The organism is Halorubrum sp. SP3 (assembly GCF_005435195.1).
Lineage (GTDB): Archaea > Halobacteriota > Halobacteria > Halobacteriales > Haloferacaceae > Halorubrum > Halorubrum sodomense.
On sequence record NZ_SGTU01000003.1, the window covers coordinates 1 to 54,119 of the forward strand.

Here is a 54,119-nt window from a genome sequence, read left to right on the forward strand (position 1 = left end):
CCCGCTCCCCGACCGCGGCCGTCAGGGGGTCTTCGCTCATCGTCGGCGGTACGGTTCGCGGGGCTTTAGGCGCACCGGAAGGGGATCGGCGGCGTCGACTCTCGACCCGCCGGCCGCGGCCTCAGTCGATCCGCAGCTCGCGCTTCTCCTCGACCGCCTCGGCCTCCGCGAAGTCGCCGCCGCCGAGCAGCCCCCGGGCCGCCTTCTTCCCCCACTCGACGGCCGGCTGCGTGAACGTCGACACGCTCGCGAGCTCGCCGTACAGCACGCAGGCCGCCTCCGTCCCGAACAGCAGCTCCCCCAGCGCGCGCTCGTCGACGCGGTCGATCTCGACGCGCACGTTGGGGACGCCGGCCGCCGCGAGGCTCGCCTCCGTCGCCTCGAACTCGGCGTCGAGCAGCCCGCCGAGCGACGAGCCGCCGAGGTACGCGAGCCCGTCGAGGTCGGTCTCGGGAATCGGCACGTCGGCGCGCTCCGTGGGTCGCACGAGCGTCACCAGCTTGTCCGGCGGCCCGGCGCGGTACAACTGGAGCTGGGAGTGCTGGTCGGTCGCGCCGAGCGCGCGGGCGGGGGTCTGCCCGAGTCCGTCCTTCCCGAGGCTCTCGGCCCAGAGCTGGGCGAACCACTCCGCGAACGTCTCCAGCGACTCCGCGTACGGCATCACGGCGTTGGTGAGCGCGCCCCGCTCCGCGAGCGCGTACGTCGCCGCGCCGTAGGCGTACGCGGGCGACTCGTACAGCGAGCCGGCCAGCGCGTCCATCCCGTCGCGGCCGCCCGCGAGGACGGCCTCGATGTCGTGACCCTGGAGCGCGGCGACCGCGAGTCCGACGGTCGACAGCGCCGAGAAGCGTCCGGGAACCCCGTCGGGAACCGGTAGCGAGGGGAGGTCGTGACGGTCGGACAGTTCGCGGAGGTTCCCCGACTCGCCCGTAGTGACGAGGGTCCGCTCGGTCCAGTCGACGCCCGCGTCGGCCATCGCCTCGCGGACGACGAGGAAGTTCGCGAGCGTCTCCGCGGTCGTCCCCGACTTCGAGACCACGTTGACGACGGTGTCGTCGAGCGGGAGGGACGCGAGCAGGGACCGGGTGTCGTCCGGGTCGACGTTGTCGAGGAAGTACGCGTCGACGTCGCTGTCGAGGGCCGTCGCGAGCGTCGCCGCGCCGAGGGCGCTCCCGCCGATACCGACCGTCAGCACCGCCTCGGGGCGGTCGAACCCGTCGACCGCGGCGCGGATCTCGCTCGGGTCCGCGGTCTCGGGGAGGTTCAGGGCGGCGTACCCGAACTTGTCGTCGGCCATCCCGGCCGCGATCCGCTCGTGCGCGGCCGCGACGCGGTCGTCGAGTCTGTCCAGCGTTTCCGTCGTGAGCCCGGGGGTCGTCTCCAGGGCGTTGCCGAGGTCCACGCGCATACGTGTCTCACCGCGCGAGAGCGACTTAAAAACCGCCGACCGGGCTGAGCGCCGCCCCCGCAGCGAGGACGCGGCGACCGGAACGTTAGTCGGCCGCCGCGACCGGTTCCTCGCCGTCGTCGAGCGCCGGGCGACCGATCAGCCGGTCGACGGAGAGCGGGCCGGCGCCGAGCGCGAAGACGGCCGACGCGAGGCCGAACAGCGCCACGTGAGCGAGGACCGGGTCGTCCGGGAGCCCGAACAGCGTCGTCGTGAACAGGACGAACGAGAGCGCGGCCGCGCCCCGGGTGAAGAAGCCCGCGATCAGCGCGAGGCCCACGGCGACCTCGGTAACGCCGGCGCCGACGACCCACAGCCCCGGGTCGACGGGGACGACCGACGTGAGGTCGTACTTCTCGACGACCTGTAGCGCGCTCGCCGGATCGGCGAGCTTCTGGATCAGGCCGAGGTAGACGAACGAGACGCCCATGCCGACCCGGAGCACAGTGGGGACGTACCGCCTGAGCGGGGCGGTCGCCTCGTCGAGGAACGACTTCAGGTGGTGGACCGGGTCGATCCGGCCGTAGTACGACCCCGGCGTGCTGGCGACCTCGAGCAGCATGTCGTCGGCGCTCGGCCGACCGCCACCGAGGACGAGCAGCGCGAGGAGCACCGGGACGTACTCCACGGCGAGAACGACGAGCGGGTCGACGGCGACGAGCACCCACGCGTACGTCAGCAGGCCGGCCGCGGCGGTGATCCGCGTCGCGAGCCCGAAGAGGGTGAAGAAGCCGAGCCCGATGAAGAGGACGCGGAGCAGCGGGCTGGTCGCCGGTTCGAACGAGAGCGTCGGTGCGAACAGGTACCCTTGGAAGCCGGCGCCGACGAGGGGGAGCCCGACGGCGAGCCGCAGCATCCACGGGACGAGGTCGCCGTAGCTGGCGAGCTTCTCGCGGAGGACGACGACGTCGACGACGGTCGGGCGCACCCAGAGGTACGCGCCGATTCCGGCGGTCGCGAGGAGCCCGGAGCCCGCGAATAGTGCCGCGTTGAACGGGTCCGACAGCACTTCCGCGATGAACGCCATCGCGTCGAGCGGGTCGCCCGAGTCCTCGGTGACGTAGTCGACGTGGGCCGCGGCCGGCCGAGCGACGAGCGTCGCGAACAGGGCGAACGCTGCGACGGCAACCGATCGGAGACGAACGGACATACCCCGCGTACGAGCCGAACGCACCTAACGGTATTTCTTCACGAACGTTCGAATCCGACCCTGTAGGTCGTTTCTGCGCCGCTTCGAGCCGCTCGATAGCCGCGTCAGGGGGCCGCCGCCTACGGCGCTCGCGCGACGAGCGCGAACGTCTCGGTCCGCGTCTCCGCACGCTCTACGTCGAACCCGGCCTCGGCGAGCGCGTCGCGCGCGTCGCTCACGGGGTAGCGCTCGTCGACCGGGGGCCCGTGGTCGCCGCCGCCGTCGGCCGACCAGTCGAACACGACGAGCCGTCCGTCCGAGCGGATGACGCGGGCGACCTCGTCGATCGCTTCCGGGCTCGCGAACTCGTGGTACGTCATCGTCGAGAACGCGCCGTCGATCTCGCCGTCCGCGAACGGGAGGTCTGCGACGTCGCTCGCGACGAGGTCGACGTTGTCTGGAGCGCCCTTCTCGCGGTAGTACTCGTGCATCTCGGACTGGACATCGACGCCGTAGACCGTCTCGGCGTGCTCGGCGACGTCGTCGGTGTAAAAACCGGTGCCGCTACCGAGGTCGGCGACGACCTCGACGCCGCCCTCGATCAGCGGACCGACCAGCTCCTCCGCGGACACCCAGCGGTAGCGGTCGGGTCGATCTAGCCGCTCCGCCCGGTCGGCGTCGAACGTGTGAAATCCCATGCGCGGTCTTGTACGGCGAGTGCTTTAACGTGTCCGGTCGCCCGGTGTCCGAGCACGGGTCCGCGCGGCGGCGTCTCCGATCGCGGCTCACCACTCCGCGTCGAGCGCGTCGATCAGCCGGTCGATCTCGGCCTCCGTCGAGACCGCGTGAACCGACGCTCTGACCCCGTCGGGGTGCGGCAGCGACCGGACGACGATGTCGTCGTCGGCCAGTCGCTCGACGGTCGCCTCCGGATCGTCGACGTCGATCGTGACGAGTCCCGACTCGTAGGACCGCGGGCTGAGGAGTCGGTCGTCGGGAACGCCGGCTTTGAGGCGATCGGTGAGCGACTCGATCCGCGACTCGATCGCGTCCAGGCCGACCGCGTCGATCGCGTCGAGCGCCTCGGCGAGGCCGACGTGCGCCGCGGCGGTGGTCGTCCCGACCTCGAGGCGTCCCGCCGCCGGCTTGAACTCGATCGCCTCGCCGGTCGGGTCCTCGACGCTCCGGTAGCCGACCGCGCGCGGCGCGAGGTCGGCCGCGGCGTCGCGGTCGACGTAGAGGAAGCCGGCGCCCCACGGGCCGAGCGTCCACTTGTGGCCGGCTGCGGCGACCGCGTCGGCGCCCCACTCGTGTACGTCCATCGGGACCTGACCGGGCGACTGGACCGCGTCGACGAGGGTGAACGCGCCCGCGTCGTTCGCGACCTCGACGAGGTCGGCGACCGGAAGGCGAGTGCCGTGGGTCCACGTGATCGCGCTGAAGCAGACGAGGCGGGCGTCCGCGACGGCCTCGGCGTACTCCTCGCGGTCGACGCGGCCGTCCTCGGTCTCCAGGACGCGCACCTCTATCCCCTCGCGTTCGAGCCGCTGCCACGGGAGGACCCCGGCCGGGTGTTCGAGGTCGGTTCGGACGACGACGTCGCCCGGTTCCCAGTCGATAGCGCCCGCCACGCGGGTGATCCCGTCGGTGGTGCTCTCCGTAAGCGCGACTTCCTCCGGGGCGGCGCCGACGAACGCCGCGATCCGCTCGCGCACCCGCTCGTACGTCTCGAACGCGTGTTCGTACGGGTCGGTCGCCGCGGAGCCGTACTCGTGCTCCTCGATGAACGAGGCGGCCGCCTCGACGACGTACTCCGGGCTCGGTCCGTGCGCGCCGAAGTTGAAGTACGCCGCGTCGCCGAGGGCCGGGACGTCCGCGCGGAGCTCTCTCGGGGTCATACCGTCGTCGTCGAGTTGGATCGTTCTCATGGTGTCGGTTTCGGCCACTCGGGCCGCGACTGGCCAATCGGTGACCGCGTTCGGGTGATTCCGTGTGCGATGCCCGAAGGTACGCTCAGGCGGTGTGCTCGCCGATCGCGTCGGCAAGCGCCCGCTCGCTCTGCGCCCCGACCATGCGCTCTGCGAGCTCGCCGTCCGAGAACACGAGCAGGGTCGGGATGCCCTGAACGCCGTACTCGCCGGCCAGCGCCTGGTGGACGTCGACGTCGACCTTCAACACCGTCGCGTCGGTGTCTTCCGCGACCGCCTCGACGGCGGGCTCCATCATCTGACACGGGCCGCACCAGTCGGCGTAGAAGTCGACGAGGACGACGCCGTCGGCGACGTGTTCGTCGAACGCGTCGGCGTCGGTCAGCTGGATCGGCTCTCCGGGTGCGGCTTCTGTCGAACTCATACCTACGCCTACGCGCCGCGTGGTGATAATGGTTTTGGATAGTATTCACAATACTATGGCAAGAAAAGCGCGTACCGGCCGTCCGGCAGCGTCGCGATACGAGCCGGTGCGGTGGCTATCCGCGTTCGAAAATCCCGTCGGATCGAGCGAGCGAACCCCGGACCTGACGGTGTCGGAGCGGAGAGAGATCGCAAGGAGACAGTCGGCGGCGACCCGGTGCGGCGCGGTACTTCGACTACTGGATGTGGCCTTCGCGGCGGAGCTGGTCGGCGTCCTCGTCCTCGTACCGCCACTCGACGTTCGCCTTCTCGTCCTGCCAGTCCCACGGCTCGGCGAGGACCACGTCGCCCTCGCTGATCCACGTTCGGTACTTCATGCGGCCGGGGATCCGGCCGAGCCGCTCCTCGCCGTCGGCGCAGCGCAGCTGAACGTGGTTGCCGCCGAGGTGTTCCGTCACCACGGCGAACACTTCGTCGTCGTTGGGCATTCGGAGGTTCTTCCGCCCGGATTCTTCGCTCATACCTTCCGTTGTACGCTCGCCCGTATAAGTGATTGGAGATGGGTGTGTGCGCCCGCCACGCGACTCGTTCGCACGACTGCGACGGTTATGCGTCGACCCGTGGCCGCCTCACTCCGCGTCGGTGAGCGCCGCCGATCGGCCGTCGGAATCGACCGTCGCGTCCTCGGCCGACACGTCCGTTCCGAACGCGGCGTCGACCTGCGCGAACGCCTCCGCCTGCGTGCCGGAGTTGTCGACGACGACGTGGTCGGCCGCCACCTCGTCGAACAGTTCCTTGAAGCGGAGGTGGATCTCGAAGTCGGCGTCGCTGATCCCGTCGCGGCGCTCGATCCGGCGCTCGACGACCTCCTCGTCGCAGGCGACCTCGACGAGGTCGAACGCGACCCCGGCCTCGGCCGCCGTCTCGCGGGCCTGCGTCCGGAACCGTGCGTCCGCGAACGTCGCGTCGAGGACGACGGCGCCGCCGGCCTCCACGTCCTCGCGGGCGCGAGAGAGGAGCTCGGCGTAGACGGCCTCGGTCTCCGCGTCGGTGTACTCGGGGTCGGGAAACAGTTCCTTGCGAATCACGTCGGTCCGCCGGATCCGACCGTCGACGTGGGCCGCGACTCGCTCGGCGACCGTCGTCTTGCCGACGCCCGGAAGCCCGCAGACGACGATCAGCCGTCCAGTCGACGCCCCGTCGTCGGCCGCGTCGGCGGGCGAGGCGGACGGCGTTGGAGAGCGGGAATCCGCCGTTTCACCGTTCGAAGCCGGCGATTCGGTCCGATCCGGCGCTCGACCGCCTCGGTCACTCATCTACGCATAGCCTCCGGGGTGAAGTAAAAGAAAGTTCGCATCTGAAGGTCGCCGTGGGCGACCCTCACGCTTCACCCCCAGCTTGCCACGCGCGGCGCGCTCCGAGCGCGCGACGCGCGGTCTCGGTGAGTCGGTACTCGTTGGTGCGCCTGTCGCGTGCCCGCTTGGCGACGAGGTCGCGCTCGACCAGCCTGTCGAGGTTCTGGTAGAGGCGGCTGTGGTTGATCGCCTCGCCGTAGTAGTCGGCGAGGTCCGCCTTCAGGGCCGTCCCCTTGCGGGCGTTCTCGTGGGAGAGCGCCCAGAGCAGGTCGCGCCGGAACGCGGTGAGGTCGGCGAGCGCATTGCGGTCAGGCGCGCACTCCGCGCTCATGCGTCGTCCTCCGCGCAGTCGTGGTAGACGGGCACGCCGCGTGCGGCGTCGTAGCCGTCAGCCGGCGCTGGACAGCGTGCGCAGTCGGTGGGTTCGCTCGATTCTCCGGTCGTCACGCAGGGCTTAAGCCCCGCAGTTGCCATCGTTGGCATGGTTCTGTGTCACGGCACAGAACCCGACCCGGCCGGGTGCTCCAACACCGCGGCCGGGATTCCTACATTTTGTCACTCGCCGAGGGCTCGTCACTTGGGTTCTGTGGCTACATATGAATTCTCTCGTTACTTGAATGTACGGAAAGTGATTGAAAACACTATACGGTCTTATATTAAATATGGGTGCGCCAGTGTATTATATGAGATATGCGGGAGAGTGGATGTCTGCTGCTGACGATCGGATTTTGGAGTATCTCTCTGAACACGAATCTGGTTCTCCAACGAAAATGAAGAGGGAGGGACCGATTCGATATTCACGTGTTCAGGTCCACCGACGATGTAAGAAGCTAGCTGAAGAGGGTCTCGTCAAAGATCTCGGAAACGGTGTCTACATGATCACTGACGACGGTGAGGCGTATCTCGACGGCCGACTCGACACCGAGAATTGGACCTACATTGATGACGACAATGATGCCGTCGAGGCACAGAACCCGACGGACAGTGAGGCCTCGAACGGGGACGCCACCCGAATGTGAGTTATAGATCTATACAAGGGTCAGCGTTTATTTTCGAGGAACTCCCACTCTAGCGTATTAGTATCAACTCGAAGTACACCGACGTTCGTTGTTTCATCAATCGCTCTAACATCGATCTGATCCCGGACGTGCGACTCCACGGAGAGCTCTTCGAGCCGCCACTCCTGCGAATCCAACGCCGGCGGAATATCGTCTCCAGACACGACATTCACCGATCGAAGTGTCCCGTACCGTTCCGGTGTGACATCCACTTCGATCGGGAGCTCAACGAGGTCACCGCTCATACGTCGACTTCAGCGCCCCACGATATGAAATTTGCTCAGGAAGATCCGGCTCCGTGACGAGCGTCACCCGGACGAGCCGTCTCCCTAACGATTTTCCCAGTACCAACGATTAAATACAGTTGAGCGGCACTTTCCGATAGATGAGTCAGCAGGACCTGACCTACGTCGATCTGTTCGCGGGAGCGGGCGGACTCTCCGTCGGCCTCGAACGCGCCGGCTTCGAGCTCGTCCACGCGGTCGAGGTCGACGACGACGCCCGCGCCTCGTTCGCGAACAATCGCGAGGGTCTGGAACCGACGGAGCTGACACAGGACATCCGCGGGGTTGACAACCAGGATGTCACCGAGGTCGTCGGCCGCGACACCGTCGACCTCGTCGCCGGTGGCCCGCCCTGTCAGGGATTCTCCGAGGTGGTCAGTCCCGACGGGAGCGACGACCGAAACCACCTCTTCGTGAACTTCATCTCGTGGGTGAACGAGCTCGACCCGAAGGCGGCACTGTTCGAGAACGTCCGTGGGATGCAAAACACCGCCGACGGGAAGTTTCTCGACGCCGTCGAGGAGTCGTTCGGCGAGATGGGCTACGATGTCAGCTACCGCGTCGTAAAGGCGTCCGACTTCGGCGTCCCGCAGCAGCGTCACCGCCTGCTGGTGCTCGCGACGAAGCGCTCGACGACCGAGTTCCCCTTCGACGGCTTCGAGTTAGACCCGATCGAGACCCCCGGCGTGATCGCCGGAATCGGCGACCTCCCCGAAGTCGGTCCCGGCGAGGAGAAGACCGAGTACGACGTCGAGCCGACGACGGTCATTCAGGATGACCTCCGCGGCGACAACACCGATCTCACCCACCACCAAGCCGCGAACCACACCGAGGACATGGTGGAGATGATTTCGCACATCTCTGACGGTGGAAACCGAACCGAGATCCCGGACGAGCTCCAGCCGTCCTCGGGCTACCACAACTCCTACTCTCGACTCGACTCGCGGGAGCCGGCCGTCGCGATCACCTCGAACATGTCGAAGCCCTCTAGCGCCCGGTGTATCCATCCGTTCCAGCATCGCGGGCTCACGCCGCGCGAGGGGGCGCGCTTACAGACGTTCCCCGACTGGTACCGCTTCGATGGCGGCCTCGTCTCGGTCCGGAAACAGATCGGGAACGCGGTGCCGCCGTACCTCGCGGAGTCCGTCGGCTACTACCTCAAGCAGAGCGTCTACAGCCAGACGCTGACCGACGAGGAGCGAGAGCGCATCTACAAGCTCCGCTGTGGTGGGATGGACCTCGCCGAGTTCGAGGAGGAGAAGTCGGATATCGGCGGCCACGCGCAGCAGGTCACGCTTGACTTCGCTGACTAATAGGAGTCGAATAGTTTTCTGGCAGATTCCAAAAACAACCTCGGAAGCGCCATCGGAATCAGTCCCAGTAGGGAACGTCTAGCGTGAATTTTCCTCTACTTAGTTTCTCGTTTTCCAATGCCAACTTTTCTAAGCGTGTCTGTTGACCGGACAGTATACGCAGATGAGTAGATGGAGCGACGATCGTGCCGACCACGACGATGAAGCGATAGAGATGTTTTTACAGAGCCATTTCCCGGCCACCTATTTCGGGAATCAATCGGATCTGTCGGCATCCGACGGCTTTGGCGATGGGATCTCAGACGCTGAGCGCAATGTGATTGATGCGCTCGTTTCTGAGGCGGGGACGCAGTTCGCATCTTCGAAAGGGACGCTAGGGCTCGCGATCGACTTTGTTGTCCTCGCCGAAGAACTGGCAAAGTACGACGACTGGCTGGCCGGTTTTAACCCTGACATCACTGTCGACGACATCCTCGACCGCTACGAGAGCACGGCGAAGTCGTCGCTGACACTGAAACGCGGTGACACTCGGGAAGGGATCCGAGCGTTCCACAACGAGCTGATCGAACTGTTCCGGGAGGACCTGAACCGAACCAATTTCCCGAGCTCACCGGGCCACCACACCGGCGAGTGGGAGCGGTACGACGACATGCTCGAACTCGCGTTCCGGCTCTCTCGCGACGGTCGCTTCGTCGCCGCACAGGAACTCTTCGACCTCGGTCTAGAGCGGTTGGAATCGAGCGAGTACGAACGGCATGACCCGCCGCTCGAAGAGCCCTTCCTGAAGGTACTCCGAGACTACACACGCAAGGCCCCAAATGAACAGGGCGGATCGGCGTACCAGGCACTCTGTTACGGGTACGTCAAAGCGGAGTGGCCGCACTTGTCTCTCCGCGTGAGTAAGGTCCGAACCGGCTCCTCGCGTCAACAGCGGTACGGCGACATTGACGGGTACCACGGTCCCGACCTCATGATCTCGGTCGAGGTCAAGGACCGCGTTATCGATGAATCGAACGTCAGTGCCGAACTCGGCACGATGATGAAGGTCGCACAGAACACGACCGCCATCGCCATCGCGATCTGTACAGAGGTGAGTCCGGAAGCCCGCGAAACGCTCGAAGAAGCAGATGTCCGGGTTCTGGATGACGAGGACATCAGCCGACAGCTTCGATTCTGGGACTACCACAAGCAGAACCGGGCGCTTCACGGGATGGTTCACTTCTTCGCCAACATCGAGGAGAATCCCGACGGCGTTCAGCGACTCTTACGGTTCGTTGCGAGCATCGACCCGGACAACCGCGTCCTCGACCATCTCGCTGACTCGGACGTACAGATGGGGCTCGACGAAACATGAAGCGGCCAGAGGTCCGAGAGCGCTTCGTCAACCGCGACGCGGAACTCCCCTATGGACTCGAAGTCTCGCAGGTCGTAAGCGCGATCGAGAGCTTCTACGAGTACTGGCACGAGGTGAATGAGTGGCACCTCGAACAAGGGTACGGACGGTTCCACGAGCAGTTCCGAGCGAACAACGCGATTGGTGGCTTCGTCAGTCACCGACTAACCACTCGTTTTGCGGAAGAGTCTCCGGACTTCGTCCTCAACCGTCTCGACGACGGATACCCGGACTTGCTCTACGATGGGACCGATCACGAATGGCCGGACAATTACGCAGTCAAGGATTCCGACAACGGTCCGGGCTTGGAAGTCAAAGCGTCGAAGGGGAACACGTTCTACGCACACCACAATGTCGAGGGGTGGCTCCTCGGAATCCACTATCGGATAAACGCGCGGAGCAAGTCCACCACGGACGACGCCCCCGCCCCGAACAAGACGCCGCCTATCGATGTCACACAGGTCCTGTGCGCGAGCATGGACCACGAGGACTGGGAGTACCGCGACGCCGAGGGCTCGAACCGGACGAACACCAGCGAGCTAAAGGCGAAAGTCGGGCTTCACGAGATGCGGAAGAACCCGATCATCGAGATGGAGTCTGCGATTACCGGAGTGGGAGATCTCCTTCGAGAGTACAAACAGGCCCACGCTGAGTTCGACCCAGACTACTCGGTATAACCGAGTGGAAAAGCTCAGAGCGCAGCAGTACGCGCTGTTAAAAGACGGATATCCTGCGGGCGATGCTACCAAAATTGCGAGGAATCAAAAGTGGGTTGGGGCAGATTTGAACCTCAGTCACTCCGCTCGCTAGCGCTCGCTCCGTTCTCTGCTTCAAATCCGCGGCACCATTTTGTCGACACGGACCGCTCGCTGTCGCTCGCGGTTGCGGTGTCGATAAAAATGGGTTGGGGCGGATTTGAACCGCCGGCCTCCTCCATGTCAAGGAGGTGTCATAACCGGACTAGACTACCAACCCGCAGGGGCTTACTGACGCGTCTCGTCGTACCCGGGGGACGTAATTGAACCTTTCGTTTCGGGGATCCGGACGGGGTGAGTCACTACCCGCCGATCGGGCGACGGCGGGCCCCCGAAGCCGACGGCGCGCGAGGCTTTCGACCGTTTTTACCCGCTCGCCGATAGTCCGTTCGTATGGTCGAAACTGCCGCCCGCACCGACAGGCTCGACGCGTACCTCGACGAGCGCGGGCTCGAGGCGGTCTGGTTCGCTCGCCCCAACGGCTTCGCGTGGCTCACCGGCGGCGACAACGTCGTCGACGCCGACGCGCCGACCGGCGTCGCGGCCGCCGGCTACGACGGCGACCTCCGCGTCATCACCGACAACATCGAGGCGGACCGGCTCGCCGCGGAGGAGCTCCCGGACGCGTTCGCGGTCGAGTCGGTCCCGTGGTACGCCGACTCGCTCGCCGAGGCGGTCGCCGAGCGCTCGCCCGCCCCCGCGGCCGCGGACTTCGACGTGCCCGGCTTCGAGGCCGTCGACGGCAGCCGCCTCCGACAGCCGCTCACCGACGACGACGTCGAGCGCTACCGCGAGCTGGGCCGCGAGGTCGCGGCCGCCGTCGAGACCGTCTGTCGGAACCTCGAACCCGAGGACCCCGAGTACGAGGTCGCGGCCGGCATCGACATCTCGCTCGCCTCCCGCGACGTGGACACGCCGGTCGTGCTCGTCGGCGGCGCGGACCGGGCGCAGGCGTTCCGTCACTACACGCCGACTGACGCCGCTCTCGGCGACTACGCGCTCGTGTCGGTCACCGCCGAGCGCGCGGGGCTGTACGCCTCGATGACGCGCACCGTCGCGTTCGACGCCCCCGACTGGTTCGAGGAGCGCCACCGCGCCGCGGCGCGCGTCGAGGCGACCGCGGTCCGCGCCACCGAGGCCGCCGCGGCCGGAGCGCTCTCGCGGGACGGCGGTACCGAGGACGCCGCCCCCGACACCGCCGGCGACGTCTTCGAGGCCATCCAAGCGGCGTACGACGCGGTCGGCTTCGCGGACGAGTGGGAGAACCACCACCAGGGCGGCGCCGCCGGATTCGCCGGCCGGGAGTGGTTCGCGACCCCGGACGGCGACGAGGCGGTCCGGCGGCCGATGGGCTACGCGTGGAATCCGACGGTTCAGGGCACGAAAAGCGAAGACACCCACCTCGTCACGTCCGATCTGACCGAACGGCTCACGAAGACCGGTCGGTGGCCGACTCACGAGGTCGAACCGGTTGACGTCGCGGGGATCGAGGCCGAGCCCGTCGAGCTGGCGGCGCCGGTAATCCGGTAACGGGACGGACTCGGCGGAGGACCCGCCGCCGCCGCCCGAACGCCGCACCGCGCCGCGCGAACGCGGCGTCAGTAGACGTACTCGCTCTCGTCGATGCCGACGTAGTCCTTCTTCACCCGGCGCTTGTTCCACTTGTAGCCGAGCATGAGCTTCAGCGACTCCCAGCCGGAGCGGTACGGCTGCGAGAGGAGGCTGTCACCGGTCTCGGCGGCGAGCATCGCGTCGGCCGCGCCGATGACCCGGTTCCAGTCGTCCGGCTCGTACTCCGCGACCATGTCGGCCATCGTCACGTTGCGGACGGTCTCGTCGCCGATCGCCTCCTTCCAGCGGCGGTTGTACGCGGCGAGGTCGCCCTCGGCGGCGAGTTCGCCCGCGATCGCGCCGGTGCGGACCGCGACGTGGTCGCCGCCCTCGTGGAACGCCGAGGTCGTCCCCATCGCGCCGCCCGCGACCGCGATGCCGGCCTCGACCGGCGAGTCGATCGGTCGCGTCGACGAGATCGGGTAGGTCTCCGTCCCGTTCCGCTTCCCGGCGTCGTCGACGACGGGGAACTCCTCTTCGATGTCGTACTCGTCGCCGTACTGCCACTCTAAGAGCCGGCGGACGTACTCGCCGCCCCGCGGAATCGACTCGTCGTCGGCGTCGAGCAGCGCGTACGCGTCGCGGTCGAACTCCTCGATGTCGAGTCCGATCGGCATCGTCAGCCCGACCCGACAGACGCGGTCCGCGTTCGGGAATATCCACGGGTAGGCGGTCTCGCCCGGCATCACGCCCCACCAGAAGACGAGGGCGTCGTTCACCTCCTCGAACACCGCCTCGGGGACGCGCCGGTACTCCTGGTACGCGATGTGGTTCGCGGTGCGGGAAGCGAGCCGGTCGGAGGCGGCCGCGTCCGCGGGCAGGTACTCGTCGAGGACCCGGTTGGTCACGGTTCGCTGCGGCCCGTCGGCGAGCACGACGAAGTCTGCGCCCACGGTCCCGCCGTCCGCGAGTTCGAGCGTGTGGCGCGGCTCCTCGTCACCGGATCCGACCGAGAGGTCGGTGTCGACGCCGCGGACGGAGGTCCCGGCACGGTACTCGGCGCCGGCCTCCTCGGCGCGGTCGCGGAGCCAGTCGTCGAAGCGTGCGCGGTGGAAGGTGTACCCGAACTTGTCGTACGAGGAGTCGATCCCGGTCGAGGTGAGCGTCGCGGACTCGTCGGGGCCGCGGAACTCGGCGCGGTTCAGCTCGCGCTGGACGACCCCGTCGCCGAACTCGTCGGGGTGGATCCCCATGATGTCGACCCAGTAATCCAAGATTCCGGCCGCGTCGGTCGAGTCGGGACCGAGCCCCTCGCGGTCGGCTCGGGGGACTCCCTTCTCGAGGACCAGGGCGTCCGCTCCGCCGGTCGCGGCGGCGTGCGCCGCGGACGACCCGGTCGGCCCGCCGCCCACGATCGCGACGTCTACGCGTTCCATACCCCGAGAGGTTCCCGTCCGGCTATTAAATTCACGGTCCGTTGCGGCACGACGTCGCTTTCGCGGTGTCGGTTTCGTTCGAATCTCCGCGTTCAGGTCGGCCGCCGATCGGTCGGAACCGGTGGGTGTCCGATCCCTTCGGAGCGGCGCCGTCTCAGACGTGCTCCTCGTGCGGTTGGACCACGACGAAGCCGCCGGCGCCGTCGAAGCGCATCTGGTAGCGCTCGCCCGACTCCTGGCCCACCATGTCGGAGAGGCTCCGGTTGACCTCCACGTCCGGGGAGGTGCCGCTCCACGCGACGGTCGCGCTCGGATCGGTCGCCACCGGCGGTTCCAAGACGATCGGGTCGCCGTGGGTGGTGAGCGCGGCGTACCCCGGCCCTTCGAGGTAGACGTTGCTGAAGCCGCCCGCGAACGCTCCGGCGAGGCTGTCGATGGTGCTGATCTCGTAGGTGAGCGACTCCTCGAACGCGAGCACGTCCTCGCCGTTGACCGTGATCGACTCGTCGGCGCCGAGTTCGACCACCTGTACCTTCTTGCCGTTGTCCGCGAAGTAGACGTGACCGTCGCCCTCGACGGCCATGATCGGCGTCCCTTCGCCGGTCGCGGACTGCTTGAGGAATCCGGTGATACCCCCTTCCGCGGAGGCCTTCCCGGTGAACGAGACGTCGCCCGTGTACGCGACCATCGAGCCCGCCTTCGCCATGACGGTGCCGGCGACCTCGACGTCGAGGGTGTAGCTGTTCTCGCGCTGGAACGGTTCCGCGCTGTCGGTCGGTGCGTTCTCCGCGGTGAACTGATCGAGATTCATGGTGCGGGGACCGAACCGTTCGGTTCGGCTACAAGAGGGTTCCGCGCTATGGCTTAAGAATGTACGGGCTGCGTGCGAACGTTTGGCAGGGATCGGACGGTGCCGCGGTCGGTCAGTACACGACCAGCGAGAGGTACAGCTGTCCGATTCCCGCGGCGATCATCACGGCGCCCGCGATCCGTTTCAGCAGGCCGGCGTGCGCCATCACCCGATTGGCGTTGCTGATGAGACCGACGCCGGTCGCGACGGTCGTCGCGGCCATCAGGACCGCGACGGTGCCCGCGTAGACGGCGACGACGAGAACAGCCGCCTCCGACGGGAGGGCGATCGCGCGGGCGACGACGCCCAGGAACACCGGCGCCACGCAACCGGCCCCGGCCAGCGCGTACCCCGCCCCGAAGACGCCGAAGCCGAACACGCCGGTGCGTCGCTGCGGCAGCGGTACGGACACCGACGGCGCGCGCCCGGCGACCACGAGCAGTCCGAAGGCGATCAACAGCCCGCCGACGAACGTCTCGAAGACGGTGATGTTCGACAGCGTCGAGTAACCGATCCGGACGGTGGCGCCGGCGAGCAGCGCGAACGTCGCCAGCACGCCGACCGCGGCCGCGACGCCGCGAACTCCGGCGCCGAGGACGGACGCGGAGTCGGCGTCGACGGAGTTCACGTAAAAACCGACGTACCCCGGCAGGAGGGGGTACGCGCACGGGGAGAAGAACGTCGCCACGCCCGCGGTCACGGCGAACGGGACGTTCGTCGCGAGCGAGACGTCCGTCATCGGCGGGCCCGTCCGTTCATCGATCGGCCCGCCTCGTCATCGGTCGATCGCTCGTCGGATTCCCTCGACGAACTCCTCGGCCGTGTGGGTCCCGGAGGTCGCCCAGCGGACGCGTCCCGAGGCGTCGATGGCGCGCGCGCTGGGGTACTTACCGACGTTGAGCCGCGCCGCGAGCGCGGCGGTCACGTCGGCGGCGACGAGCCAGTCGCCGCCGTGTTTCGTCCACCAGTCGACTATCGTCTCCTCGCTGACCGCGCCGCCGACGGGCTCCGTCGTCACCGAAACGAACAGCACCTCGTCGCCGATCCGATCGTGGGCCGCCGCCAGGGCCGGCATCTGCTCGGCACAGGGCGGACACCACGTCCCGAAGAAGTCGACGAACGTGGGCCGGTCGGGCGCCGGGATCGTCACCTCGCCGTCGCGGCTCCCGGGCGCGTCGACCGTGTCGAGCGTCACCGGTTCGATCGGCTCGGGCGCTTCCTCGCCGCCGAGCGCGTTCGGTACCCCGCCGGTCGCGACGGCGCCCGCGCCGCCGAGGACCCCGACGCTCGCGAGCCCGGCCAGCAGGTGCCGTCGCCTCACGCCGTCACCACCCGTCGGAAGTCGCCGACGATCCGTTCGACGTCGGTGGCCGGGCCGCGCGGGTACGCCCGTTCGACGATTCCCCGCTTGTTGACGAGGAGGATGAGCCCGTAGTGCGGGAACGTGTACTCCAGATTCTCGTATTGGTCGTTCTCGTCCGGGTACTTCTCGATCTTCAGCCCGAAGTTCTCCATCATCAGCTCCTTTCCCGCCTCGTAGCTCTCCGGCCGAAGGAAGTGCCAGTTCCCGGCGTCGAGGTCGACCCCGCGCCGGGCGGCGTACTCGCGGAGGACCTCGGCGGTGTCGCGCTCGGGGTCGAAGGTGAGCGGGAGGAACGCGGCCTCGTCGCCGAACCCCTGCTCGGCCGCGACCTCTTGGGCGCGCCGGAGCCGGAGGATGAGCGCCGGGCAGACGCCGTCGGGACAGCTCGTGTAAAAGGAGGTCCACAGGAACGCGCGCTCGCCCTCGAACTGCGCCGTGGATATCTCCTCTCCCGAAATCGGGTCGGGAACGCTGAACTCGGGCATCTCGTCGCCGTGGATCGGGTGGACCGGATCGCCGCGGGTCTGCTCCGGGGGCCTCAGGACCGTCCCGTCGTCGCCGAGGAGGCCAGTGTCTCCGATAACGCCGGCACAGCCGGCGGTAGCGGTCGCGCCGGCGGCGGCGCCGGTCGCGGCGAGCGAGCGGAGGAAGTGGCGGCGGTCCATGTTGTCGTCGAAACTACGTGGTCGCTCGTAAATGAACCCCGCGCCTGGTGGCGCGCAGTGAACACGACCGGGAGAGTTCGAACATCGACCGTAGCGGCCAGAGACGAGGCGGTATTCGGGGTTTCTCGGATAGACGAACGTCCGGAACCTCCGTGGTACCGTGACCCTCGCAAGGGTTATCCCCGAACGGGCTGTACGTATATTCGCAATGGCAAACGGTAAGGTTGATTTCTTCAACGACACTGGCGGCTACGGTTTCATCTCGACTGACGACGGCGACCTCGACGACGACGAAGACGTGTTCTTCCACATGGAAGACGTCGGCGGCCCGGACCTCGAGGAGGGTCAGGAAGTGGAATTCGACATCGAATCGTCCCCCAAGGGACCGCGCGCGACGAACCTCGTCCGCAACTAACCCCCACGTAGCGGACGACGCGTCCGCACGCACTACCGGATTTCGGCCGTCGCTCGACGCGATCGACGCCTATCTCCGCTTCTTTCACACTTATCTCGCCTCGACGAGCGACGGCCCCATCCGACGAGCGGCGATTCTCCCCCGACGAGCGACGCGATCGACCCTTTAAATACGAACGCGAGCGAAGCTCTCGCTAGTGAGCGATCCGATCCCGACCGGCTGTCGCCCGGTCGACGAGCTGTTGGGCGGCGGCTTCGAGCGCGGCGTCGTCACGCAGGTGTACGGCCCGCCGGCCGCGGGGAAGACGAACCTCGCGCTCGCCGCGGCGGTCGAGGTCGCGGCCGGCGGCGACCGCGTCCTCTACATCGACACCGAGGGGCTCTCGATCGACCGGTTCGAGCAGATCGCCGAAGGGAAGGTCGGTCGGAACGACGACGGTGAGACGGTCGAGGAGATCGCCTCGCGGCTGGTGATATCGGAGGCGTACGACTTCGACGACCAGCGCGAGGCGGTCCGCGACGCGGAGGAACTGGCCGAGGAAGTCGAACTGATCGTGTTGGACTCCGCGACGGGCTTCTACCGACTGGAGCGCGCCGGCGACACTGAGGGCGGCGAGTCGCTCCGCAAGGTCGCCAAACAGGTGACTCACCTCCTCTCTCTGGCCCGCCGTCACGACCTCGCCGTCGTGATCACGAACCAGGTGTTCACCGACCCCGACGGCGACCGCGACCGCGCGCTCGGTGGCAACACGCTGAACCACTGGACCGGCGCGATCGTCCGCGTCGACCGGTTCCGCGGCGGGAACCGTCGGGCGACTCTGGAAAAACACCGCTCGAAGCCCGGGGGCGACACCGCGACCTTCCGCATCGTCGCCGACGGACTCGCGGAGGGGACCGACGCCTGAGCGTCGCGGGGGACGTGTCGAAGCGGAGGGCGGAGAAGCGGAGACCGGAGAAGCGGAGACCGGGACCGAAACGCTCGCAGCGAGCGACCGCGGCCCGGCGACGGCCCGGCGACGCGGGCCGCCGCCAGGCCGAGCGTCTATCGGCTCACAGCTGGCCGAGCTTCCGGAGGAGCTGACCGCGGTACTCCTCGTCGGCGTTGACGCCCTTGATCTCTAAGACGTTCCGCTCCAGCTTGTCGAGCGCGACGTGGAAGGCGTGTTCGGCGCCGTACCCCTCGCCGGAGCCGCCGACCTGCCCCTCGTTGGTGCGGAGGCGGATCTGACACTGGATCAGGGGCGTACCGCGGAGCTTCTCCTTGTGGGCGTGGAGCCGGACGTGCGCGTGGATGACGTGCATGTCCGCGTACTTGTCCGCGACCTGCTCGATGGACTGGACGATGTGCTCGCGAGAGGTCGTGTCCAGCAGGTCGACGTTCGTGATCTGGACGTCCATCGAGTCCTCTTCGGTGAAGGTAAGCGCGCGCAACACGTCGGTCTTCGTCACGATTCCGGCGACGGTGTCGGCGTCCCCGGGCGTGACGACCAGCCCGGAGACCTCGTTGTCGAACATCCGCTGAACGACGGTCTGAGCGGTCTCGTCGTCGGTCGCGGTGACGACCGGGCTCGACATGATGTCGTAGACGGGGATGTCGAGCATCCGGTCGATGTCGCCCGCGCGGTCGCCGCTGCCCTGGCGCTCCTGGTCGCGGACGACGAACTCCACGATGTCGTTGGTGGTGACGACGCCGACGAGGTCGCCGTCGTCGTCGAGCACGGGGAGCCGAGAGACGCCGTTCTCGCGGAGGCGGTTGATCGCTCGGCCGACGCTCTCCGTCTCGCCGATGCCGATCACGTCCTCGGTCGCGATCTGTTCGACGGTGATCGCGTCCAGGCTGTCGAGGACCGCCTCGAGGATCTGATCGACCGTGACGATGCCGTATAGCTTCTCGCCCTCGTAGACGGGCGCGATCTTCACGTCGCCCTCGACGAGGAGCCGCGCGGTCTCGCGCACGTCCTCGTGGCGGTCGACCGAGGGCGCGGGCTTCATCACCGCCGACACCTTCGTGTCGTCCTCCATGCGCGAGCGCATGAGCTGTTTCTCACCGACGACGCCCGCGTACTCGCCGTCCTCGACGACGACGATCCCCTTGGGATTCTCTCGCTCGAAGATAGAACGGACCTTCGCGAGCCGCTCATCGACGTCGACCTCGACGTATTCCGGTACCGCGATATCAGAGATGTTCATGGTCCGATTTACGCGTTCGACGGGCCGGGTATTGAAAGTGCGGGAGTCGTCGCGCGCGCCGACAGCCGCCGTCCGACGAGCGGAATCCGCCTGAAGGTATTTCCGCGCGGCGACCGAAGTTCAGGCGCGAAGCCATCGACCGCGCTGATCGCCGTCGGCGTCGCGCTGATCGTGACTCCCCTCCCGGGTCCGACCCCGTTTATCGGCCCGCTCGCCGGTGCGCTCTCGCTGTTCGCCGGGCTCTTCCTCCGGCTGTTCGGCGTCTGAGAGCCGTCGGCTCGGCGCGTGAGGCGACGCCCCGCGGCCCGTGGGGCGCGGCCGTCCCGGCGTGTGAAACCTTTTTGCCCGTTACCGCCCCACGGAAAGGCGTGTACGACGCCGTCGTCCTCGACAATGACGGGGTGTTGATCGGGCGGACGCCGTTCGACACGCTCCGCGAGGCCGCCTGGGACGCGTTCGTGAGCCTCGGCGTCGAGGACCCGGACCTGGCCCACGTGGACGACGTCGCGATCGGCGTCGACCCCGCGACCTTGACCGACATCTGCGAGCGCTACGGGGTGGACCCGACGGAGTTCTGGCGGGTCAGGGACGAGACCGCCGCCGCGGCACAGATCGACGCCGCCCGGAAGGGGCGGAAGACGCCGTACGACGACGTCGACGCGCTGCGCGCGCTGGACGCCCCGCTCGGCGTCGTCTCCTCGAACCAGCAGGCGACCGTCGACGCCCTGCTGGACCACTTCGGGCTGGCGGGCCGCTTCGAGGTGGCGTACGGCCGCGAGCCCTCGGTCGCCAGCCTCTCGCGGAAGAAGCCCTCGCCGTACTACATCGAGCGCGCCCTCGAAGACCTCGGCGCCGAGACGGCGCTGTTCGTCGGCGACAACGAGTCGGACGTGCGCGCGGCCGACAACGCCGGCATCGACTCCGCGTTCGTCCGCCGGCCCCATCGCCGGTCGACGGATCTCACCTGTCAGCCGACCTATGAGATCGACGACCTCCACGACCTCGTGAGCCTCTGCGGGCGGGCCCCCGAGGCGGACGACTCGGCCTGAGGGCGCCCGCCGCCGCGGCCGACCGCGTCGACCGAAATTCTGAACTGCGGTCCCGCCGAGTCGGCGGCCATGCCCGAGCCCTCCGCTCCCGTCGAGTCGCGTCGCCGCGTCGACCGAGACGCGCTCGACGCCGCGGTCACGGGGTACCGACGCACCGAACGGGTCGCGAGCTGGACGCTCGCGCTGCTCGCCGCGGGCGCATTCCTCGCTGCGGTCGCCGCGTTCTCGCTCTGGCACGGCGCGGCGGTCGCCCTCGTCCTCGCCGTCGCGCTGCGCGCGCCGGTCCTGCGTCGGGGCGGGACGACGAGGCTCCGGACCGACGGGCCCCCGGAGGAGGTGACCGAGGCGTTCGCGTCGGCGACGCCGCCGGTCCTCGCCCTCCAGTGGGGGGTCGCCGACGAGGTCCGCCCGGCGTCCGACGGCGCGGGCGGCGTCTACGAACACGAGTGGCTCCTCGGGCTCCGGAGCCACTCGCTGACGGTCGACACGGAGGCGGAGCCGTCGGACGGCGCGAGCGCGGCCGACGGCGACCCGGCGGCGCGCGTCCTGATAGAGGGGACGCTCGACGGCCGGCCGTGGGGCGCGTACGCGGCCGCGGTCCGAGAGGCCGCCGACGGGACGGCGGGCCGGACGGTCGTCGACGTCGAACTGCGCCCCCGGCGGCGGTTCGGCCTCCGCAGCCTGCCGCAGACGCTGGTCGCCGAGCGGTACTACGCCGACGCGCTCGCCGCGCAGGGGTACGAGACCGTCTCCCGCGACGTCTCGTTCGCGGTCTCGTCGACCGCGCCCCGCTCGTAGCCGCTCGCCCGGCGCGGGAAGTCGGGCGCTTTTTGCCCCGGTCGGTCCACGCCGGACCATGGACCTTCCGCCCGTCGGTCTCGGCACGATGGGGATCGACGACCCCGACGCGGTCGCGACCGCGCTCGCCGCCGGCTACCGCCACCTCGACACCGCTCGGATCTACGAGAACGAGGCGGTCGTCGGCGAGGGGCTCGCCGCGGGGCTGGACCGGGCCGCCGGCGCCGCGGACCGCGACCTCGACCGCGAGGACGTGACCGTCGCGACGAAGCTGTGGATCGACGACCTCGCGGCCGACACGGTCGCGCCCGCCGCCCGCGAGAGCGCGGACCGCCTCGGGGTCGACGCGCTCGACCTGCTGTACGTCCACCGCCCGCGCGGCGACTACGACCCCGAGGCGACGCTGCCCGCCCTCGATCGACTGGTCGACGAGGGGTCCGTTCGGAACCTCGGCGTCTCGAACTTCGAGATCGCGGACCTGGACCGCGCGATCGAGGTCATCGGCCGGCCGCCCGCGGCCCACCAGACCGAACTCCACCCGCTGTTCTTCCGGCCGGACCTGCTCGATCACGCCCGCGAACACGGCTATCCGGTCGTCGCCTACTCGCCGCTCGCCGGCGGGCGGGTGCGGGAGGTGGAGCCGGTCGTCGAGGCCGCCGAGGCGCACGGGACGGCGCCCGAGGCGGTCGCGATCGCGTGGGCCGCCGCCAAGGAGCCGGTGGTGACGATCCCGAAGGCGTCGACCGAGGACCACCTCCGGGCGAACCTCGCGGCGGCCGACCTCGAACTGACCGACGCGGAGGTCGCCGCGATCGACGCCGTCGATCGCGAGGAGGAGCTGTTCCCCGCGTAGTTGATCCGTATTTTTGGATCGATTTAGGTCTGTTCGAGGTTCGATAACCACGATCCCGTATGATTTTTATTCCGCCGCCGTCGACGTCCTCCCGTGACAGAGATCATCGACGGGGAGGCCGTCGCGGCTGACGTGCGCGACGCGGTCGCCGACGAGGTCGCGCGGCTCTCCGACGCCGGCGTCGAACCGGGGCTGGCCACGGTGCTGATGAGCGACGACCCCGCCAGCGAGACGTACGTCTCGATGAAACAGCGCGACTGCGAGGAGGTCGGCATCGAGAGCTTCCACGTCGAGATCGATGCCGACGCGCCCGCGAGCGAACTGTACGAGACCATCGACGACCTCAACGGCCGCGACGACGTCCACGGGGTTCTGGTCCAGCTCCCGCTCCCGGACCACGTGGACAAGCGGACCGTCCTCCGGCGGGTCGACCCCGAGAAGGACGTGGACGGCTTCCACCCGGAGAACGTCGGTCGGCTCGTCGCGGGCGACGCCCGGTTCAAGCCGTGTACCCCCCACGGCGTCCAGAAGCTGCTCGACGCCTACGACGTGGCGACGGAGGGCGCGGACGCGGTCGTCGTCGGACGCTCCGACATCGTCGGGAAGCCGATGGCGAACCTGCTGATCCAGAAGGCCCCGACCGGGAACGCGACCACGACGGTCTGTCACTCCCGGACGGAGGACCTGGAGGCGAAGCTGGCCGGCGCGGACCTCGTCGTCGCCGCCGCCGGCATCCCGGAGTTCGTCGACGGCTCGATGCTCAAGGAGGGCGCGACCGTGATCGACGTGGGGATCAATCGCGTCGACGCGGACACGGAGAAGGGGTACGAGCTCGTGGGCGACGTGGACTACGAGTCGGCGAGCGAAGTGGCGGGGGCGATCACGCCCGTCCCCGGCGGGGTGGGGCCGATGACGCGCGCGATGCTCCTGTATAACACGGTGAAGGCGGCCGGGATCCAGCACGGCGTCGACGTGCGTCTGGAGTAGCGCGGCGTCGACCGCCGCCGTCCCCTACCCCTCGGGACGCCAGCGGCCGCCGATGTCGTCGCGGGGGTAGTCCTGGTACGTGCCGTCGAGGAACGTGGTGACGCGGCCGTCCTCCTCGCTGAGCGTGATCGCCCAGAGGACGTCGTCGCGCAGCGACGTCTCCAGCGCGCTCATGTGTTTCGTGCCCATCCAATCGGGGAACTCCAGGGCGGCGACGCCCGGCACCTCCTCCTCGAAGGGGCTCCGAACGCGGACCATCTGTCGCTGGATGGTGCCGTCGCCGGTCACGACGACGGCCCCGTCCCGACTGAACGCCACGTCGCGGGCGACCTTCGTGAACACGTCGGGCGACTCGGTAACGACCTGACACCGGTCGACCGGCCACCGGTTGTCGCCCAGCGGGTCGGTGTACTCGTCGAAGTTGACCTCCGCCACGATCAGCACGTAGAGACTGGGACCGCTCACGTACTGCTCGTCCCACTGGTCGAAGCCGAGGCTGAGCGCCTCGGCGGTGTACCTGATCTGGTCCATCAGGTCCTGGCTCGTCGCGTACTTCTTCAGGACTCGGTCGAGCGACTCCATACCGTGTGTGACACAACGGCACGGATACTGTTAAAACTCCGTCACGACGCGGCAGACGGCGGACGAGCCGCCCGCGACGGGAGCGCGGTCCGCTCCGCCGGCTTCAGTCGTCGTCGGCCGCGGCGGCGCGGTTCCGGATCTCGATCCGGCCCTCGATCTCGGGGTCGATTCCGTGTTCACGGGCGTAGTCGGCCAACACCTCGTACTGGATGCCGGCCTCGTCGATCCGGTGGCGCTGTGCGAGCGTCGGGTACTCGTGTTCGGAGTGGAGCAGGTACTCCGAGACGGCGACCGTGTAGCGCGCGTCCGGGTCGATGGGTTCGCCGCCGACGGTGGCTTCGAGGATTAGTTCGGCCTCGTCGTCCCAGACGACCCGGGCGTTCGAGACGTGACCGTGCCACCAGTCCTCCTCGCCGAAGTCCACGTCGGGGGCGGCCATCTCGCGGAACACGTCGTGGAGCTCCGCGCCGGTGACCGACGCGAGCGCGACCGGCTCCTCGAACGGGATCAGACTGATCAGGTCGGCCTTCGTCACGTCGCCGTCCCACGGATCGCCCTGCCGGAGCCCGCCGGCGTTCGACAGGCCCACGTCGGCGTCGTGGACCCAGCGGAACGCGTCCGCGACGAAGTTGCCGACGCGGCACTCCCCGCCGTGGACCACGTCCCCGGAGCGATCGATCGGCTCCTCGACCGCGTCGACGACCTCGCCGAGGTCGGCCGCGGCCATCCGCGCCGCGAGCGCGTCCGCCAGCCCGGGAGCGGGCTCGGCCCCGTCCGGCTCGTGTAGCGTCGCGGTCGGCGGGTCGGCGTCGAGGTCGACCTCGGCCACCGTCTCCCCGTTGACGCCGGGCCGGACGAGCAGGGTGTCCGCCACGGTCTCGTTCCGACGGCTGTGGACGTGGCCGCCGAGTATCGCGTCCGCGTCGAGCTCGCGGGCGAGGTCGTCGTCGCCCGCCCCGAGGTGCGAGAGGACGACGACCCGGTCGAGTCCCCCGCCCGTCGCGCCGTCGACCGACGCGTCTTTCCCTCGCTCGGCGGCCGCAGCGCGCATCTCCGCGAGCGCGTCGCGCGCCGCGCCGACGGGGTCGTCGAAGGAGAGGTCGGCGGCCATCGGGTTCAGCGAGTCCGTCGCGGGGTCGGTGACGCCGACGAACCCGATCCGAGCGCCGTCGACCTCGCGGATCGCCCACGGAACGACGCCCTCGTCGCGGCCGAACGGATCGCCGTCCTCGTCCCGGACGTTCGCGGAGACGAACGTCGCCGGTGAGTCGGCGACGAGGTCGCGCAGCGCGTCGGGACCGTAGTCGAACTCGTGGTTGCCGAACGTGTTGAGTTCGGTGTCGGTCGCGTCGTAGAAGTCGAGGACCTGCCTGCCGGTCGCGACCAGCGAGAGGACGCCCGGCGCGGTCGTGTCGCCGGTGGCGACGACCACGGCGTCGGGGCCCGAGAGCGCTCGGATCCGGCCGGCGAGCCGGGCCGCCCGCTCGGGGGCGTCGAAAACGTTCTCGATATCGGAGTAGTGAACGAGACGGACCATCGGACGTGCGTCCGGAGGGGCGAGCGACGCTTAAAAAACGCGGAGTTCGCCCGCCTCGGTGGCCGCGGCTCGCCGGCGTCGCTTTCTCGTGTTCTCTCGGGGTTCCGACCCGTGACCCGCGCTCGCACACGCACGAGACATTGAAAGCGCTTTTATGGATGTCCTGACTACGACGGGGCACAGCCTCTGTGGGGTTGATGATGTGCCGTTCCGTTAGGGACCGACCACGGGACGGACACGCGAGCCCGCACGGAGGACAGGAGAAACATATGCCCGTTTACGTAGACTACGACACCCCAGCGGACCTCGCGGAGCGATCCCTCGAAGCGCTCGAGGTCGCCCGAGACACCGGCACAGTGAAGAAAGGAACCAACGAGACCACCAAGGCCGTCGAGCGCGGCAACGCGGACCTCGTCATCGTCGCCGAGGACGTCTCCCCCGAGGAGATCGTGATGCATCTCCCCGAGCTCGCCGAGGAGAAGGGGATCCCCGTCGTCTTCGTCGACACGCAGGACGAGGTCGGCCAGGCCGCCGGCCTCGAGGTCGGCTCGGCCGCCGCCGCCGTCGTCGATGCCGGCGACGCCGACGACGATGTTGAGGACATCGGCGAGAAGGTCGCGGAGCTCCGATAACCACCCATGAGCGCAGAAGAGGGTACCGGCGACTCGACGACCGCGGAGGTCATCGAGGTCGTCGGCAAAACCGGGATGCACGGCGAGGCCATGCAGGTCAAGTGCCGCATCCAGGAGGGATCGAACCAGGGACGGATCATCACCCGGAACGTCCTGGGTCCCGTCCGTCTGGGCGACGTGCTCCAGCTGCGGGAGACCCAGCGCGACGCCGACTCCATCGGAGGCCGATAACCAATGGTCGAGACACGCACCTGCGATTACACCGGCGAGGAGATCGAGCCCGGCACGGGCACGATGTACGTGAAGACGGACGGACAGATCCTCCACTTCGTCGACTCGAAGGCGGAGAAGAACTACTTCCTCGGCCGCGAGGCTCGCGACCTCGAGTGGACCGAGGAGGGTCGTAGAGCCGGAGGCGACGACCGGTGAGCCACCACGACGAGCGCACCTTCGTGATGGTGAAGCCCGACGGCGTCCAGCGCGGACTCATCGGCGAGATCGTCTCTCGCTTCGAGGACCGCGGGCTCAAGCTCGTCGGCGGGAAGTTCATCCGGATCGACGAGGCGCTCGCCCACGAGCACTACGGCGAACACGAGGACAAGCCGTTCTTCGACGGCCTCGTCGAGTTCATCACCTCCGGCCCCGTCTTCGCGATGGTGTGGGAGGGCGCGGACGCGACCCGACAGGTCCGCGCGATGGTCGGGGAGACCGATCCCGCCGAGTCCGCTCCGGGCACGATCCGCGGCGACTTCGGCTTAGACCTCGGCCACAACGTGATCCACGCGTCGGACCACGAGGACGAGGGCGCCAACGAGCGCGAGATCGGCCTGTTCTTCGACGAGGCGGAGCTCGTCGACTACGACCTCGACACCTCGGCGTGGGTGTACGAGGACGAGGACCACTGACGCGGTCACGCTCCGATTTTTGAACCTTTTGCGGACCGACCCGTCCCGCCGAGCCCCCGCTCCCTCGACACACCGCATTTCCGGTGAACCTCGTAGGAAAACGGTCCGCAGTCACGCGGTTTTCGAAAGAAAATCGGTTATAAATCGACGGCTCCGCTGAGACCATTGAGCGCTGATCGTTCGTCGGGGCCGCGTCGAATGCCGAGCGCAAATCGGCCGGGACACGGCCGGACGCGATCGGGTACGTCGGTAAGTACAGGTTCTGTCCCTCCGAATCTATCGCAGTGAGCGGTGTGCGAACAGAAAGCGACAAGAAAATATTTGTTCGAAGCGCGCCGAACGGCTTCCGTGGTCGACTTCCTCCTGGTCGGGACGGGGCTCGTACTCGTACTGATGGGCGGATTGGCCGTGGTGAATCACCCTCTCGTGGACGCGTTCAATCGCGTCGTGAAGTCGCGGGGAACGAAACAGACCGCGGCCGACATCGAGATGAGTGTCGTGTCGGTTACGATCGGCAGGATCGCGGGCGCGTTTATCGCGCTGTTCGGAGTCGGAGTTATTCTCGACGGGTTGTGACTCAGGACTTCGCCCGCGTGAACGCGCACCGTCTGAGCCACCCCGACCGACAGCGCGCCCGACGGCTCAGGTGTCGACCGCGATCGCGGTCCCGTCGGCCGCGACCACGATCACCTCGTCGCCGGCGTCGTCGGTGACGTCGGCGAACAGCGGGCCGCCGTACGCGACGACGTCGTCGGGACCGCCCCGTGCGACAACGCGACCCTTCCGGGTCATCGCGAGGACTTCGCCGGCGCGGTTGACCACCACCGGGGCGATTTCGCCGTCGCCGTCGACGTCACCGACGCGCGGTTCGTTGATACGGGTCCCGGCGTCGTACTGCTGTTTCCAGACGACTTCGCCGTCGAGGAGGCTGACGGCCCACACGCTTCCCGACCCCCCGACGTACACCCGTCCGGGGTCCGCGTCGCCGACGGCGATCGGGAGGTCCTGGAGGCCGACCTCGTAGCGAGTCGACCCGTCGCTCGTCTCGATGGTCTCGAGGTTCCCGTTCGACCCGCCGAGCGCCAGCACGGGACCGTTGCCGCTGTCCGCGGCGCTCCAACTCAGCGGGTTCACGCTCGGCGTCGTCGTCCAGCGCGTCTCGCCGCTCCCGTCGAGCATGTGGATCGTCGCCGGGTCACCGACGGTCGTCAACACCGCGAGTCCGCCCCGTTCACCGGCTTCGAGGTCCGGTTCGACGAGGAGCGGTCGTCGGGTAACGTCGCCCGGCACCGCGGCCTCCGCCACCGGGTCGCCCCCGCCGTCGACGACGCGAACGCTCCCGTCCGTCGCGACCGCGGCGACCTCTCGGGTCCCGTCGCCGGTGAGGTCACCGACCGCCGGTCGGAGTCCTCCCGGACCGCCGAGTTCGACCGCGAACCGCTCCGACCCGTCGCTCGCGTCGAGGACGACGAGCTCTCCCGGCGCCGTCGTGAGCGCGATCACCGGGTCGCCGCCGAGGGTCCCCGTGACGAGCCCGCTGACGCCGAGGGGACCGCCGCCGCTCTCGCCCGAGTCGCCGCCGCTCCCGCTCGCGTCGCCGCCGCCGCGCTCGGCGTCCGGTCCGGAAATCGGGGTCGTCCAGGCCGTCTCGTCGGTCCCCACGACCGTCGCGCGGACGGCGCGAGACCCGTTTTCGACCGCGGGCCGGACGATCAGGGGATCGCCGTCGACCGTCGCGACCACCGCCCCGCTGCCGTCGTCGCCGGCCGCGGGCTCGGACTCCCAGACGACCGTGGTCTCCGCGGTCGCGTCGTCGATGCCCACGAACGCGAACAGCGACACGCCGACGCCGGTCGCGCCCCCGGCCAGCAAGATAAGCGTCGCGAACAGGACGCGTCGGTCCATTTGAACCCACTTCGGGCGTCGCGGTGAAACGGTTGTCGGATGTGCCCCCCGGCCGTCGGGACCCGGAGCACGCACCGGGCGACCGAAACGCGTGTCCCGAGGCGCGCGAGGGAACCGCGTCCCGCTACAACAGCGTGGCCACGTGGTGGCCGCGCGCGTCGCCGACGAGGTCACGCAGCGCCGCGGGGTCCCGCTCCCCGTCGGCATTCACGAGGTAGGCGGCGCCGTCGCGGTCGCCGTACGCGCCGTGGAGGTCGTAGACGAACCCGTACACGGTCGCGTCGGCCGTCTCCTCGCTCTCGCGGGCGAACGCGACCTGCTCGTGGACGTTGTACTCGACGAGGCGGTCGCGGATCCGGGCGTCGTCGTCGCGGTCGGAGGCGCCGTCGCTCTGCGTATCGGAGCCGCCGCCTCCCCTTCCGGTGACGGCCGGATCGTCCAGTCCGGCCTCGACGATCGGCACCAGCGCTTCGACGTCGGCGCGGACTCCCGGTTCGGCCGGGAACTCCCCGGTGCGAGCCGCCGTGAGCGCGGCGCCGATCGCGCCGCATCCGGTGTGACCCACCACGACGAGGACCTCGGTGTGCGTGTGACGGAGGGGGTACGCCACGCTCCCGTCGAGGACCCGCTCGCCGTCGACGAGTGCGCTCACGCCGTTGCCGATGGCGCCGGACGTGAAGAGGAACCCCGGCTCGTCGACGGCGAACATCCCCTCCTGAGAGACGCGCGAGTCCGAACAGCAGACGGAGACCACCCCGGGACGCTGGCCGTCGCGGTGCCGGTCGAAGGCGCCTGACGGGAGCGCAGCGACGTGGTCGTCGTTGCGGTCGAGGAGGTCGCCGAGTATCCGCTGGTCCATACCGTCCTGATCCGTCGAAGAGGCAAAAACGCCGCGGGCACGGGAACGCTCCGATGCGGGAGCGTCGGCCGTTGCCGCCGGAACGGAGGCCGGATCAGGCGACGAGGCCGACAACCGAGACCAGGGCCCCGACGACGAACACCGCGAGGAGCGCGATCGTCGCTATCACCACCGCGGGCGCGAGCGCCTCCTCGTTCTCGTCGAGGACGAGGCCTTCCATGTTCTGCATGTCCGAGTTCTCGTCGCGGCGGGGTTTGAACGCTTCGCTCGACCGCGGGACCGTCGGGTCCTCGTCCGGTCGCCCCCGTCGACCGGGCTCTCCCGCGTGGATTCCTCGGTGAATCACCCCCCGGCGACGTGTTTTTGTGCGTCCGGCGTGGCGGATACGCCAACACGATGCCACGCGAACAGTATCAGACGAAACTGGAAGGGCTCCGCGCCGACGTCCTCTACATGAGCGAACTGGTCGCGGAGCGCCTCCGCATGGGACTCGACGCCCTCGAACAGCAGGACGAGGAGCTGGGCGAGGAAGTGATCGCCGGCGACGCCGAGATCAACGACCTGTACCTCGAACTGGAGGGCCAGTGTACCGACCTCATCGCGCTTCAACAGCCGGTCGCGGGCGACCTGCGGTTCATCGCGGCGTCGTTCAAGATCATCACCGACCTCGAACGGATCGCGGACCTCGCGACGAACCTCGGGGAGTACGCCAAGCAGGCCGACCGGGAGGTGTTCCCGGACGTCGACGCTCAGCGCATCGGAGACGACACGCTGGCGATGCTCGAGGAGGCGATGGACGCGTACGCGGAGTCGGACCCCGAGCGCTGTTACGCCGTCGCCGAGGCGGACGACGACATCGACGCCGCCTGCGAGGCCGCCAGCGAGCTCGTCGTCCGCGACCTCATCGAGCGCGACGAGCTCCGCGAGGAGGAGGACGTGGAGGCGACGATGCGGAACGTCTCGCGGCTCCTCCTCACGATCCGCGACCTCGAACGCGTCGGCGACCACGCGGTGAACATCGCCGCCCGGTCGCTGTACATGATCGAGAACGACGACGAACTGCTGTACTGAGCGGCGGTCGCTCCGGTTCGGTCCGAACGATTCACGCCGGCGACCCGTCCGGAGCGCGCCGGCAGCCCCGAACCTGTCACCGAGCGAGACGCTGTCCCCGTCTTATATCCGTCCGACCGGAGACGGTGAGGACATGGTTCTCGGAGCTATCGTCTCGTTCGTCGTCGCGCTGCTGGTCGGTGGGTTGGGCATCTACATTAGCGGCCGCCTCGTCGCGGGCGTCGACGACTACTCGCACGCGGTGGTCACGGCGCTGCTCGGCGCCGTCGCGTGGGCGATCGGGTCGCTGATCCCCGTCGTCGGATCGGTGGTCGCGCTGGTCGCGTGGGTGTGGGTGATCAAGTGGCGGTACCCCGGAAGCTGGAAGGACGCGACGATCATGGGGCTGGTCGCGTGGGCGGCCGCGCTGGTCGTCATCGTGGTGTTGGACGGCGTCCTCGGCCTCGGAATCAGCGCGTTCGGCGTCCCCGGCGTCTGAACGGGTCGCACTCCGCTCTTCTCCCTTCCGTCCGCGTTGTCAGGTGAGGATCTCGAAGCGAGCGCCGCCCTCCGTCCCCTCGGTGAGGCGCACGTCCCAGCCGTGCGCGTCGACGATCCGCTCGACGATCGCGAGTCCGAACCCGCTCCCGTCCCGGCGGGTCGTGTGTCCCTTCTCGAAGACGCGGTCTCGCTCCGCGGGCGGGACCCCGGGCCCGTCGTCTTCGACGAACACGCCCGCCTCGTCGGGGAGCACGCCGGCGGTGAGCGTGACGCCGCTCCCGCCGTGCTCGACGGCGTTGCGGACGACGTTCTCGAACGCCTGCGTGAGCCGCGCGGAGTCGCACGACAGCGGGACGCTCCCCGTGACCCGTAGGTCGCTCTCGGACGCCCGGACGTTCTCGTAGCTCTTCTCGACGATCTCCTCGTACGGAACGTCCCGCCGCTCGCCGAGCGTCCGGCCCTCCTTCGCGAGCGTCAGCACCTCCTCGATGAGGTCGTCCATCCGCGCGACCGCGTCGATCGCCGTCTCGAGGTGCTCGTCCCCGTCGCTCCCCCGCGCGAGCTGGAGGTTCCCGGCCGCGATGTTCAGCGGATTCCGGAGGTCGTGAGACACGGTGGCGGTGAACTCCTCCAGCCGGTCGACCGTCTCGGTCAGCTCCCGCTCGTACAGCTTCCGGTCGGTCACGTCCCGCGTCAGCCCGACGAGCGAGGTGACGTTCCCGGCGTCGTCGGTGATCGGCTTACACCGCGACTCGACCCAGAGCCGCACCGCATCGGACTTCTCGACCCGGTACTCGACCACCTGCGGCGTCCCCTTCGAGGCCGACTCCATCGCCAGCCGGACGCGGTCCGCGTCGTCCCCGTGGACGCGGTCGAGGAACGTCGTCGGATCGGCCCGGAGTTCCGACACCGGCTGGCCGAAGATCGCCTCGTGGCCGTCGTTGATGAACCGCAGCTCGTCCCACGTCGGCGAGAACACCCACCACACTTGGTCGGTCACGGAGGCGATCTGGCGGAGCCGCTCGTTCGTCCGGTCGCGCTCGCGCTGCGCCCGCCGGTGCTCGACGTAGGTGATTATCTTCCGGGCGAGCAGCGGCGCCTGGTTCTCGATGGCGTCCTGGATCACGTAGTCCGTGACGCCGGCCTCGATGCTCTCGCTCGCGACGGCCTCGGTCCCGGTGTTCGTGAAGAGCAGAAAGGGGAGGTCCGGGCGGTCCTCGCGGACCCGCTTCAGGAACTCGACGCCGGTCACCTCCGGCATGTGGTGATCGCAGAGCACGCAGTCGATCGGCTCCGCCGCCAGCAGCCGCTCGCCCTCGGCCGCGGAGTCCGCGGTCTCGATCCGGAGCCGGTCGCTCTCGGCGCGCAGCTGCGCGGAGACCAGCTCCCGGAGCCGGTCGTCGTCGTTGACGTACAGCAGATCGACGGGAGGGTCGCTTCTCATGCCCCCGCTACCGGAAGCGACCCGAAAGTCGTTGTCCCGCGACAATCACTTCTGATACCTCGCTGTCGCCCCCCGACCCGCCGGAACGCTGCGGTCCCGGACCCGGCACCGGACGGAACGGTGCGGTTCCGGACCCTCCCGACTCAGTCGTCGGCGACGGCGGGCGCCGTCCGCGGCTCGGCGCTCGCGTCTGTCGCCTCGGGCGCCGGCGCCCACTCCAGGTCGCCCTCGTAGTGGAACGCGCGGTGGTCCCGCGTCGGGTCGATCACCGTCAGCGAGAGCCAGTCGTTGTCCAGCAGCCCGGTCACCGTCTCGGCGTCGCGCAGGGCCTCGGTGACGCGGTCCACCGGCGCGTGGATCACCGCCGAGAGCCTGAGCGGCTGGTGGTACGGGGCGTCGGCGTCGGCCATCACCGACTGGAGCGGAAGCCCGGTCATCAGGTCGCCGCCGTTGCCCTGGTAGACGCCGACGTTGCCGACCGGGTTGTGAGTCACCTTCGACCCGCTTCCGTACGCCGCGTTGTCGACCGTCGAGAAGTAGTACTGGGCGTTGATCCACTGGGTGACGACGGTCGGCCCCGCGAGGATCGCTTCGAGCGCGTCGCCGTCCGGGTCGGTCGTCCAGTCGTACGAGTGGAGGAACGCGCGCCCGTCGAGGTCGAGCCCGCTCGTCAGCTCCCGGGGCCCGACGACGAACCCGGCGTTGCCGGCCAGTCCCCACTCGGGGCGCGCCTCGGCCCAGTCGGCGGCGCGGCGCTCCGCCTCGCGAACGGCCGGCGTCCCCTCGTCCGACCCGGTGCGCTCGGCGGCGGCGCCCTCGCGGGCGGCGTCGAGGTCCGCGCGCAGCCGGTCGAGGTCCGCGGCGTGCGAGTCCGGGACATCGCCGTCGTACAGTTCGATCTCGTCGGTCGTCGTGTTGTGTTCGGCGGCGAGGAAGACGGTGTCGTCGGGCACGTCGATCCCGCGCTCGCGCAGCCCCGCCCGCACGTCGGGGTCGTTACAGATCGCGGCGAGGGCGCGGGCGTTCGGGCCGCCGGGGTTGCCGGCGCAGGCGCCGCAGTCGAGGCTGGAGTCGTAGGGGTTGTTCGCCGTCTCCGCCGCGTGACCGGTGAAGACGACGAGCCGCGCGAACTCTTCGAACCCCATCAGCTCGAACGCGGTCGCGGCGTACTCGACCCGCTCGTCGCGGGTCAGGCCCGTCGGGAGCCCCTCGCCGGAGTCGTCGTGCTCGTGGACGCCGGGCTCGCAGAACTCGTGGTCGCCCGGCACCGCGTCGTCCGCGCCGCCGAGCAGGTCGCGGACGCGACCGGGCACGAGCGTGCGGGCCGCGAGCGCGAGCCCGTACCCGCTCCCGGCGCTCTCGACGAAACTGAACGCGGTGGCCGGGTTCGACTTCAGCGTCTCGATCACCTCGCCCGCGGCCTCGCGGAGGCCCGCCCGGCGGTCGCGACTCGCCCGCGCGTCGTCGTCGACCGGGACCTCCGAGACGCGGTGTTGCGCGTCGACGATGGGCGGACAGGCGTCGACCGAGACCTCGGAGTCGTATCCCCGGTACTCCATCGGAACGCCGAAGAAGCCGGCGTATCCGTGCGTCTCGTAGTCGCCGGTCGCCTCGACGTGGCGGCGGATGACCTCCGAGCGCGTGTCGATACAGAAGACCAACTGGGCGGCCGGCCGACCCGAGGCGTCGCCGTCGTCGAGCGCCTCGCTCTCCGCGGCGACCCGGCCGACGAGCTCACCGCGGTACGTGGCCTCCCACGCGCTCAGGAACGCCTCGGCGATTCCGTCGCTCCCCTCGGTCGGCGCCTCACACGCTCCGGTCGCCGCGTCGCCCGACTCGGTCGGCGGCGCGACGTCGACGTCGAAGGCGTCGGCCAGCGCGAGCCGCACCGCGAGGTACCCTTCCGGCGTGATCGGGTACGCGGACTGCCACGCGCCGCCGTCGTCGGCACGGCGTTTGAGCAGGCCGGTCCATCCGGGCAGCGCCGCGAACTGCGCTTCGAAGACGGAGTTCCACCGCCCCTCGGGGTGCGACTCCAGCGCGGACTCGATCGCTTCGATCGGTGAGTCCGGCAGATCGGTGACGAGGCCCCCGTCGGGAACCTCGTCGTCGTACGCGGCCACCGACCGGAAGGCGTCGTAGAACCCGTCCTCGCGGTTCGGCATCGACCACTGAGCCCGCCCCTCGTCGAGGAACACCGACAGCCACTTCGTCAGCACGCGGTCGACGCGCTCGGCGTCGGCGGGGCCCGCCTCGTCGGCGGCGTTCCGGGAGTCCGCCGCCTCCGCGGCGCTTGACGGTTCCGGCTCGGCGGCGGTCTCCGCCCGCGCCAGCAGGCTCTCCGGGTCGGCTTCGTAGCCCCGCTCGGTCAGTTCCGAGTCGAGGCGGTCGCGGTCGATCCGCCCCTCGTCGAGGGCCGCCCGGAACGTCTCCGGACTCGGATAGCCGCGGCCCCCGAGGCGGTCGGACGCCCGCTCGACGGCCTCGGGGAACGGGAGGTCCTCGAAGCCGGAGAGGGGGTTCGCGGTCACGAACGAGTGGATCGGCCACACCGATCCGACGGCGGTCGCGGCCTCGTCGACGCGGTCCTCGATAGCGCGTTCAGTGCTCATCGTACTCCTCCGTGGCGGTCAAGACGGTGTCCGGGGCGGGTTGGCCCGCGTTCAACAGCGCGACGTAGAGGCGTTCGCTCCGCTCGTACACCCCGGTCTCGATCGCGACGTACGCCGCGAGGAAGGCGACGGCGACGACCGCGTGAAGCGCGGTCAGTTCGGTCGGTGCGGAGACCACCGGGACCCCCGAGAGGACGCTCGAAACGGCCTCGTAGACGAGCGCGTAGCCCGCGATGGCCGGGAGGAAGACCAGCGGGACCGCGCCGTAGCGCGCCGTCGCCGGCAGGCCGGTGCGTCTGACCGCGCTCCGGGCCGCGTGGAGCGTCGTGAGCGCGACGAGCGACGCGAGCAGCAGTCCGCCGTCGACGCTCGTTCCCTTCCCGGTCAGGAGCGCGAACGTCGCGCCGCCGGCCAGCGCGGTCAGCAGGACGACGACCGCGCCCGCGAAGCCCGTCCCGGGGAGGTCCTCTCCGGTCGGACCGGTGTGTTCGACTTCCTCGCCCGCGCTGAGGAAGTGGTACGCCTTATAAAAGCCGTGGACGATCAGGTGCGTGATCGCGGCGCCGAAGAAGCCGAGGCCGGCCTGGAGTATCATGAACCCCATCTGTCCGACGGTCGAGCAGCCCAGTTCGGTCTTGACGTCCGGCTGGACCGTTTTGAGTAGCTTCCCGGCCAGGGCGCTCGCCGCGCCCACGACCGCGATACCGAGCATGAGCGCGGTCTCGGCGGTCACGACGGGCGCGAAGCGAGTCAGCAGGACTCCGCCCGCGTTGACGAACCCCGCGTGCATCAGCGCCGACGCCGGCGTGGGGGCGGTCATCGAGGAGAGCAGCCAGCCGTGGAACGGGACGAGCGCCGACTGGATCATCGCCGCGAGGACGAGCGCGACGCCCGCGACGAGCCACGCGGGCCCGCCGAGGCCGTCGGCGCTCGCGGCGATACCCGATATGGTCGTCTCGCCGGTCGCCCACCACAGCGCCGTCAGCGCCACGCCGAGGAGCGCGCTGCTGGCGAGGAAGTGCCGGCGGGCGACGCCCGCGGCGGCCCGGGCCTGCGGCCAGCCGTCGACGGTGCCGACGAGCCGGGCCATCAGGAGCCCCATCGCCAGCCAGAAGCACCAGAACAGCGCGAGGTGGTCGGCCGCGACGAGCGCCATCACGGCGAGCGTGAACCCGAAGACCCCGAGGAAGAACTCAGTCTCGTGGGCGCTCCCGGCCATGTAGCGGCGCGAATAGCTGTGGACGATCCCGCTGAAGAACGTCACGACGACCCACAGCAGGACGGTCAGTCCGTCGACGGCGACGGCGCCGGGGACCTCCCACGCCCCGTCGAGTCGGAGTCGGGCGACGAGCGCGACGACGCTCGCGGCGAACAGCGCCCACGCGAGCCGCGTTAGTACGACGGGAGCGGACGACGCGTTCGCCGCCTCCCGGAGCGCTCCGACCGTCGGTTTCGAGGTGCGTCCTGACATCGGTCGATCCGTTGTGCGACCGGTTCCGGAATCCGAAACGAGTTCAGATCCGATTTCGGTCGCTCTCTACACCACCTGAGAACACTCCGGGTATTAAACTTGTCTTTATTCACAAATCGTTCGTAAATTGCGAATTATAGAACATTATGTTTCTGCGGGGCCGAGGAGTGGCGGGCGACCCGCCGGCCCTCGCTCTCCTCGCAGCGGCGAGACTCGCGCGTCGTTCGCCGTCGCCACTCAGGAACTCATATCGTCCCCGAGTTCGCAGGGACGGTATGGAGACGCTCTCGGGAACCGTCCTCGCCGGCGAGTCGTTCGACCCGATTCGGGGACGCGTCGTCGTCGAGGACGGACGGATCGAGGCGGTCGAGGAGGCGGACACCGACTCGACGGACATCGTGCTGCCGGCGTTCGTCAACGCGCACACCCACCTCGGCGACTCGGTCGCGAAGGAGGCGGCCGTCGGCCTGTCGCTCGAGGAGGCGGTGGTGCCGCCGGACAGCCTGAAACACCGCCGGCTGGCGGCCGCCGACCGCGAGGAACTGGTGTCGGCGATGCGCCGGACCCTCCGGTTCATGCGGCGGACCGGCACCGTCTCCGCCCTGGACTTCCGCGAATCGGGGCGTGCCGGGGCGCGGGCGCTCCGCGAGGCGGCCGCGGAGACGGGGGTCGACCCGTTCATCTTCGGGAGCGGCGACCCGTCCGTCCTCGACGTCGCCGACGGCTACGGCGCGTCCGGCGCGAACGACGGCGACTTCGCCGCGGAGCGCGCCGCCTGCGAGGAGCGCGACCGGCCGTTCGCGATCCACGCGGGCGAACCGGACGCGACCGACATCCACCCGGCGCTCGACCTCGACCCGGACCTCCTCGTTCACATGGTCCACGCCGGGCGGGAGCACTTGGAACGGGTCGCGGACCGGTCGGTCCCGGTCGCGGTCTGTCCGCGCGCGAACGCGGTCCTCGACGTGGGGGAACCGCCGGTTCGCGAACTGCTCGACCACGCGACGGTCGCGCTCGGGACGGACAACGCCATGCTGAATCAGCCGTCGATGTTCCGGGAGATGGCGTACACGGCGAAGCGGTTCGACGTGACCGACCGGGAGGCGTTGCGGATGGCCACCGCCGCAGGGGCGGAGATCGCCGGCCTCGACTGCGGCGTCGTCGAGCCCGGTCGGCGGGCGGCGCTCGTCGTCCTCGACGGCGACTCGGACAACCTGTCCGGGTCGGACGATCCGGTCAGTGCGGTCGTCCGGCGGGCGACCGGGCTGGACGTTGAGCGGGTCGTGGCCTGACCGACGCCGACGGAGGAGGCCTCACTCCTCGTCGTGACGCTCCGCGTCGAACCTACCGAACGGGGTCGTCTCGTGGGTCCGCACGAGCACCTCGTCGGCGACGGTGACGCCCATGTCGAGGAGGGCCTGCGCCACGGGCGTGATGTCGCTGTCCGACTCGCCGACGACGGTCACGAGGAGGTTCTGCTCGCCGGTCACCAGCTCCTGGACCGACACGACGCCGTCGATGTCGAGGATGTCGGGGATGAGTTCGCCGCGCTCCGGTATCGACGCGGTGCAGTAGAGCAGCATCCGGAGCGGGTACCCCGACCGCTGGTAGTCGACGCTGGCGCTGTACCCCTTGATCACGCCGTCGGACTCGAGGCGCCGGATGCGCTTGCGGACGGTGCTGTCCGAGGTGCCGGTCCGCTCCGCGATGTCCCCGGACGACGTGTTTCGGGCGTCCGCCTGTAGCGCGTACAGGATCGCCCTGTCGACGTCGTCTATCGCGCCGTTGTCCATGCGTTCGTCGTAGGCGCGTCTCGTTTTTATACGTTGTCGAGTCACCGCTCCGATCCCGACGCCTACATACGGTCGCCGTCAGTGGGTCGAATATGGGAACGTACACCGCGGACATCGACGTGCGGTTCCGCGACATCGACGCGATGGGCCACGTCAACAACGCCGTCTACGCGACGTACATCGAACAGGCGCGGACGCGGTACTTCCGCGACGTGCTCGATGTCGACATCTCGCGGGCGTCGACCGTGCTGGCGTCGATATCGATCGACTTCCGGTCCCCCGTCGAACTCGCTGACGGCGAGGTCACGGTCACCGTCGACGTGGCGGACCTCGGGCGGTCGAGCGCGACGATGACCCACGAGGTCCGGGTCGGTGACGCGGTCGCCGCGGCGGCCGAGGCGACGCTCGTCTCGCTGGACCCCGACACCGGGAAGCCGGCGCCGATCCCCGAGGAACACCGGGCCGGGATGGAGTCGTACCACGACCTCTGAGGCGGTCGCGGGGGACCGCTCCCGGATCGACCCGCCGAGCCGATCCGGACGCACACCTTCTTGACGGCGCGGACGGATCGATCGGTATGAACGTTCGACTGTACGCCCTCGACGGGTGTCCGTGGTGCGAGAAGGCGACCGACGCCTTAGACGAGGCGGGCGTCGAGTACGAGACCGAGTGGGTGGAGGCGCTCCACTCCGAGCGGAACGAGGTCAAGCGCGTCAGCGGCCAGCGCGGCGTCCCGGTCCTCGTCGACGAGGAGCGGGGCGTGACAATGGCGGAGAGCGCGAACATCGTCGAGTACGTCGAGAGAACCCTTCAATGAGCATCTACACCGGCCGCGGCGACGAGGGCGAGACCGACCTCCGGGACATGAGCCGGGTGTCGAAGTCGAGTCACCGGATCGAGGCGTACGGCTCCGTCGACGAGGCGAACGCGCTGCTCGGCACGGTCCGCCCCACGGGCCACGACGACCTCGACGACCTGCTGGAAACGGTCCAAAATCACCTCCACGTCGTCCAGGCCGACCTCGCGAACCCCGATCCCGACCCGGACGACCCGCAGGTCGAGAGCGAACACACCGAGCGGCTGGAGGCCCACATCGACGCGTTCGACGAGGAGCTGGAGCCGCTCACATCGTTCGTCCTGCCCGGCGGCGGCGAGGCGGGGGCCGCGCTCCACCACGCGCGCGCCGTGGTGCGACGGGCGGAGCGCCGCGTCGTCGACCTCGCGCGCTCGGAACCGATTAACGAGGCCGTCGTCACCTACCTCAACCGGCTCTCGGACCTCCTCTTCACCCTCGGTCGGGTCGCCAACGCGCGCGACGGCGAGCCCGAGGAGTCGCCGTCGTACTGACGCCCGAGCGCGCGACTTTTCACCGTCCCGCGCGAGACACCGGTATGACGCTCGACAGCTACGCGGCGGCGGTCTCCGGTCTCGACCCGGCACCCGGCGAGGTCGAGACGGCGGAACTCGTCGTCACCGACGACGTGCTCGTGAAGGCGTTCGTCCTCGGTCCCGAGGCGGCGGTCGACCCGCACGAACACGCCGACGCCACGAACGTGTTTCACGTGGTAGAGGGCGAACCGACCGTGATCCGCGACGACGAGGAGTCGGCGCTCGCGGCACCCGCGGTGGTGGAGAACGAGCGGGGCGCGGTCCACGGCGCGCGCAACGACACCGACGAGCGAGCCGTGCTCACGGCCAGCCTCGCTCCGCTCCCCTGATGGACGGCGAAATCGACCCCGAGGAGCTGTCGTCGCTGCTGTCGGAGCGGGGCGACGGGTCCGTCGACGAGCCGCTTCGTATCGTCGACATCCGCGACCAGCGCGCGTTCGACCGGGGGCACCTCCCCGACAGCGAGTGTATCCCGTTCCCCGAACTGACGAGCCGGGTCGCCGAACTCGACGACGCCGACCGGATCGTCACCGTCTGCCCGCACGGCGTCGCCAGCCGGCAGGCCGCCCAGCTGATCGGCAGCTACGAGGGGACACGGGAGGCGCGCGTCGAGAGCCTCCGCGGCGGGATCGAGGCGTGGGAGCGCGAGGTCGGCGAGCTGGTGACGGCGGGAGCGGAGTCGCAGGCCGAGAATGACGGGACGGACGAGGGGCCCGAGGCGCCGTTCTAACCGCGCCGTCCGTACCCTCCGACCGCTCCGCCCGCGCTCCCTAACCGCTCCGCCCGCGCTCCCTAACCGCTCCGCTCGAACCGCCCGAACGGCCCCGCGGCCGTCGGCAGCGCGACCACGGCCGGCACGAGACCGAACCCGGGCACCCCGTCGTCGCTCGCGCCGCCGACCGGCAACGCGGTGACGAGCAGGACTGCGACGAGCGAGGCGACGACGACCGACCGAACCGAGGGGCTCGAGGCCGACCGTGTCGTGGACGCACAACGCGCGTCGCCGATATATGGCCGTTCTTCACCGTTCGCCCGAACCGTCGGAACACGGCGCGGAGTCGGACCGACGGAAGCGTCGAAAACCCGCGAAAAAGAGGGGGGAGGGGGAGCGAGTGACGTTCCCTCCGTTCGTCAGTGTGCTATCCAATTTCAAAGGTATTCAGTGCTTACCGGCGGCGAACCGACGGATATCTGTGGATCCTGGTGAGCTATCGGGTGCGTCTCCCGGTTGAGCGAGCCCGGTCGAAGGTGGCCGACGTGGTGTCAGATCGCGTGTAGCCTGCCGGTCCAGAAGTCGCGGAACGCGTCCTCGAGGGCCGCTTTCGGGTTCCCGGTGGCGTCCGACACGTCGGTGACGTCGGCGTGGTCGCGAACCCGCCCCAACACGCTGCGCTCGCCGACGACTATCGTGCGGTCGACGTTCTCGACCCCAGCGAGCGCCTCGTTCGCCCGGTCGAGGTGGTCGTCGATCTGCCCCTCGCGGCGCCGCTCGAAGCGCCCCTGCGAGAAGCCGCCCTTCGAGTGAGCCTCTTTCACGTCTGAGGTGAACCCCTCGTACGCGACCCGCTCGCCGCCCTCGTAGGTGCCGAGCGCGAACGTGTCCGCCCGGACCAGCCCGAACGCGAACCGCCCGGTCGGCCGGAACCACGCGTCGTCGAGCCGGAAGCGGTCGCTCCACGCGTCGAAGGGGTCCGGCGCGACAGCCGGCGTCAGCGCGGCGCTCACCGCCCCGGTGTCGTCGGCGAGGACGACCGCCGGCGCAGCGCGCCGGACCAGTGCCGTACGGTCACCGAACCAGTCGCTGACGGTCTCGGGCACCGAGTCAGGGCCGGGGACGAACGCGGTGAGGAGTCCCTCGGGGCCGTCGCTCTCGACCGCCCGGAACCGGTCGAGCGCGTCTGCCAGCCGCGGGCCGCCGAGGTCGCTCACGCGTCGGAACTCGACGGACTCATCGGTGCCCTCAGTCCGATCGAGGCGCTCCTCTAACGACTCGATCCGGTGTTCGAGTTCGTTGACGCGCTCCTCGGCACGCTGACGGTCGGCGACCGCGTCGGACCGGCGCTCCTCCTCGGCCTCGGCGCGGCGCTCGAGGTGGCGCTTCTCCGCTTCGAGCTCCTCGATCCGCTCTTTCAGCTCGGCGCGGCCGAGCAGCTTGTCGATCATACCGAATCCGCGCTCTCCCGCGACCTAAAAGGTGCGTCTGCGGCGACGACGCGACCGGGAACCCACACCGCAGTGCCGTGCGGTGGCGCACGCCTCCGAGTGACCGCCTCCGGCGGCCGGAGCGCCTGCGAGGGCGGCGGCGGCGGAGTCGTCGGCTGCCCGTGGCGCGTAGCGTCATCGCGGTCGGAGTTCGGGCTCCGTCGAAGTCACCTCTCCGAGGACGCGCTGAACACGGAGCGCGAATGTGTTACAAAACGAGGCAGGGCTACGCGGGAACTGATCACTCAGTACGGGGAATTCAAGCAACGAGTGGCGTCGCCGATCGGGAACTCGATTCGTCTCGGTCGCGTCGATACGTTGTTAAATACGGTATCGCGGTCGAGTCGCTTCCGTTCGGTTGGTGAGATCGGTCGTCGCGGGTCACTCTCCGAGCGTCCGATCGAAGAATCGCCTCCCGGCGTCGATTTTCTCCTCGGGGGGCGTGTCGAGTTCGTTCTCGTAGACGACCCACTCGACGGCGGCGACGCTCGCGGCTTCGAGCACGCGTTTCATGTCCACTACCCCGTCACCGTGTGGAACGTGCTCGAACTCCCCGAGACCGGAGCCCGGAGCCAGGTCGCGGAGATGGAGCAGCTCCACCCGGTCGCTGAGCAACGACAGCGCCTCGGTCGGCGCAACGCCCCCGGCACGGAGCTCGGCGACCTCGAGTTCGAACCAGACGGACCGGGGATCCGTCTCCGCGAGCAGCCGGAGGGGGGTGCCGCGAGGGACTGTGCCCGCGTTTCGAGTCCGGAGTCGCCGCCCCGCCGTCTGGAGGTAGTCGGCCGCTCCGTCAGGTGCCGGCGTCGCGTCGATAAGCGCCTCGACACCGCCCGGTAGCAACGGACGCGTCCACCGGCGGTCGTTGTGGAGCCCCAGTTCCAGCCCTCGGTCGTCGAGCGCCGCCGCCGCGTCGTTCAGTCGGTCCGCGAGCGCGCGAACGGACTCACGGGTGTGAAAGTGCGCCGAGTCGGGGTGGGCGACGACGAGTCGGTCACAGCCGACGATCGCACACCGCTCCAACAGGTCACTCTCACCGGTGAGAGCGTCCTCGATAGTCGAGAGGTCAGCGTGGACCGCGACCGGAACGAGCCCGGTTTCGTCGAGTGCGGCAGCGATAGCGTCGGGCGGCTCCTCCTGAAACCGCTGGGCGAACTCGACGCCGTCGTATCCGCCTGCCGCGACGCGACGAACGAGATCAGGGAGGGAATCCGAATCCGACCGAACGCTGTACAGCTGAAAAGCGGTGCTAGCCGATGCGGTCATACGCGTCGATCACGAGGCGGTCTCGATTAGTATTCGGTGCCTACCACCCGGCAGCGAAAGTCGCTGCCACGCGCTTGAACCCCGTATTCAGTAGCTGACCCTTATCCGTGTCTGAGAACTTCAGCGGAACCGGTTTCGGCGGTGTTGGCTCCCGGAATCGAACTCCCCGCTCGCACGTGCCGGCCAACGTCGACATCGAACCGGGGCCTTCCCCGTCGCCTTACGCGTTCACGTACGGCTCCCACCCCTCCCACCGAAGGAGCGTCTCGGCGCGGTCCGCGTCCGCTAGGAGGACGTTCTTCCGGTCCGGGAGCGTCTCGTCGGCGAGCTCCTGGGGAATCGCGAGCGTGCCGCTCGGTACGTCGTCGTCGCCGCCGACCGGGATGTGGCCGCCGTCGACCTTCATGACGAGCGGGGCGTCGAGCCGCTCGACGCCCTCGCCGTCCGCGTACAGCTGCTCGTTGACGCGTTCGTGGTCCGCCCGCCGGATGACGGCGCGCTCGCCGTCGCGGGGTTCCACGTACAGTTCCCCAAGGTAGTAGCCGCTCGAGAATCGCTCGAACATTCTATGCGTGTCAGACTCTACCACGACAGTACATAAGCCTTTCTCGGACGTGACCGATCCTGCTACTCAGACGAAGGAACCGTTTCGGTCGTCCGCTCCTACTCCTCTCCGGACCGCCGCGCGACCTCGTGACGGCCGAACCCGTACCGGAGCCGGTTCGCGAGCCGCCGCGAGAAGCGCCCTTCGTTTCGCGAGTCGAACCGCTCCGCGAGCGCCTGATAGATGATCGGCACGGGGACCTCCTGTTCGAGCGCCTCCCGAACCGTCCAGGTGCCCGTCGAGCCGCCCGCGACGTGGTCGGCCACGTCGCCCAGGTCCGACCCCTCCTCGCGGAACGCCTCCTCGCAGAGCTCCAGCAGCCACGACCGGATCACGGCGCCGTTGTTCCACGTCCGCGCGACGGTCTCCAGGTCGAGGTCGTACCGGCCCTCGGTGAGCAGCTCGAACCCCTCGCCGTACGCCTGCATCAGCGCGTACTCGACGCCGTTGTGGACCATCTTCACGTAGTGGCCGGCGCCCGACTCGCCCATGCGGTCGTGGCCGTCGGGCCCGGTCGCGACCGCGTCGAACACCGGGACCATCGCCTCGTAGGCCCACGCCGGGCCGCCGACCATCAGCGAGAAGCCCGCCTCCGCGCTCGCGGGCCCGCCGGAGGTGCCGCAGTCGAGGTACGCCGCGTCCGTCTCCTCGGCGCGCCGGACTGACTCCCGGAACTGCGAGTTGCCGCCGTCGACGACGACGTCGTCGCCGTCGAGGTGCGGTTCCAGGTCCGCGAGCGTGGCGTCGACGGCGTCGCCCGCGGGCACCATCAGCCAGATGCGCTTGCCGCCGCCGTCTCCCCCGCCGTCGTCCAACCGGTCACACAGGTCCGCGACCGAGTCGGCCGGCTCCGCCCCGTTCTCCGCCGCCGTCGCGGTCGCCTCCGCCGAGAGGTCGAACGCGACCACGTCGTGGCCCGCCGAAAGCGACCGGTCCGCGACGATCTGCCCCATCCGACCGAGCCCGATGACGCCGAGTTCCATGCGCGAGGGGTGGCGACCGGTCGCCGTAGTGGTTCCGGTTCGAGTCCTCGCTCCTACTCGTTCGCCTCCGCCTCGGCCTCGCGCTCGCCGAGGTGCGCGCGGAGCGCGTCCACGTCCTTGTTGCCGGCGCCGGTGTTCAACAGAACGACGGTGTCGTCCGGCCCGAACTCGCCGGACTCCGCGAGCGCGAACGCGCCCGAGACGGCGGCGGCGCAGGTGGCGCCGACCTCCAGCCCCTCCGCCCGCGCGACCTCGATCGCGGCGTCGAGGATCTCGCGGTCCGTCGTCGCCACCGCCCCGCCGTCGGACTCGCGGATCGCCTCCAGGATGAGGCCGCTCGCGCCGGGATCCGGGATCGCGATCCCGTTACAGGCCGTGTCGACCTCGTCGTCGTCGAGGGGCTCGTGTCTCTCCGCCCCCGACTCGTAGGCTCGGACGACCGGGGCACAGCCCGCGGCCTGCGCGGCGTACATCGGGACGAGTTCGTCGGTCCACCCGAGGTCGCGCGCCTCGCGGGCGGCCTTGTGCATCCCGACGAGGCCGACGCCGCCGCCGGTCGGGTAGACGACCCCGTCGGGGACCTCCCAGTCGAGCTGCGCCAGCAGCTCCAACGCCATCGTCTTCTTCCCCTCGTGGCGGTACGGCGTGACGAACGTCTTCGTCGAGTACCACTCGGGGTGCTCGTCCATCGCCTCGGCGTACGCCTTTCCGGCGTCGCCGATCTGCGAGTTCCCGTCGACGGGGTCGGTGACGGTCAGGTCCGCGCCGTGGACCTCCGTCATCGCCTTCTGCGTGAACCCCGCCCGCGAGGGGAGAAACACGTGCGCGTCCAGGTCCGCGCGCGCCGCGTACGCCGCGGCCGCCTGCCCCGCGTTGCCGGCGCTGTTCAGCGCGACCTCGCTCGCGCCGTGTTCGCGCGCGGCCGTCATCGCGGCCGCCTGCCCCCGGTCCTTGAACGTGCCAGTCGGGTTCGCGCCCTCGTCTTTCAGGAAGACGCGGCCGACCCCCATCGCGTCCGCCAGCGCCGGGCACTCCACGAGCGGCGTCGCGCCCTCCCCGAGCGACACCGCCGTCTCGGCCGGGAACGGGAGCAGCTCGGCGTACCGCCACATCGACCCGTCGGGACGGGCGTCGAGCGTCGCCGGGGTCAGGTCGACCCGGTCGTAGTCGTAGTCGGGGTCGAGGATCCCGCCGCAGTCGGGACAGCGGTGCGTCGCCGCCGCCGCGTCGAACGTCTCCTCGCAGTCGACGCAGGTCAGGCCGATGAACGCGTCCGTCGTCTCCATGAACGCGCGCTCGCGCGCCGGGGACTTCGGTCCTGCGGTCGCGGCGGGGTATTTAGGTTCGAAACGTATGAAGGGGTACACCGAGGGGGACCGCCGCCGTACCCGGACGTGAGATGCGCGCACCAGCGACCGTCGGGACGGGCGATCCGCCGGGCGAACCGAGGTGGAAGCGATGAGCCGGACCGACCTGCGACTCGACCTCCCGACCGGGTCGTGGCTCGGTGACGTCTCCCGAAGCGTCCCCCCGGCGACGCTCCGGGTCGCGGAGACGATCGCGGTCGGCGTCGATTCGAGCGCGACCGGTGGCAACACCCGGCAGACGGCCGACGACGACCCGGAGGCGATCGCGACCGTCCTCGTCGCCGGCACCGAGAGGGACCGCGCCGAGGACGCCCTTCGCGATCACGAGGCGGTCGAGCGCGCGACGACGGTCGAGCGCCGCGGCGAGGTTCGCACGCTCCGGGTCGCCGGGCGCGCCCCCGTATACCTCCCGGCGGCGCGGGCGGTCGGCTTACCGATCGAGTCGACGGTGGAAGTCGTCGACGGGCGCGCCACCGTGACGGTCGTCGGCGACCGCGACCGGATCGAGGCGTTCGGGCGGCGGCTCACGGGCGACGGCGTGACGGTCGGTGTCGCCGCGACCGACGCCGGCGACCCGGATCGGACGCTCACGGAGGCGCAGCGCGAACTCGTCTTCGAGGCGGTCCGGGCGGGGTACTACGACACGCCGCGACGGTGTACCCTCACCGAACTGGCCGAGGCCAACGAGATCGCGAAATCGACCTGTAGCGAGACGCTCCACCGCGCCGAGGGGCGGGTGATGCGCCGGTTCGTTGACGGCGAGGGGGCGTTCGCCTCGGGGGCGGACGTCGGAGACGCGGTGACGGCCGAGACCGCGCCCCCCGAGGAGCCACCCCTCGACGAAGGGGAGTTCGACGTCGACGACGCCGACGAGCTCGACGCGAGCGACCGCGAGGAACCCGTTCGGTCCGCGGCGACCGAGCCCTGACGCGGTCGACCGCCTTCGGACGCCGACCGTCCTACTCTCCGTCGAGCGCCTGCCACGAGAGCCGCGGGTCCCGCGCGGCGCCGACCTGGTCGATCCGGGCGGCGGCGGTCCGGGTCGGTGCGGAGTCGAGCGCCGCGTCGGTGTCGGCGTACGCGAGGTTGAACGCCTCGGCGAGGTCGTCGAGCGACGACCGCCCCTCGATCTCCGTCGGCTCCGTCAGCATCGCCTCCGGGACCATCTCGGGCCACTTCGTTGTCGGCGGGTGGACGCCGAAGTCCAGCATCCGCTTGGCGACGTCGGCCGCGTCGCGGTCGCCCGCGGTCGCCGCGAACTCGTGGTGGAAGGGGCCGAAGGGCACCTCTAAGTCGATCCGCTCGGCGAGGTAGTTGGCGTTGAGAACGGCCTTCGCGGCGGCGTCCGACAGCCCCTCGTCCCCGAGGCGGGCGATGTACGCGTACGCCTTGATCAACACGAGCCAGTTGCCGGCGAAGCCGTGGACCTTGCCGATGGTGTGACTCGGTTCGAAGCGCTCGTAACCACCGCCGTCGTCCGCCTCTCGGACTCGCGGCGTCGGGAGGAACGGCGCCAACTCGTCGACGACGCCGACCGGCCCGGCGCCGGGACCCCCGCCGCCGTGTGGCGTCGCGAACGTCTTGTGGACGTTGTAATGCATCACGTCGAACCCCATGTCGCCGGGGCGGCCGCGGCCGAGCAGCGCGTTGAGGTTCGCGCCGTCGTAGTAGAGCAGGCCGCCGGCGTCGTGGACGATCTCGGCGATCTCGGTGATGTCGCGCTCGAAGAGTCCGACCGTGTTCGGGTTCGTGAGCATCAAGGCGGCGGTGTCGTCGCTCACGGCCGCCTCCAGCGCCTCGAGGTCGACTCGGCCGTCCTCGCCGGAGGGGAGTTCGACCACGTCGTAGCCGGCGGTCGCGGCGGTCGCGAAGTTCGTCCCGTGCGCCGACGCCGGGATCACGACCTCCGAGCGGTCGTTGCCGTGATGCTCGTGGTACGCCTTCGCCACGAGGATTCCGGTCAACTCCCCGGCGGCGCCCGCGGGCGGCTGGAGCGTGACGGCGTCCATGCCGCCGATGTCGGCCAGCACCTCTTGGAGCCGGTACTGGAGCGCTAAGGTTCCCTGGGCCGAGCGCGCGGAGCGGTCGGGGTGGACCGCTGCGTTCGGGTCGGCCGCCACGTCCTCGGTGAACTTGGGGTTGTACTTCATCGTACAGCTCCCCAGCGGGTACGGGCCCGCGTCGATCGCCCAGTTCATCTGCGAGAGCCGGGTGTAGTGGCGCGCCGTCTCCGGCTCCGAGGGGTTCGGGAGCGTCAGCGCCTCCCGGGTCAGGTCGTCGGGTAGCGGGGAGTCCTCACGCACGTCGACCGTCTCCTGGCCCTTCTCCGAGAGCAGCGGCTCCCGGACGTCCTCCGCCTCGCGCTCGTAGTTCGCCTGGTCGTGGATCATCTACAGCACCTCCTCGAAGGCGGCGACGAGGCCGTCCGCCCGCCCGGCGTTCAGGTCGGTGACGCAGACCTGAAGCAGGTGGTCGCCGATCGCGTGGACCGCGAACCCCTCGGCCTCTAACTCCTCGGCGACGGCCGCCGCCGGCTGGTCGACGCGCACCGCGAACTCCCGGAAGTGGTGGCGGTCGTGGACAGGGGCCGCGGCGCCGGAGCAGTCGTCGATCCGCGTCGCGAGCGCCTCGGCCTCGCGGACGCAGTCGTTCGCGAGGTCGACGAGCCCGTCCGGACCGAGCGTCGCCGCGTGGATCGCCGCGCGGATCGCGACCCACGCCTGATTCGTACAGATGTTCGAGGTGGCTCGCTCCTTGCGGATGTGCTGTTCGCGGGTCTGGAGCGTCAGCGTGTACGCGCGGTCGCCGTTCGCGTCCTCGCTCGCGCCCACGAGCCTGCCGGGCACCTGCCGCAGGAACTCGTCGCTACAGGCGAAGATCCCCAGTCCCATCCCGTAGCTGGTCGGCAGGCCGAGCGCGCCGGCCTCGCCGACGACGACGTCGGCCCCGACCGCTTCCGGCGACTGTAACACCGACAGCGCGACGACGTCGGAGCCGAGCGCGAACAGCGCGTCCGTCTCGCCGGCGAGGTCACCGATTGCCGCGAGCCGCTCCTCGATACAGCCGCGGACGGTCGGGCTCTCGGCGTACAGCATGACGACGTCGTCGCCGGCGCGGTCGGCCAGGGCGTCGACGTCGGCGGTCCCGTCGGCCATCGGATACGTCTCGACGGTCAGGCCGACGCCCGCGCAGTAGTTCTCCAACACCGCCCGTTTCCCCTCGCGGAGCTGTTCGGGGACGAGGACGACGTCGCCGGACGTGGCACGGACGCGGTCCGCGAGCGTCGCGGCCTCGCCGAGCGCGGTCGCGGCGTCGTACATCGAGCAGTTCGCGACGTCGAGACCGGTCAGCTCGACCAGCATCGACTGGTACTCGAACAGCGCCTGGAGGAACCCCTGTGACGCTTCCGGCTGGTACTGGGTGTAGCTCGTGAGGAACTCGGCGCGGTCCGAGAGGTGATCGACGACGCTCGGGACGTAGTGGCCGTAGTGTCCCCGTCCGAGGAACTCCGTGAGGTCGTCGTTGCGGTTCAACATTCGGGCGCACTCGTCGCGGATCTCGCGTTCCGTCCGCGGCTCGATGCCGAACTCGCCGTCGAAGGCGACCGACTCGGGGATGTCGAACAGCGCCTCCTCGTCGTCGACGCCGATCTCCGCCAGCATCGCCGCGGTTTCCGCGTCGGTGTGGGGCGCGTACGGCGTGCCGTTCGCCCGGCTCATCGGTTCGTTCCGTCTCGTCCGCGACGGTTTGTTCGTCCGGTCGCGGGTCGTGGATTTTCGGATCGTCGGTTCACGGGCGGCGCGGAGTCGAACGCTGGCGTGGGATCGGAAGGTGGCGTGGTCATTGTCGTGTGTCCGGTTGGTGTTTCGTCCGAGTCTGGCGCCCCGTTCCCGGCGTCGATCGGGACACTCAGGCGATCTGGTCGTCGTACGCGTCGGCGTCGAGCAGCCCCTCGGCGTCGCCGCCCTCGACGGGCTCGACCTCGAGCATCCAGCCGTCTCCGTAGGGGTCCTCGTTGACGAGCTCCGGGCGGTCGAACAGTTCCTCGTTGACGGCGACGACCTCGCCCGAGACGGGCGCGTACAGGTCGGAGACGGCCTTGATCGACTCGACGACGCCGAACGCCTCGCCGGCGGCGACCTCGTCGCCGACCTCCGGGAGCTCGACGAACACCACGTCGCCCAGTTCGTCCTGCGCGAAGTCGGAGACGCCGATCCGGACGGTGTCGCCGCCGGTCGTCGCCCACTCGTGCGATTCCAAGTACCGTCTGTCGTCGGGAACGTCGAAGCTCATTGGTCAGGGTCGCCGCGGTCCGCTCGGGCGTCGGCCCGCGGACGCGCCGCGCCGCCGGAAACGGCGGCGGATCCGGCTCGTCTACCGGTCGTGGACGACGTCCGCGATCGAAAGGCGATCCGCGACACGTGTGAGTCACCCTTCTGACGACGAGGAAATAAAAGGTGTGTTCGCGGCGGTCTCGACGACGGACCCCCGCCCGAACCCGGTCGGTGGCGCCTCGTCTGTTCCCGGGCCGTCTCCTCGGTCCACCGGTCGTATCCGCTCAGGTCCACCGGTCGAGACCGGCCTGAACCTGCGACTCCGCGATGCGCTCGAACCCGCGTTCGACCTCGTCGGCGGCCACGCCCCACTCGTCGACGACGTACTCCCGGGCGGCCTCCACGTCCGGGTTCACGTCGGTGTCGACCGCGACGTCCTCGGCCGGGGGGTTCATGAACAGCTCGCGGATCGCCTCGGCGTCGGGTATCTCGGCGTCGCGCGCCTCCAGAACGCCCCACAGATCGCCGTGTTCCGTCACCGCCGTCACCGCCGTCTTCGGTCCGATTCCACGGATCCCGTCGTTGAAGTCGGTGCCACAGAGCATCGCGACGTCGACGAGCCCCTGTCGGTCCAACCCGAGGTCCGCCAGCGTCGCCGCGAGGTCCATCAGCTCCGGGTCGCCCTTGCTCGTCAGCTGGCGGAGCGTCGTCGGCGCGCCGAACAGCAGGGTGTCGTAGTCCTCGCTGCCGGCGTGGTCGACGGTCCCGCTCGCGGCCATGTGCGCGCACTGCGCTTCCCCCTCGGCGGGCGCCTCGACTATCGGCACGTCGAGCCGTTCGAGCAGCTCGCGGGTCGTCTCGTGGATCGCGTCGGTGAGCCGCTGGGTCCGGGCCTCCAGCCGGGCGGCCTCGACGGCGTCGCCGCGCTCCTCGGCGGCGGCCCGACGCTCCTCGGCCGCCTCGCGCTTCTCGCGGCGCTCCGCAACCTCGTCCGCCTTCAGGTCGGTGACGGCGCCGTCGAACACCATCACGGGGATCAGGTCGTGTTCGAAGAACTTCGGGAGCCCCTGGACGACCCCGATCAGGTTCGCGACCTCGACGCCGTCGGCCGTCGTGTACTTCTCGTCGCTCGTCCACTTGACGGTCGTCGTGAGGTACCGGTACAGCCAGTTGTGCGCGTCGACGGCGACGACGCTCCCCTCGAGTTCCGCGAAGGGCACGTCGCGGATCGACGCGAGGTCGCGCAGGTCGGCGTTTCCCATTACCGGTCTCTGGGGCGCGCCGCTCTTAAACGCTGACGGCTCCCGGACCGAGGAACCGCCGGCTCGGTGTCTCGCGGCGATTCCTCGGTCCGTCCCGCGTCGCGATTCGCCTGCCGACTTCTGGGCCGTTTATATGCGTCACGCGCGTACGGGTCCGCGTCTGAATGGTCTCCCCGTTCGAGGTGTTGGAGGTCGACGAGGACGCCGACGACGAGGCGGTCGAACGGGCCTACCGCGAGCGCGTCAAGCGAGCCCACCCGGATCAGGGGGGTTCGATCGAGGAGTTTCAGCTCGTCCGCCGCGCCTACCGGGAGCTGTCCGAGCGCGACCGGAACGGCGACGAGAGCGGCGAGGAGAACGGGGCCGGGCCCGCCGACATCGACCTCAGCGACGACGGCGACGCCGCGGGGCCGAAGCCGACCCGCGTCGAGTTCCTCGACTACGAGGCCGTCGTCGACTACGGCTGGTCGCTCGACGACGACGAGCTGTTCCGGAAGGCCGGTCAGGCCGACCTCGACCCCGACGCGCACGGTCGCCTGCTGGTCCAGCCCGACGAGAGCCTGCTGGAGGCGGCCGAGCGGAGCGGCTTCGCGTGGCCCTTCTCGTGTCGCGGCGGCGCCTGCGCGAACTGCGCGGTGTACCTCGCCGCGGGCGAGCTCTCGCAGCCGACCGACCACATCATGCCCGACGACCTCGCCGAGCGGGGGTTCCGCCTCTCCTGCAACGGCTACCCGCTGACCGACGAGCTGTCCGTCGTGTTCAACGTGAAACAGCGCCCGGAGCTCGACGACCTCATTCTCCCGCCCGGTCCGTTCACGCGTCGCTGAGGGGGAGTCGATCGGTCGACGCAACAACGTCCGGCGCCGGAGCGCGGCCGGCGTCCGTCACCCGAGCAGGTACCGCAGCGCCGGGGCGTTTCGGACCAGCTCCGTCTCCTCTAACGCCCGGTCGATCCCGACGATCCGCCCGGCGCCCCACGCGCCGAGGCCGAACAGGATCAGCATGTACACGAGTGAGCTGTCGACGAAGTAGCCGTGCGCGACCGGGAACCCGGCCAGCAGTCCGCCCTGCCACGCGGCGGTCCAGAACATCGACATCATGATCGCCCCCATCAGCGCGGCGAACCGGAAGAGGACGCCGAACAGCAGCGCCAGCCCGATCAGGATCTGTCCGAACACCACCATCGGGTCGATGATTGCGGCGTAGTCCGCAAAGAAGAGGAACAGCCCCTGTAACGGGTTGGCCTCGGCGATGGCGTTCCGGAGGAACCCGACCGAGCTCCACGCGAGCGGGTCTGCGAGGCCCCCCTCGAACAGCTTCTCCAGGCCGGCCTGAAGGAACACCCACGCCATCACGACCCGGAGTCCAAGCATCGAGTACGCCAGCCAGGTCTCGGAGTAGTTGAACTCCACGTCGCGGCCGAGCAGCTCCGCGCGAAGCGTCCGTTCGGAGGGTTGCGTTGCCATGTCTGTGACACCAGCTTGAGAGAGGTCAACACACCGGTAATAATCTACCGCCGGATCCGATGCCCCTCGGTTTTCGATCGACGGCGAGAGAAAACCATCGCGCATATCGATGCGCGGAACGGGAAGCGACTCCGAGTCGGCCAGTCCCCGAGTCGTCTGACGCGGCGGCCGCCTCAGAACGCCTCGGCGACGGCCGCGACGACGGCGTCTTCGACGGCGTCGCGCTCGCCCGAGAGGAACTCGATCTTCCCCTCGCGGACGCCCGCGGTGTCGATGTCCGCCGTCGGCGCGAGCTCGGCCGCGCGCGCTGCCACGTCGCGGACCGAGACGTCCGCGGTCGTGCGCACGTACAGCTCGTCGGTGCCGACGCCGACCGTCGCGAACGGTTCGCCGTCGGCGCGGCGCCGATGCAGGTCGTCGAGCAGGAGCGGCGTCGGCGGGAAGTCGTACCGGTGGGTGTAGTCGTCGGTGTCGAGCAGGGCGAACTCGACGCCGTCGACCGCCTCGGTCACGACGTTCGCGTCAGCGGTCTCGACCTCGGTCTCTAACTTCTCCCTGAACTGCTCGGAGACGTGCGCCGCGAGGTTGCCGCCGTCCGAGAACAGCAGGTCCGCTATCAGCTCCCGCTTGTCCTGGTACGACTGGTAGTACGCCTCCAGCGCGACGGCCTCGCGGAGCTCCGCGACGCGCTCGGCGTCGTGGCCCGCGTCGCGCGCGAGGTCGACGTAGCGGTCGGGGGCGTCCGCCCAGTAGCTCACCGCCGGCAGGTGCCGG

General features: G+C 69.5%; 60 protein-coding genes, 1 tRNA gene and 1 pseudogene (1 of these 62 running past the window's edge). 26 read left to right on the forward strand and 36 right to left on the reverse strand.

The genetic code is table 11. The features are described from left to right. Positions 1–121: 121 nt before the first annotated feature. The 8 genes from EXE42_RS02695 to EXE42_RS02730 form a co-directional block, all read right to left on the reverse strand. On the reverse strand, positions 122–1,408 hold the full coding sequence (locus EXE42_RS02695; protein WP_137705848.1) for a glucose-6-phosphate isomerase: 1,287 nt from the start codon (positions 1,406–1,408) through the stop codon (positions 122–124). Between the two features lie 85 nt (positions 1,409–1,493). After that, positions 1,494–2,597 (reverse strand): DoxX family protein, encoded by a 1,104-nt coding sequence (locus tag EXE42_RS02700; RefSeq protein WP_092920342.1) that lies wholly within the window; start codon positions 2,595–2,597, stop codon positions 1,494–1,496. A 119-nt stretch (positions 2,598–2,716) separates the two neighbouring features. After that, entirely contained in the window at positions 2,717–3,274 is a 558-nt protein-coding gene (locus tag EXE42_RS02705; protein ID WP_092920343.1) for a class I SAM-dependent methyltransferase, read from the reverse strand. An 87-nt stretch (positions 3,275–3,361) separates the two neighbouring features. Then, on the reverse strand, positions 3,362–4,504 hold the full coding sequence (locus EXE42_RS02710; protein WP_137693611.1) for an aminotransferase class V-fold PLP-dependent enzyme: 1,143 nt from the start codon (positions 4,502–4,504) through the stop codon (positions 3,362–3,364). Between the two features lie 85 nt (positions 4,505–4,589). Next, positions 4,590–4,928 (reverse strand): thioredoxin, encoded by a 339-nt coding sequence (gene trxA, locus EXE42_RS02715; protein ID WP_092920344.1) that lies wholly within the window; start codon positions 4,926–4,928, stop codon positions 4,590–4,592. A gap of 235 nt (positions 4,929–5,163) precedes the next feature. Further along, a complete protein-coding gene (locus EXE42_RS02720; RefSeq protein WP_004595341.1) occupies positions 5,164–5,448 on the reverse strand; it encodes a translation initiation factor eIF-1A in 285 nt (94 codons plus the stop codon). A gap of 108 nt (positions 5,449–5,556) precedes the next feature. After that, the gene (locus tag EXE42_RS02725) at positions 5,557–6,243 is read right to left on the reverse strand and encodes an AAA family ATPase (RefSeq protein WP_092920345.1); all 687 of its coding nucleotides are present in this window, start codon (positions 6,241–6,243) and stop codon (positions 5,557–5,559) included. Positions 6,244–6,307: 64 nt separating this feature from the next. Beyond that, positions 6,308–6,613, reverse strand: a complete 306-nt coding sequence (locus tag EXE42_RS02730) for a helix-turn-helix transcriptional regulator (RefSeq protein WP_092920346.1) — start codon at positions 6,611–6,613, stop codon at positions 6,308–6,310. Positions 6,614–6,965: 352 nt separating this feature from the next. On the opposite strand from EXE42_RS02730, the gene EXE42_RS02735 reads away from it, so the two are divergent. After that, positions 6,966–7,301 carry a winged helix-turn-helix domain-containing protein gene (locus tag EXE42_RS02735; protein ID WP_092920347.1) on the forward strand — a complete coding sequence of 112 codons (336 nt, stop codon included), beginning with the start codon at positions 6,966–6,968 and terminating at the stop codon, positions 7,299–7,301. A 20-nt stretch (positions 7,302–7,321) separates the two neighbouring features. Here EXE42_RS02735 and EXE42_RS02740 read toward each other — a convergent pair whose 3' ends face one another. Next, on the reverse strand, positions 7,322–7,585 hold the full coding sequence (locus EXE42_RS02740) for a hypothetical protein (RefSeq protein WP_137693613.1): 264 nt from the start codon (positions 7,583–7,585) through the stop codon (positions 7,322–7,324). Positions 7,586–7,725: 140 nt separating this feature from the next. Here EXE42_RS02740 and EXE42_RS02745 point away from each other — a divergent pair, with 140 nt between their 5' ends. The 3 genes from EXE42_RS02745 (at position 7,726) to EXE42_RS02755 (ending at position 11,007) form a co-directional block, all read left to right on the forward strand. Then, on the forward strand, positions 7,726–8,937 hold the full coding sequence (locus tag EXE42_RS02745) for a DNA cytosine methyltransferase (protein WP_092920349.1): 1,212 nt from the start codon (positions 7,726–7,728) through the stop codon (positions 8,935–8,937). 163 nt (positions 8,938–9,100) lie between these two features. After that, complete coding sequence (locus EXE42_RS02750; protein WP_137705849.1) at positions 9,101–10,291, forward strand: hypothetical protein; 1,191 nt, start codon at positions 9,101–9,103, stop codon at positions 10,289–10,291. Continuing rightward, complete coding sequence (locus tag EXE42_RS02755) at positions 10,288–11,007, forward strand: hypothetical protein (RefSeq protein WP_092920351.1); 720 nt, start codon at positions 10,288–10,290, stop codon at positions 11,005–11,007. The genes EXE42_RS02750 and EXE42_RS02755 overlap by 4 nt, the downstream gene beginning before the upstream one ends. Positions 11,008–11,230: 223 nt before the next feature. Here the strand turns inward: EXE42_RS02755 and EXE42_RS02760 are convergent. Continuing rightward, positions 11,231–11,305 (reverse strand) — tRNA-Val (locus EXE42_RS02760). A gap of 173 nt (positions 11,306–11,478) precedes the next feature. Here EXE42_RS02760 and EXE42_RS02765 point away from each other — a divergent pair. Continuing rightward, complete coding sequence (locus EXE42_RS02765) at positions 11,479–12,615, forward strand: Xaa-Pro peptidase family protein (protein ID WP_137693617.1); 1,137 nt, start codon at positions 11,479–11,481, stop codon at positions 12,613–12,615. Between the two features lie 68 nt (positions 12,616–12,683). Here the strand turns inward: EXE42_RS02765 and EXE42_RS02770 are convergent, their stop codons facing one another. The 5 genes from EXE42_RS02770 to EXE42_RS02790 form a co-directional block, all read right to left on the reverse strand. Continuing rightward, positions 12,684–14,072, reverse strand: a complete 1,389-nt coding sequence (locus EXE42_RS02770) for an NAD(P)/FAD-dependent oxidoreductase (protein WP_092920353.1) — start codon at positions 14,070–14,072, stop codon at positions 12,684–12,686. 154 nt (positions 14,073–14,226) lie between these two features. Continuing rightward, complete coding sequence (locus tag EXE42_RS02775) at positions 14,227–14,883, reverse strand: AIM24 family protein (protein ID WP_092920354.1); 657 nt, start codon at positions 14,881–14,883, stop codon at positions 14,227–14,229. A gap of 112 nt (positions 14,884–14,995) precedes the next feature. Next, positions 14,996–15,661 carry a cytochrome c biogenesis protein CcdA gene (locus tag EXE42_RS02780; protein ID WP_092920355.1) on the reverse strand — a complete coding sequence of 222 codons (666 nt, stop codon included), beginning with the start codon at positions 15,659–15,661 and terminating at the stop codon, positions 14,996–14,998. Positions 15,662–15,697: 36 nt separating this feature from the next. Then, positions 15,698–16,243, reverse strand: coding sequence for a TlpA disulfide reductase family protein (locus EXE42_RS02785; protein ID WP_137705850.1), 546 nt, complete (start codon positions 16,241–16,243; stop codon positions 15,698–15,700). Continuing rightward, positions 16,240–16,950 (reverse strand): SCO family protein, encoded by a 711-nt coding sequence (locus EXE42_RS02790; protein WP_137693619.1) that lies wholly within the window; start codon positions 16,948–16,950, stop codon positions 16,240–16,242. The genes EXE42_RS02785 and EXE42_RS02790 overlap by 4 nt, the downstream gene beginning before the upstream one ends. A 208-nt stretch (positions 16,951–17,158) precedes the next feature. Here EXE42_RS02790 and EXE42_RS02795 point away from each other — a divergent pair, with 208 nt between their 5' ends. Continuing rightward, positions 17,159–17,365: a cold-shock protein gene (locus tag EXE42_RS02795; protein ID WP_004595330.1), complete on the forward strand. Its 207-nt coding sequence runs from the start codon at positions 17,159–17,161 to the stop codon at positions 17,363–17,365. 196 nt (positions 17,366–17,561) lie between these two features. Next, positions 17,562–18,269 carry a DNA repair and recombination protein RadB gene (radB, locus tag EXE42_RS02800; RefSeq protein ID WP_137705851.1) on the forward strand — a complete coding sequence of 236 codons (708 nt, stop codon included), beginning with the start codon at positions 17,562–17,564 and terminating at the stop codon, positions 18,267–18,269. A gap of 145 nt (positions 18,270–18,414) precedes the next feature. On the opposite strand, the gene EXE42_RS02805 is transcribed toward radB, so the two are convergent. Beyond that, complete coding sequence (locus EXE42_RS02805; protein ID WP_092920359.1) at positions 18,415–19,554, reverse strand: CBS domain-containing protein; 1,140 nt, start codon at positions 19,552–19,554, stop codon at positions 18,415–18,417. 368 nt (positions 19,555–19,922) lie between these two features. Between EXE42_RS02805 and EXE42_RS02810 the strand changes: the two genes are divergently transcribed. The 4 genes from EXE42_RS02810 (at position 19,923) to EXE42_RS02825 (ending at position 23,241) form a co-directional block, all read left to right on the forward strand. Then, the gene (locus EXE42_RS02810) at positions 19,923–20,603 is read left to right on the forward strand and encodes an HAD family hydrolase (protein ID WP_092920360.1); all 681 of its coding nucleotides are present in this window, start codon (positions 19,923–19,925) and stop codon (positions 20,601–20,603) included. A 69-nt stretch (positions 20,604–20,672) separates the two neighbouring features. Further along, positions 20,673–21,401, forward strand: a complete 729-nt coding sequence (locus EXE42_RS02815; RefSeq protein ID WP_137705852.1) for a hypothetical protein — start codon at positions 20,673–20,675, stop codon at positions 21,399–21,401. 58 nt (positions 21,402–21,459) lie between these two features. Beyond that, positions 21,460–22,254: an aldo/keto reductase gene (locus EXE42_RS02820; protein WP_137705853.1), complete on the forward strand. Its 795-nt coding sequence runs from the start codon at positions 21,460–21,462 to the stop codon at positions 22,252–22,254. A 93-nt stretch (positions 22,255–22,347) separates the two neighbouring features. Then, entirely contained in the window at positions 22,348–23,241 is an 894-nt protein-coding gene (locus EXE42_RS02825; protein WP_092920363.1) for a bifunctional methylenetetrahydrofolate dehydrogenase/methenyltetrahydrofolate cyclohydrolase, read from the forward strand. A gap of 24 nt (positions 23,242–23,265) precedes the next feature. Here EXE42_RS02825 and EXE42_RS02830 read toward each other — a convergent pair whose 3' ends face one another. Together EXE42_RS02830 and EXE42_RS02835 are read right to left on the reverse strand one after the other, a co-directional pair. Beyond that, positions 23,266–23,823, reverse strand: coding sequence for a diadenylate cyclase (locus EXE42_RS02830; RefSeq protein ID WP_092920364.1), 558 nt, complete (start codon positions 23,821–23,823; stop codon positions 23,266–23,268). Between the two features lie 103 nt (positions 23,824–23,926). Further along, positions 23,927–25,360 (reverse strand): bifunctional UDP-sugar hydrolase/5'-nucleotidase, encoded by a 1,434-nt coding sequence (locus tag EXE42_RS02835; protein WP_137705854.1) that lies wholly within the window; start codon positions 25,358–25,360, stop codon positions 23,927–23,929. A gap of 269 nt (positions 25,361–25,629) precedes the next feature. Here EXE42_RS02835 and rpl7ae point away from each other — a divergent pair, with 269 nt between their 5' ends. The 5 genes from rpl7ae to EXE42_RS02860 all read left to right on the forward strand — a co-directional run bounded on the left by rpl7ae (position 25,630) and on the right by EXE42_RS02860 (position 27,473). Next, positions 25,630–25,992, forward strand: coding sequence for a 50S ribosomal protein L7Ae (gene rpl7ae, locus EXE42_RS02840; RefSeq protein ID WP_092920366.1), 363 nt, complete (start codon positions 25,630–25,632; stop codon positions 25,990–25,992). A gap of 6 nt (positions 25,993–25,998) precedes the next feature. After that, entirely contained in the window at positions 25,999–26,223 is a 225-nt protein-coding gene (locus tag EXE42_RS02845) for a 30S ribosomal protein S28e (RefSeq protein WP_004595321.1), read from the forward strand. 3 nt (positions 26,224–26,226) lie between these two features. Then, positions 26,227–26,421 carry a 50S ribosomal protein L24e gene (locus EXE42_RS02850; RefSeq protein ID WP_092920367.1) on the forward strand — a complete coding sequence of 65 codons (195 nt, stop codon included), beginning with the start codon at positions 26,227–26,229 and terminating at the stop codon, positions 26,419–26,421. Then, positions 26,418–26,897 (forward strand): nucleoside-diphosphate kinase, encoded by a 480-nt coding sequence (gene ndk, locus EXE42_RS02855; protein WP_092920368.1) that lies wholly within the window; start codon positions 26,418–26,420, stop codon positions 26,895–26,897. Before EXE42_RS02850 ends, ndk begins: the two co-directional genes overlap by 4 nt. A gap of 348 nt (positions 26,898–27,245) precedes the next feature. Next, on the forward strand, positions 27,246–27,473 hold the full coding sequence (locus EXE42_RS02860) for a hypothetical protein (protein ID WP_137705855.1): 228 nt from the start codon (positions 27,246–27,248) through the stop codon (positions 27,471–27,473). Positions 27,474–27,539: 66 nt separating this feature from the next. Here the strand turns inward: EXE42_RS02860 and EXE42_RS02865 are convergent, their stop codons facing one another. From EXE42_RS02865 to EXE42_RS20600, 3 genes are all read right to left on the reverse strand, one after another. Then, on the reverse strand, positions 27,540–28,802 hold the full coding sequence (locus EXE42_RS02865; RefSeq protein WP_137705856.1) for a PQQ-binding-like beta-propeller repeat protein: 1,263 nt from the start codon (positions 28,800–28,802) through the stop codon (positions 27,540–27,542). 124 nt (positions 28,803–28,926) lie between these two features. Beyond that, positions 28,927–29,661 carry a carbonic anhydrase gene (locus EXE42_RS02870; RefSeq protein WP_137705857.1) on the reverse strand — a complete coding sequence of 245 codons (735 nt, stop codon included), beginning with the start codon at positions 29,659–29,661 and terminating at the stop codon, positions 28,927–28,929. A 94-nt stretch (positions 29,662–29,755) separates the two neighbouring features. Further along, positions 29,756–29,890, reverse strand: a complete 135-nt coding sequence (locus EXE42_RS20600; RefSeq protein ID WP_255510131.1) for a hypothetical protein — start codon at positions 29,888–29,890, stop codon at positions 29,756–29,758. A gap of 167 nt (positions 29,891–30,057) precedes the next feature. Between EXE42_RS20600 and phoU the strand changes: the two genes are divergently transcribed. After that, positions 30,058–30,732, forward strand: a complete 675-nt coding sequence (gene phoU, locus EXE42_RS02875; protein WP_092920372.1) for a phosphate signaling complex protein PhoU — start codon at positions 30,058–30,060, stop codon at positions 30,730–30,732. 133 nt (positions 30,733–30,865) lie between these two features. Beyond that, a complete protein-coding gene (locus tag EXE42_RS02880) occupies positions 30,866–31,210 on the forward strand; it encodes a hypothetical protein (RefSeq protein ID WP_137705858.1) in 345 nt (114 codons plus the stop codon). A gap of 39 nt (positions 31,211–31,249) precedes the next feature. Here EXE42_RS02880 and EXE42_RS02885 read toward each other — a convergent pair whose 3' ends face one another. The 3 genes from EXE42_RS02885 to EXE42_RS02895 form a co-directional block, all read right to left on the reverse strand. Next, positions 31,250–32,656, reverse strand: a complete 1,407-nt coding sequence (locus tag EXE42_RS02885) for an ATP-binding protein (protein WP_092920374.1) — start codon at positions 32,654–32,656, stop codon at positions 31,250–31,252. 143 nt (positions 32,657–32,799) lie between these two features. Further along, entirely contained in the window at positions 32,800–35,268 is a 2,469-nt protein-coding gene (locus EXE42_RS02890; protein ID WP_092920375.1) for a DUF2309 domain-containing protein, read from the reverse strand. Further along, positions 35,258–36,739 carry a proton-conducting transporter membrane subunit gene (locus EXE42_RS02895; RefSeq protein ID WP_092920376.1) on the reverse strand — a complete coding sequence of 494 codons (1,482 nt, stop codon included), beginning with the start codon at positions 36,737–36,739 and terminating at the stop codon, positions 35,258–35,260. Before EXE42_RS02895 ends, EXE42_RS02890 begins: the two co-directional genes overlap by 11 nt. Before the next feature lie 275 nt (positions 36,740–37,014). On the opposite strand from EXE42_RS02895, the gene EXE42_RS02900 reads away from it, so the two are divergent. Beyond that, complete coding sequence (locus EXE42_RS02900) at positions 37,015–38,031, forward strand: amidohydrolase family protein (protein ID WP_092920377.1); 1,017 nt, start codon at positions 37,015–37,017, stop codon at positions 38,029–38,031. Positions 38,032–38,052: 21 nt separating this feature from the next. Here EXE42_RS02900 and EXE42_RS02905 read toward each other — a convergent pair whose 3' ends face one another. Then, a complete protein-coding gene (locus tag EXE42_RS02905) occupies positions 38,053–38,532 on the reverse strand; it encodes an Lrp/AsnC family transcriptional regulator (RefSeq protein WP_092920378.1) in 480 nt (159 codons plus the stop codon). 92 nt (positions 38,533–38,624) lie between these two features. On the opposite strand from EXE42_RS02905, the gene EXE42_RS02910 reads away from it, so the two are divergent. From EXE42_RS02910 to EXE42_RS02930, 5 genes are all read left to right on the forward strand, one after another. Continuing rightward, positions 38,625–39,023 carry a thioesterase family protein gene (locus tag EXE42_RS02910; protein ID WP_092920379.1) on the forward strand — a complete coding sequence of 133 codons (399 nt, stop codon included), beginning with the start codon at positions 38,625–38,627 and terminating at the stop codon, positions 39,021–39,023. 86 nt (positions 39,024–39,109) lie between these two features. Next, positions 39,110–39,349: a glutaredoxin gene (locus EXE42_RS02915; RefSeq protein ID WP_092920380.1), complete on the forward strand. Its 240-nt coding sequence runs from the start codon at positions 39,110–39,112 to the stop codon at positions 39,347–39,349. Beyond that, on the forward strand, positions 39,346–39,879 hold the full coding sequence (locus EXE42_RS02920; protein ID WP_092920381.1) for a cob(I)yrinic acid a,c-diamide adenosyltransferase: 534 nt from the start codon (positions 39,346–39,348) through the stop codon (positions 39,877–39,879). Before EXE42_RS02915 ends, EXE42_RS02920 begins: the two co-directional genes overlap by 4 nt. A 44-nt stretch (positions 39,880–39,923) precedes the next feature. After that, positions 39,924–40,250, forward strand: coding sequence for a cupin domain-containing protein (locus tag EXE42_RS02925; RefSeq protein WP_137693634.1), 327 nt, complete (start codon positions 39,924–39,926; stop codon positions 40,248–40,250). Next, positions 40,250–40,651, forward strand: coding sequence for a rhodanese-like domain-containing protein (locus EXE42_RS02930; protein ID WP_092920383.1), 402 nt, complete (start codon positions 40,250–40,252; stop codon positions 40,649–40,651). Before EXE42_RS02925 ends, EXE42_RS02930 begins: the two co-directional genes overlap by 1 nt. A 533-nt stretch (positions 40,652–41,184) precedes the next feature. Here the strand turns inward: EXE42_RS02930 and EXE42_RS02935 are convergent. The 5 genes and pseudogenes from EXE42_RS02935 to EXE42_RS02955 form a co-directional block, all read right to left on the reverse strand. After that, on the reverse strand, positions 41,185–42,084 hold the full coding sequence (locus EXE42_RS02935) for a Vms1/Ankzf1 family peptidyl-tRNA hydrolase (protein WP_092920384.1): 900 nt from the start codon (positions 42,082–42,084) through the stop codon (positions 41,185–41,187). A 420-nt stretch (positions 42,085–42,504) separates the two neighbouring features. Then, entirely contained in the window at positions 42,505–43,389 is an 885-nt protein-coding gene (locus EXE42_RS02940) for a sugar phosphate isomerase/epimerase (protein WP_137705859.1), read from the reverse strand. Between the two features lie 220 nt (positions 43,390–43,609). After that, positions 43,610–43,954, reverse strand: coding sequence for a DUF5802 family protein (locus EXE42_RS02945; RefSeq protein WP_092920386.1), 345 nt, complete (start codon positions 43,952–43,954; stop codon positions 43,610–43,612). A gap of 98 nt (positions 43,955–44,052) precedes the next feature. After that, a pseudogene (locus EXE42_RS02950) lies at positions 44,053–44,994 on the reverse strand (NADP-dependent phosphogluconate dehydrogenase); the annotation flags it as partial. A 35-nt stretch (positions 44,995–45,029) separates the two neighbouring features. Next, the gene (locus EXE42_RS02955; protein WP_137705861.1) at positions 45,030–46,262 is read right to left on the reverse strand and encodes a threonine synthase; all 1,233 of its coding nucleotides are present in this window, start codon (positions 46,260–46,262) and stop codon (positions 45,030–45,032) included. Positions 46,263–46,434: 172 nt separating this feature from the next. On the opposite strand from EXE42_RS02955, the gene EXE42_RS02960 reads away from it, so the two are divergent. Further along, positions 46,435–47,271 (forward strand): helix-turn-helix domain-containing protein, encoded by an 837-nt coding sequence (locus tag EXE42_RS02960; protein WP_137693637.1) that lies wholly within the window; start codon positions 46,435–46,437, stop codon positions 47,269–47,271. Between the two features lie 31 nt (positions 47,272–47,302). On the opposite strand, the gene gcvPB is transcribed toward EXE42_RS02960, so the two are convergent. The 4 genes from gcvPB to fen form a co-directional block, all read right to left on the reverse strand. Then, the gene (gcvPB, locus tag EXE42_RS02965; protein ID WP_092920390.1) at positions 47,303–48,733 is read right to left on the reverse strand and encodes an aminomethyl-transferring glycine dehydrogenase subunit GcvPB; all 1,431 of its coding nucleotides are present in this window, start codon (positions 48,731–48,733) and stop codon (positions 47,303–47,305) included. Next, a complete protein-coding gene (gcvPA, locus tag EXE42_RS02970; protein WP_137705862.1) occupies positions 48,734–50,062 on the reverse strand; it encodes an aminomethyl-transferring glycine dehydrogenase subunit GcvPA in 1,329 nt (442 codons plus the stop codon). A 190-nt stretch (positions 50,063–50,252) separates the two neighbouring features. Further along, positions 50,253–50,636 (reverse strand): glycine cleavage system protein GcvH, encoded by a 384-nt coding sequence (gene gcvH, locus EXE42_RS02975; RefSeq protein ID WP_092920392.1) that lies wholly within the window; start codon positions 50,634–50,636, stop codon positions 50,253–50,255. A 265-nt stretch (positions 50,637–50,901) separates the two neighbouring features. Beyond that, entirely contained in the window at positions 50,902–51,879 is a 978-nt protein-coding gene (gene fen / locus EXE42_RS02980) for a flap endonuclease-1 (RefSeq protein WP_092920393.1), read from the reverse strand. A gap of 164 nt (positions 51,880–52,043) precedes the next feature. Here fen and fer point away from each other — a divergent pair, with 164 nt between their 5' ends. Beyond that, positions 52,044–52,706, forward strand: coding sequence for a ferredoxin Fer (fer, locus tag EXE42_RS02985; RefSeq protein WP_092920394.1), 663 nt, complete (start codon positions 52,044–52,046; stop codon positions 52,704–52,706). Positions 52,707–52,763: 57 nt separating this feature from the next. Here the strand turns inward: fer and EXE42_RS02990 are convergent, their stop codons facing one another. Then, entirely contained in the window at positions 52,764–53,345 is a 582-nt protein-coding gene (locus EXE42_RS02990) for a DoxX family protein (protein WP_092920395.1), read from the reverse strand. A gap of 173 nt (positions 53,346–53,518) precedes the next feature. Beyond that, positions 53,519–54,119, reverse strand: the 3' end of a protein-coding gene (locus EXE42_RS02995; RefSeq protein WP_137705863.1) for a DHH family phosphoesterase. The gene runs 1,592 nt beyond the window's last position; only the last 601 of its 2,193 coding nucleotides appear in the window; its start codon lies beyond the right edge, outside the window; its stop codon occupies positions 53,519–53,521.

Bases quoted from the DNA above. Each gene is read 5' to 3' on its own strand.
- EXE42_RS02695 (WP_137705848.1), bottom strand. From the start codon at position 1,408: ATGCGCGTGGACCTCGGCAACGCCCTGGAGACGACCCCCGGGCTCACG.
- EXE42_RS02700 (WP_092920342.1), bottom strand. From the start codon at position 2,597: ATGTCCGTTCGTCTCCGATCGGTTGCCGTCGCAGCGTTCGCCCTGTTC.
- EXE42_RS02705 (WP_092920343.1), bottom strand. From the start codon at position 3,274: ATGGGATTTCACACGTTCGACGCCGACCGGGCGGAGCGGCTAGATCGA.
- EXE42_RS02710 (WP_137693611.1), bottom strand. From the start codon at position 4,504: ATGAGAACGATCCAACTCGACGACGACGGTATGACCCCGAGAGAGCTC.
- trxA (WP_092920344.1), bottom strand. From the start codon at position 4,928: ATGAGTTCGACAGAAGCCGCACCCGGAGAGCCGATCCAGCTGACCGAC.
- EXE42_RS02720 (WP_004595341.1), bottom strand. From the start codon at position 5,448: ATGAGCGAAGAATCCGGGCGGAAGAACCTCCGAATGCCCAACGACGAC.
- EXE42_RS02725 (WP_092920345.1), bottom strand. From the start codon at position 6,243: ATGAGTGACCGAGGCGGTCGAGCGCCGGATCGGACCGAATCGCCGGCT.
- EXE42_RS02730 (WP_092920346.1), bottom strand. From the start codon at position 6,613: ATGAGCGCGGAGTGCGCGCCTGACCGCAATGCGCTCGCCGACCTCACC.
- EXE42_RS02735 (WP_092920347.1), top strand. From the start codon at position 6,966: ATGAGATATGCGGGAGAGTGGATGTCTGCTGCTGACGATCGGATTTTG.
- EXE42_RS02740 (WP_137693613.1), bottom strand. From the start codon at position 7,585: ATGAGCGGTGACCTCGTTGAGCTCCCGATCGAAGTGGATGTCACACCG.
- EXE42_RS02745 (WP_092920349.1), top strand. From the start codon at position 7,726: ATGAGTCAGCAGGACCTGACCTACGTCGATCTGTTCGCGGGAGCGGGC.
- EXE42_RS02750 (WP_137705849.1), top strand. From the start codon at position 9,101: ATGAGTAGATGGAGCGACGATCGTGCCGACCACGACGATGAAGCGATA.
- EXE42_RS02755 (WP_092920351.1), top strand. From the start codon at position 10,288: ATGAAGCGGCCAGAGGTCCGAGAGCGCTTCGTCAACCGCGACGCGGAA.
- EXE42_RS02765 (WP_137693617.1), top strand. From the start codon at position 11,479: ATGGTCGAAACTGCCGCCCGCACCGACAGGCTCGACGCGTACCTCGAC.
- EXE42_RS02770 (WP_092920353.1), bottom strand. From the start codon at position 14,072: ATGGAACGCGTAGACGTCGCGATCGTGGGCGGCGGGCCGACCGGGTCG.
- EXE42_RS02775 (WP_092920354.1), bottom strand. From the start codon at position 14,883: ATGAATCTCGATCAGTTCACCGCGGAGAACGCACCGACCGACAGCGCG.
- EXE42_RS02780 (WP_092920355.1), bottom strand. From the start codon at position 15,661: ATGACGGACGTCTCGCTCGCGACGAACGTCCCGTTCGCCGTGACCGCG.
- EXE42_RS02790 (WP_137693619.1), bottom strand. From the start codon at position 16,950: ATGGACCGCCGCCACTTCCTCCGCTCGCTCGCCGCGACCGGCGCCGCC.
- EXE42_RS02795 (WP_004595330.1), top strand. From the start codon at position 17,159: ATGGCAAACGGTAAGGTTGATTTCTTCAACGACACTGGCGGCTACGGT.
- EXE42_RS02805 (WP_092920359.1), bottom strand. From the start codon at position 19,554: ATGAACATCTCTGATATCGCGGTACCGGAATACGTCGAGGTCGACGTC.
- EXE42_RS02815 (WP_137705852.1), top strand. From the start codon at position 20,673: ATGCCCGAGCCCTCCGCTCCCGTCGAGTCGCGTCGCCGCGTCGACCGA.
- EXE42_RS02820 (WP_137705853.1), top strand. From the start codon at position 21,460: ATGGACCTTCCGCCCGTCGGTCTCGGCACGATGGGGATCGACGACCCC.
- EXE42_RS02830 (WP_092920364.1), bottom strand. From the start codon at position 23,823: ATGGAGTCGCTCGACCGAGTCCTGAAGAAGTACGCGACGAGCCAGGAC.
- EXE42_RS02835 (WP_137705854.1), bottom strand. From the start codon at position 25,360: ATGGTCCGTCTCGTTCACTACTCCGATATCGAGAACGTTTTCGACGCC.
- rpl7ae (WP_092920366.1), top strand. From the start codon at position 25,630: ATGCCCGTTTACGTAGACTACGACACCCCAGCGGACCTCGCGGAGCGA.
- EXE42_RS02845 (WP_004595321.1), top strand. From the start codon at position 25,999: ATGAGCGCAGAAGAGGGTACCGGCGACTCGACGACCGCGGAGGTCATC.
- EXE42_RS02850 (WP_092920367.1), top strand. From the start codon at position 26,227: ATGGTCGAGACACGCACCTGCGATTACACCGGCGAGGAGATCGAGCCC.
- EXE42_RS02865 (WP_137705856.1), bottom strand. From the start codon at position 28,802: ATGGACCGACGCGTCCTGTTCGCGACGCTTATCTTGCTGGCCGGGGGC.
- EXE42_RS02870 (WP_137705857.1), bottom strand. From the start codon at position 29,661: ATGGACCAGCGGATACTCGGCGACCTCCTCGACCGCAACGACGACCAC.
- EXE42_RS20600 (WP_255510131.1), bottom strand. From the start codon at position 29,890: ATGCAGAACATGGAAGGCCTCGTCCTCGACGAGAACGAGGAGGCGCTC.
- phoU (WP_092920372.1), top strand. From the start codon at position 30,058: ATGCCACGCGAACAGTATCAGACGAAACTGGAAGGGCTCCGCGCCGAC.
- EXE42_RS02880 (WP_137705858.1), top strand. From the start codon at position 30,866: ATGGTTCTCGGAGCTATCGTCTCGTTCGTCGTCGCGCTGCTGGTCGGT.
- EXE42_RS02885 (WP_092920374.1), bottom strand. From the start codon at position 32,656: ATGAGAAGCGACCCTCCCGTCGATCTGCTGTACGTCAACGACGACGAC.
- EXE42_RS02890 (WP_092920375.1), bottom strand. From the start codon at position 35,268: ATGAGCACTGAACGCGCTATCGAGGACCGCGTCGACGAGGCCGCGACC.
- EXE42_RS02895 (WP_092920376.1), bottom strand. From the start codon at position 36,739: ATGTCAGGACGCACCTCGAAACCGACGGTCGGAGCGCTCCGGGAGGCG.
- EXE42_RS02900 (WP_092920377.1), top strand. From the start codon at position 37,015: ATGGAGACGCTCTCGGGAACCGTCCTCGCCGGCGAGTCGTTCGACCCG.
- EXE42_RS02905 (WP_092920378.1), bottom strand. From the start codon at position 38,532: ATGGACAACGGCGCGATAGACGACGTCGACAGGGCGATCCTGTACGCG.
- EXE42_RS02910 (WP_092920379.1), top strand. From the start codon at position 38,625: ATGGGAACGTACACCGCGGACATCGACGTGCGGTTCCGCGACATCGAC.
- EXE42_RS02915 (WP_092920380.1), top strand. From the start codon at position 39,110: ATGAACGTTCGACTGTACGCCCTCGACGGGTGTCCGTGGTGCGAGAAG.
- EXE42_RS02920 (WP_092920381.1), top strand. From the start codon at position 39,346: ATGAGCATCTACACCGGCCGCGGCGACGAGGGCGAGACCGACCTCCGG.
- EXE42_RS02925 (WP_137693634.1), top strand. From the start codon at position 39,924: ATGACGCTCGACAGCTACGCGGCGGCGGTCTCCGGTCTCGACCCGGCA.
- EXE42_RS02930 (WP_092920383.1), top strand. From the start codon at position 40,250: ATGGACGGCGAAATCGACCCCGAGGAGCTGTCGTCGCTGCTGTCGGAG.
- EXE42_RS02935 (WP_092920384.1), bottom strand. From the start codon at position 42,084: ATGATCGACAAGCTGCTCGGCCGCGCCGAGCTGAAAGAGCGGATCGAG.
- EXE42_RS02940 (WP_137705859.1), bottom strand. From the start codon at position 43,389: ATGACCGCATCGGCTAGCACCGCTTTTCAGCTGTACAGCGTTCGGTCG.
- EXE42_RS02945 (WP_092920386.1), bottom strand. From the start codon at position 43,954: ATGTTCGAGCGATTCTCGAGCGGCTACTACCTTGGGGAACTGTACGTG.
- EXE42_RS02955 (WP_137705861.1), bottom strand. From the start codon at position 46,262: ATGGAGACGACGGACGCGTTCATCGGCCTGACCTGCGTCGACTGCGAG.
- EXE42_RS02960 (WP_137693637.1), top strand. From the start codon at position 46,435: ATGAGCCGGACCGACCTGCGACTCGACCTCCCGACCGGGTCGTGGCTC.
- gcvPB (WP_092920390.1), bottom strand. From the start codon at position 48,733: ATGATCCACGACCAGGCGAACTACGAGCGCGAGGCGGAGGACGTCCGG.
- gcvPA (WP_137705862.1), bottom strand. From the start codon at position 50,062: ATGAGCCGGGCGAACGGCACGCCGTACGCGCCCCACACCGACGCGGAA.
- gcvH (WP_092920392.1), bottom strand. From the start codon at position 50,636: ATGAGCTTCGACGTTCCCGACGACAGACGGTACTTGGAATCGCACGAG.
- fen (WP_092920393.1), bottom strand. From the start codon at position 51,879: ATGGGAAACGCCGACCTGCGCGACCTCGCGTCGATCCGCGACGTGCCC.
- fer (WP_092920394.1), top strand. From the start codon at position 52,044: ATGGTCTCCCCGTTCGAGGTGTTGGAGGTCGACGAGGACGCCGACGAC.
- EXE42_RS02990 (WP_092920395.1), bottom strand. From the start codon at position 53,345: ATGGCAACGCAACCCTCCGAACGGACGCTTCGCGCGGAGCTGCTCGGC.